Source organism: Polaromonas sp. P1_G1 (assembly GCF_056405595.1).
Genome location: NZ_JBFUBU010000034.1, coordinates 1 through 51,997, shown reverse-complemented (window position 1 = coordinate 51,997; position 51,997 = coordinate 1). Strand labels below are relative to the sequence as shown.

Below are 51,997 nucleotides of genomic sequence, written 5' to 3'. Positions count from 1 at the left end.
AGACAGTGGTGCACTGTCCCTATTGCCATGGTTATGAAATCGGCGGCGGCGCCGTCGGCGTGCTGGGAACCGGGCCGATGTCGGTGCACCAGGCGATGCTGTTCGCCGACTGGGGCGAGGTGACGCTGTTCACCCAGGGCGTGGTGGCGGTGTCGCCCGAAGAGCAGGCCTCGCTGATCGCGCGCAAGGTCAAGGTCGAGTCCAGCCCCATTGCCGAATTGCAAGGCGCGGCGCCCGCGCTCGACGGCGTGCTGCTGCGGGACGGCCGGCAGGTGGCGATCAAGGCCTTGCTGGTGGGCACGCAGGTGCGCATGGCCAGCCCGCTGGCGGCGGCGCTGGGCTGCGCGTTTGACGATTCGCCCTTCGGCCCCATCGTGCGCATCGATGCCTGGGGCCTGACCAGCGTGCCCGGCGTCTACGCGGGCGGCGACATGGCCCGCGTGCCGCACAGCATCACTTTTGCCTGCGCCGGCGGGGTGGCGGCCGGCATAGGCCTGCATGCCTCGCTGGTGATGGAAGACGCCCACGGCATGACGCCGGCATAGCGGGCCGGATACAGTGGTTGAAAGCCGCCGCGCAGGCCCCAAGTGTCTTTTTTGGACCCCTGCTTTAACGCCCGCCGCCATGAACCCGCTTGACATCGAAACCATTGAACTGCTGCCCGTAGGCGCCACGCCGCGCCAGCTGTTTGTGCTGCTGCACGATGCGGGCGGCACGGCCGCCGACATGCTGGAGCTGGGCAACTTGCTGGGCGGGGCGTTTCCCGAGGCCGCGGTGCTGATTCCCGAGGGCTTGAGTGGCCCGCACGCCGATGCTGCGGGCGCCGCCGCGGCCGGGCTGGATGATGCGGCGGCCCTGGCCGCACGCGTGGAAGCGCTGGCCGCCTTTGTGCGTGCGCAGCAGCAGCGTTTTGAGATCCTGCAGTCGGACACCGCGCTGGCCGGTTTCGGCGCGGGCGCCAGCCTGGCGCTGGCGTTCAGCGACGCGCACGACGGCCTGGCAGGCCGCCTGCTGTCCTTCGGCGGCGGCTACCAGGTCTGGCCGGCCCGCGCACCGGCGCTGACCACCCTGCACCTGCTGCACGGGCAAAACGACGAGGTCGTGCCGCTGGCGCGCACGCGCAGCGATTTTGACCACCTGATGGAACTGGGCGCCGATGCGACCCTGGACGTGGCCCGCTCGCTGGGCCATGAGCTGCATCCGGCGCTGATGGACCAGGCCGTCACGCGGCTGCAGACCTGTGTGCCGCTGCGGGCCTGGAAAGCCGTCTAGAAAGTTACTGACAGGCCTGGAGCGCTTTGCCTGCTAGCTGCGGCTTGAGCGCATCGAGCTTGGCCTTGATCGCCGCATCGGCGGCGGGCAGCTTCAGCAGCTGGCCGCGCGCTTCGGGCCGCTCCAGCACCACCTTGGCGGTGCGCACGCCGCGCGTGGCGGCCTTGGCCAGTTCGCGTTCGGCCTCGGCCTGCGAGCTGTAATGGCCCAGCGACAGGCCGGGCCCCAGCGCGGGGTTGACCAGGGCCTCGAAGGACACGCCCAGGCCGCGCAACTCGGTGCGTTTTTTGGCCAGGGCGTCTTCGCTGTTGTACTTGCCCATGTAGACGATCCAGCGGCCCGGTTCCACGCTGCTTTCCAGCGTCCAGCTGCCGATGGGCAGGCTGCTTTCGAGGCTGGTGCGCAGGGCAGTGCTTTGTTCGGGGCTGAACAGGCCGGCCTGCAGGCATTCGGCGGCGGCTTGCGCCGGGGTGGCGGGGGATGCGGTGCTTTCGAGCTGGCGCGCATCGGCGGCCGTCAGCAGCTGCATGGCCTGGGGCTTGATCTGCTGGGCCAGGCGCTGCGGTTCGGCCTGGGCGGCCGGGGCATAACCGTAGTCGGCCAGCAGGCCCTGCGTCCAGGCGAAGTAGCCGGCATTGGCCAGCAGCAGCGCCAGCACCAGCAGCCTCAGCATGGGCGCGCGCCTTGCGGGTTGTGCGCCGCCACGGGCCGCACGCTGACTTCGGAGCTGGTGATTTCTTTCATGCCAGCCGCAGTATGCACCAGCAGCGCGCCGTTTTCGCCCGCGCCGTGGGCCGTGCCCACGGTGCCGTCGGAGAGCTGCACGGCCCGGCCGGCCAGCACGTCGCGGGCCGCGAAACGCGCCTGGAAGGGCGCGAAGCCAAAGCGCTCAAACGCCTGCACGGCTTGCACCAGCGGCGGGATGACGCGCAGCAGCACGGCCGGCGCGTCGAGTTCTGGCAGCAGCTCCTGCAGGCTGCCCGGCGGGATGGCGGGCAGCGCGGGCGGGGCCTGCGCGGCGTCCAACGCTACGGCACGGATGTTGATGCCTATGCCGATGACCACATAACGCAGGCCTTCCCAGCTGGCGGTCTCGACCAGGATGCCGGCCAGCTTGCGTTCGCCCTGGGGCGTGGAGAGCCAGAGGTCGTTGGGCCATTTGAGGCCTATGCGCGGCTTGCCGCCCTGGGAGGGTTGGGAGGATTGGGAAGAGGTGAGGGGTTCCAGGCTGTCGGCTACGCTGACACCAGCCACCAGCGACAGGCCCGACCAGTCAGCGGGCGCCAGCGGCAGGCCCAGTGAAAAGGTCAGGCTGTCGCCGCGCCGGCTTTGCCACTGGCGGCCCAGGCGGCCGCGCCCGGCGGTCTGCTGCTCGGCCACCAGCAGCAACGGCTCGGGCCGGGGTTCGGCGGTGGGGCTGCCGCGAAAGCGACGCATGAGCTCGGTGTTGCTGGAGTCGATCTCGGGCAGCACCTCCACCGTGAAGCCCGGCAGCGAGGGCGCCAGGGCCTCCCAGAGCGCTTCGGCGGGCCATCGGATGGGGGATGAGGGGGTGGTCATGAAAAGCCCAGGCCCTGGGGCCTGGCGGATGTCTGCGGCGGAGGAAAACCCGGGTCAGTCTTTCTTTTTCTTCTTGGGTTTCTTGTCGGCTTTCTTGTCAGCCTTCTTCTCAGCCTTCTTTTTATCCGCCTTGGCCTCGGCCTTTTTATCGGCTTTTTTGGCCGACTTCTTCTTGCCCTTGGCCTTCTTGTCGTCGTCCTTGGGCGCCAGCAGCGTGCCGCGGCAGTTCTTGGCGCCGCACCAGCAGGGGTATTCGGCCAGCAGCTTCTTGGTATAGGGCGCGTCGATGATCAGGCCGTAGTCGTAGAACAGCTCTTCGCCGGCCTTGATGTTGCGCAGCGCCTTGATGAAGACGCGGCCGCCCTCTTCGTCGGCTTCGCAGTTGGGCTTGCAGCTGTGGTTGATCCAGCGCGAGGAGTTGCCGCCGTGCTTGGCGTCGATCACATGCTCTTCGTCGATGTGGAAGTAGAAGGTGTGGTTCGGGTCCTTGGGGTCGTGCGGGTGGCGGCGCAGCGCCTCTTTCCAGTTGATGATCTCGCCCACGTATTCGATCAGGGTCTCGCCTTCGGCCAGGTCCTGCACGGCGAAGACGCCTTTGCCGTGCACGCCGGAGCGCCGTGTCTGGATGCGCCGGCCGTCGGTGGCGGGAGCCGTTGCGGTGGGCATGGAAGGAAGCGGCGCGATGGGTGCGGAAGCCTGGTTTTTTGACACGACGTATTTTTTTGGTATGGTTAATTCATGCATGTGCGCGTGCGCGCGTATGCGTGCGCACCCGCGCGCGTACATGCGCGAGAAGCCGCTATTGTAGTGATGCCCCGCGAAGTCCCCCAGGAGCTCTCCATGTTCAAACGCCGAAACCTGCTGCAGACGACCGCCGCCCTCGTGGCCGGGCTGGGCCTGCCGGCGTGGGCCAAAGGCGGGGAAAGTCCGCTGCCCAAGCTTGGCGCCACCCTGGTTTTGCCGCCTGTGGCGCTGCTGGACGGCAGCGCCTGGAGGCCCTCCGGGGTGGGCGGAAAGACGCTTGTGGTGTACTGGTGGGCCAGCTGGTGCCCTTTTTGCGCGGTGCAATCGCCCCATATAGAAGCACTGTGGCGGGCCCAAAAGGCCCAGGGCCTGGAGGTGCTGGCGCTGTCCATCGACAAGCAGCCGGCCGCCGCGGCCACATATATGAAGACCAAGGGCTACAGCTTTCCCGCCGGGATGCTGACCCCCGAAGTCGCCAAATTCCTGCCCAAGCCGGTGGGCCTGCCCGTGGTGGTGGTGCTCAAGGTGTCGGCGGATGGCCGTGAAGGCAAAGTCGTATTCGCTGAAAGCGGGGAAATGTTCCCCGAAGATGTAGAAGGTTTGAAGAAGTACATATGAAAACCCTTGTGATTGCAGAAAAGCCCTCGGTGGCGCAGGACATCGTCCGCGCCATCACGCCGACGGCCGGCAAGTTTGAAAAACACGATGAATATTTCGAGAGCGACGACTGGCTGGTCACCTCGGCCGTCGGCCACCTGGTCGAAATCCAGGCGCCCGAAGAGTTCGACGTCAAGCGCGGCAAATGGAGTTTCTCCAACCTGCCGGTGATCCCGCCCTACTTCGACCTCAAACCCATCGACAAGACCAAGACGCGGCTCAACGCCATCGTCAAGCTGGCCAAGCGCAAGGACGTGGGCAACCTCGTCAACGCCTGCGACGCGGGCCGCGAAGGTGAGCTGATTTTTCGCCTGATCCAGCAATACGCGGGCAGCAAGCTGCCGGTCAAGCGCCTGTGGCTGCAGTCCATGACGCCGGCCGCGATCCGCGAGGGCTTTGACAGCCTGCGCAGCGAAAAGCAGATGCAAGGGCTGGCCGACGCGGCGCGTTCGCGCTCGGAGGCCGACTGGATGGTCGGCATCAACGGCACCCGGGCCATGACGGCTTTCAACTCGCGCGACGGCGGTTTCTTCCTGACCACCGTGGGCCGCGTGCAGACGCCGACGCTGTCGGTGGTGGTGGAGCGCGAGGAAAAAATCCGCAAGTTTGTGAGCCGCGACTACTGGGAAATCCACGCCTCCTTCCTGGCCGAGGCCGGCGAATACCCCGCCAAGTGGTTCGACCCGAAATGGAAGAAAGCCGCGGCCAATGCCGACAACACGGAACCCGACGCCGAGCTGAGGGCCGACCGCGTCTGGTCCGAGCGCGAAGCGCTGGCGATTGCCGAGGCCGTGCGCGGCAAGGCCGCCACGGTGACGGAAGAAAGCAAGCCCACCACGCAGGCGGCCGGCCTGCTGTTCGATTTGACTTCTTTGCAGCGCGAGGCCAACGGCAAGTTCGGCTTCTCGGCCAAGACCACRCTGTCCATCGCSCAAAGCCTGTAYGARCGYCACAAGGCSCTGACCTACCCGCGTACCGATTCGCGCRMSCTGCCCGAAGACTATTTGCCGGTGGTCAAGCAGACCTTTGAAATGCTGGCCGGCAGCGGCATGCGGCACCTGGCGCCGCATGCGGCGACGGCCATCAAGGGCAACTACATCAAGCCCAGCAAGCGCATCTTCGACAACGCCAAGGTCAGCGACCACTTCGCCATCATCCCCACGCTGCAGGCGCCCAGCGGCCTCAGCGAAGCCGAACAAAAGCTTTACGACCTGGTGGTGCGCCGCTTCATGGCGGTGTTCTTCCCGAGCGCCGAATACCTGGTGACCACGCGCATCTCGCAAGCCGTGGGCCACAGCTTCAAGACCGAGGGCAAGGTGCTGGTCAAGCCGGGCTGGCTCGCGATTTACGGCAAGGAAGCCGCCGACGAAGTGGCCGACGCCAAGGACGGCGACAAGGGCCAGAGCCTGGTGCCGGTCAAGCCCGGCGAGATGGTGCGCGCCGAAGTCGTCGAGGCCAAGGGCCTGAAGACCCGTCCGCCCGCCCGCTATTCGGAAGCCACGCTGCTGGGCGCCATGGAAGGCGCCGGCAAGACGATTGACGACGACGAGCTGCGCGAAGCCATGCAGGAAAAAGGCCTGGGCACGCCGGCCACGCGCGCCGCCACGATTGAAGGCCTGATCGCCGAGAAATACATGCTGCGCGAAGGCCGCGAGCTGATCCCCACGGCCAAGGCCTTCCAGCTGATGACGCTGCTGCGCGGCCTGGGCGTGGAGGAACTCTCCAAGGCCGAACTGACCGGCGAGTGGGAGCACAAGCTCGCGCAGATGGAACACGGCCAGCTGAGCCGCGAAACCTTTATGGCCGAGATCGCGGCCATGACGGAAAACCTCGTCAACAAGGCCAAGGGCTATGACAAGGACACGATTCCCGGCGACTATGCCACGCTTTCCGCGCCCTGCCCCAACTGCGGCGGCGTGATCAAGGAAAACTACCGCCGCTACACCTGCACCGGCAAAAAAGGCGACGACGGCTGCGGCTTCAGCTTCGGCAAGACGCCGGCCGGCCGCACCTTTGAAGTGGCCGAGGTCGAGCAGTTCCTGCGCGACAAAAAGATCGGGCCGCTGGACGGCTTCCGCTCCAAGGCCGGCTGGCCTTTCACCGCCGAGATGGTGATCAAGTTCGACGAAGAGACGAAGAACTACAAGCTCGAATTCGACTTCGGCGACGACAAGAACGGCGAAACCGGCGAGATCGTCGACTTCGGCGAGCAGCAGTCGCTGGGCCCCTGCCCGCGCTGCGCCGCGCGGGTGTTCGAGCTCGGCAAGAACTATGTCTGTGAAAAGTCCGTGCCCACGCTGGCGCAACCCACACCCAGCTGCACCTTCAAGACCGGCCAGGTCATTCTGCAGCAGCCCATCGAGCGCGAGCAGATGCACAAGCTGCTGGAAACCGGCAAGACCGACCTGCTCGACAAGTTTGTCTCCATGCGCACGCGCCGCCCCTTCAAGGCCATGCTGGCCTGGGACAAGGAGGCCGACAAGGTGAACTTCGAGTTCGCGCCGTCGAAATTCCCGCCGCGCAAGCCGGCGGCGGCCAAGACCGGCACCGTGAAAACGCCCTTCGGCAAGACCGTCGCGGTGAAGGCCGCGAAGGCGCCGGCCGCGAAGAAGGCCGCGGCCAAGAAAGCACCCGCCGCCAAAACCGCCAAGCCCAAAACGCCGCGCGTCGCCAAGCCGGGCGCAGGCCTCAAGCCCAGCGCCGCGCTGGCCGCGGTGATAGGCACCGAACCGGTGGCGCGCACCCAGGTCATCAAAAAGCTCTGGGACTACATCAAGGCCGAGGGGCTGCAGGACGCGGCCAACAAGCGTGCCATCAACGCCGACGCCAAGCTGTTGCCGGTGTTCGGCAAGCCGCAGGTCACGATGTTCGAACTCGCCGGCATCGTCGGCAAGCACCTCACAGCGGAATAAGGCCTCGCGGAGAGCCGGCGGTCTTTCAGGCCACCGGCTCGGGCAGCTGCCGCAATGCGTGCAGCTGCGAGCCAAAAATCACGATCGCCTGCAAAGCAAAGCCCGCCAGTGCCAGCCACAGGCAGGCGGCTTCGCCCCACGATGCGCCGACCACGCCGCCCAGTGCCGCTCCTATAGGCCGTGAACCGGCGTTGACGGCCAGGAACACGGCCGAGACGCGGCCCAGCATGGCGTGGGGTGTGATGCTCTGGCGCAAGGTGGTGGAGGTGATGGTCCAGACGATGGGGCCGACGCCGAACAGGAAGAACGACAGGCCCGCCAGCACGCCGCTGGGAATGAACAGCGTGGCCACCATGGTCGCGGCGGCCAGCACCGACACGGCCGGGCCGAGCTGGATGGCGCGGCCGAAAGGCATGGCCGCCACCACACGCGGCGACAGCAGCGCGCCCAGCACCATGCCCGCACCGTAAGCGCCCAGAGTGATGCCCACGCCTTGCGCCGTCAGGCCCAGCACGCGCACCGCATAAGGCACATAAGCCGCCTGCAGTACAAACCAGGCGATGTTCCAGACGATGCCTGTGAGCACCATGGGGCGCAGATAGGGCTGGCGCCAGACAAATTGCGCGCCGTCGCGAATCTCAAGCAGCGCATGGCGGCCCACGGCTGGTGTGCGGGCCGGCTCGCGCAGGCTGAACAGCAGGCCGGCGGCCGAGGCCGACAAAATCGCCGCCAGCACAAAGGCCGCCGGCGCCCCGGCCCAGGCGACCAGCGCCCCGGCCAGCGCCGGCCCGGCCGCGAAGGCCATGCTGCGCGCCAGCTCCAGCCGGCCGTTGGCGCGTGCCAGCGCTTCACGCGGCACGATGGCYGGCACCAGCGCGGGCGCGGCCACGCTGAAGCACACGGTGCCCACGGCGCCGATAAAACCGAGCAGCGCCAGCCCGGCGATCGACAGATGGCCCGTGAGCACCATGGCCAGCAGCGCCAGCAAGGACAGCGCGCGCAGGGTCTCGGCCGCCACCATCAGGCGGCAGCGCGAGACCCGGTCGGCCAGTAAACCGAGGGGGATGGCCAGCAGCAGGAAAGGCAGGGTCTGCAGCGCCGCCAGCAGGCCGATCTCGCCCGGCCCGGCGCCCAGCACCAGCACCGCGACCAGCGGCACGGCCGCCAGGCTCAGCTGTTCGGCCGATTGGGCCGCGAGGTTGGACCAGGCCAGGCGCTGGAAGGGAATGGGGAGTGGGGTGTGCATGTGGCAAGCCTGATGAGCCTGCCATTCTGCATGCGGCCGCGTTATCGTGCTGGCCGTTACCGGACCTGCGAAGGCCGCGGTGCAGCCCTCAATGTAGTTGTAGCGCCGGCCAGCCCCGCTTGCCGCCGATGGCCGCGAGGGTCGCGTCGGCATTCACCGTCACCGGGTGCTTGACGGCTTCGAGCAGCGGCAGGTCGTTGATCGAATCACTGTAGGCCGTCGTCTTGCAGTCCTTGAAATGCAGGCCGCGCGCGGCGAGCCAGGCATGCAGGCGCTCGACTTTGCCTTCGCGCATGTTGAGCACGCCGGTGGTGCTGCCGGTGAACAGGTCGCCGCGCATCTCGGGCTCGGTGGCGATCAGGTGCTCGATGTCGAAGTAGATGGCCGTGAGTTCGGTGATGAAGCGGTTGGTGGCCGTGGTCAGGACAACCAGGTCGCCCGCCTCGAGGTGCTTGTCGACCAGCGCCAGCGCGGCGGGTGTCACGCGCGGCACGATCCAGTCGGCCAGGAATTCCTGCCGCAGCGGCTCCCACTCCTCCGCCGTTCGCCCGGCCAGTGTGCCCACGTAAAAATCGGCGAACTCCTTGAGCCCGACGGTGCCGGCCTTGTAGCGCGCCGCCATGTCGGCGTTGCGCGCGGTGAACTCGGTTTTACCCAGGATGCCCTTCTTGATCAGGAAATCGCACCACAGCACGTCGCTGTCACCGTTGAGCACGGTGTGGTCCAGGTCGAAGAGGGTGAGCTTCATGGTCAGGGATTGCGCAAGTGCCAGGCTTTGGGGCGGGTAAAGGTCTGGATGCCGTAGGTCGACAGCGTCAGGCCCACGCCGGAGTCGCCATAACCGCTCCAGGGCAGGCGCGGGCTCACGCGGTCGCAGCAGTTCCAGTAGACGCTGCCGGCGTTGACCTTGGCCAGCAGGGCCCTGGCGCGTGCTTCGTCGGGCGTGAACACGCCGGCCGTCAGGCCGTAGCGCGTGTCGTTCATGAGTTTCACGGCCTCGGCATCGCCCGAAACCTTCTGGATGCCGATCAGGGGGCCGAAGCTTTCCTCGCGCATGAGTTCCATGCTGTGGTTCACGTTGCTGAAGACCGTGGGCTCGTACCAGTTGCCGGGGCCGGCCCCGCGTTTGCCGCCGGCCAGCAGGGTGGCGCCCTTGGCTTTGGCGTCGGCAACCTGGGCGTCCAGCACGTCGAGCTGGGGGGCGCGCGTGATGGCGCCGATATAAGTGTCTTCACTCATGGGGTCGCCCATCTTGAAGGTCTTCACCGTTTCCAGGAAGGCGGTGACGAAGGCGTCGTAAATCTTTTCGTGCACATAGATGCGCTCGACCGAGCAGCAGCTCTGGCCGGTGTTGTACATCGCGCCGTCGGCCAGCGACTCGGCCGCGTTCTTGACGTTGGCGTCTTCGCTGACATAGGTCGGGTCCTTGCCGCCCAGCTCGAGCTGCAGCTTGGCCATGCGCGGGCCCATGGCCTGCGCGATCTTGGCGCCGGTCGCATACGAGCCGGTGAAGAAAAGGCCGTCGATTTTCTGCTCCATCAGCGCCGCACCCACCGCACCGCCGCCGATCAGCGGGATGAAAACGTCCTGCGGCACGCCGGCCGCATGCAGCAGGCGCGCGATCGCCACGCCGGTCATGGCGGCGTATTCCGAAGGCTTGTAGAGCACCGCGTTGCCGGTGAGCAGGGCCGGGATGAAGACGTTGCCGCCGACGAACCAGGGGTAGTTCCAGGCCGAGATGTTGGCGACCACGCCCAGCGGCGTGTGCTCGATCTGCTCGGTCATGCCGCCTTCGTTGAACACGGTCTGCACATCGGTGGCAGCGCTGACCTCGGCCAGGAAGAAGTCGATGCGTCCCAGCAGGCCGTTGAGCTCGTTGCGCGACATCTTGAGCGGCTTGCCGGTCTCGCGCGTCATGACGGCGGCCAGCGCGTCGAGCTCGGCGACCACGCCCGCGCGAAAGCGCGTGATGCAGGCCTTGCGCTCGGCCAGGGGCACGGCCGCCCAGGCGGGCTGCGCCGCGCGCGCGCGTTTGGCCTTGGCGGTGACGGAGGCCGCGTCGTCGGCGGGCAGTTCGGCGATCGGTGCGCCGGTGGCGGGATTCTGGATGGTGAGTGTGTTCATGCTGGTCTGGTTTTGTGTTTGGCGGCGGCCACGGCCGTGAGGAAGTCGTCGAGCACGGCGGCGTCGTCTATGGTGTCGGAGCCGGGTTTGTGGAATTCAGGGTGCCACTGGGTGGCGGCGATGTAGCTTTTGGTCTTGTCCTTGCGGCGTATGGCCTCCACGATGCCGTCGTCCACACTGAAGGCCTCGGCCTCGAATTCGGGCGACAGGTCCTTGATGCCCTGGTGGTGGATGCTGTTGACGCGCGCGCGCTCCACGCCGGGGTACAGCGCCGACAGCCGCGAGCCCTGGACGATGTTGACGCTGTGGAAGTTCTGGTCGTAGGTCGCGGCGTCGCGGTGCACAAAGGAGTCGGGCACCTGGGTGTTGATGTCCTGGTACAGCGTGCCGCCGAAGGCCACGTTGAGCAGTTGCAGGCCGCGGCAGACGCCGAAGACCGGCTTGCCGGCCCGTTCAAACGCGGCCACCAGGGCCTTGTCGTATTCGTCGCGCACGCGGTCACCCGACCATTTTTCTTCCAGCGGATTCTCGCCGTAGCTGCCGGGCCAGACGTCGGCGCCGCCATGCAGCACCAGGCCGTCCAGCCACTGCGCGTAGTGTTCGTAAGTCACGTCGCCACGCTGCGTGCTGCCCGTGGGGCAGGGCACCATGACGACCATGGCGCCCGAGGACATGACCCAGTGCGCGATGGATTGCTCGACGTATTGCAGCGTCTTGCCGGTGAAGTAGGAGCGTGTCGGGTCGGCGTGCGAGAAGCAGGCTGACAAGCCGATCTTGAGACGACTGGCGGCGATCATAAAGCCGCCTCGAACAAGCGTTCAAAGTCTTCAGCCTTGCAAGGCCGCGGATTGGTCTGGTGGCAGATATCGGCCGTGGCGATCTCCACCAGGCGCGGCAGGTGCTCACGCTTGACGCCGTGGGCCGACAGCGAGCCGGTGATGCCCACGCTTTCCTTGAGCTGCTTGAGCCAGGGTACCAGGGCCTTGCCGCCGCCGGCCACGCCGCAGACATGGGCCAGCTCGTCGAACTTGGCGGGCGCCGACTCATAGTTCCAGGCCAGCACGGTGTCTATCATCAGCGCGTTGGCCAGGCCGTGGTGCAGGTCGCAGACGGTGCCCAGCGCATGCGCGCAGGAATGCACCGCGCCCAGGTCCTTCTGGAAGGCGATGGCGCCCATCATGGAGGCCATCATCATGTCGCTGCGCGCCTGCAGGTTGGAGGGCTCCTTGACGGCGGTGAGCAGTGCACGCGCGGCGATGCGCGTGCCCTCAAGCGCGATGCCGTCGCACAGCGGGTGATAGGCCGGCGAGAGATAGCTTTCGATGTTGTGGGTGAGTGCATCCATGCCGGTAGCGGCGGTGACGTGGGGCGGCAGGCCCAGTGTGAGTTCCGGGTCGGCGAACACCACCTTGGCCAGGATCTTGGGGCTGAACACCACGCGTTTTATGTGCGTGTCGTTCTCGCTCACGACCGAGGAGCGTCCGACTTCGGAGCCGGTGCCCGAGGTGGTGGGCAGGGCCACAAAGTAAGGAAGCTCGTTGACGATGGGCCGCACCTGGGGATGGTCCCAGACGTATTCGAGGATGTCGCCTTCATGCGTGGCGGCAATGCCGACCACCTTGGCCACGTCCAGCGCCGCGCCGCCACCGAAGCCGATCACGCAGTCGGCCTTGTGCGCCTTGTACGCGGCCGCGCCGTCCATCACCTGGCTGCAGGTCGGGTTGCCGAAGACGCCTGAGAACACGGCCACGTCGAGGCCGCCCAGGTGGGTCTTGAACTCGGCCAGCACGGGCAGCGCACCCAGGGCCTTGTCGGTCACGATCAGCGGGCGTTTGCAGCCGGCGGCCAGCAGGGTTTCGGCAACCTGCTTGCGCGCRCCGGCGCCGAAACGGATGGCGGTGGGGAAGGAAAAATTGGTGGTGCTCATGGGGTGTCTTTTTTCGGTTGGCGGTAAGGGTCAGGTGGCGGAAGTCAGCTGCAAATACATATGCTGTTTGCCGAACGGTACGCCGTTCACGCGGATGGCGTCGGGCTCCACGCCAAAAGCCGCGAAGCCGGCGCGTTCATAGAGGGCGGCGGCTTGCCGGTTGCCCTCGGTCACGGTCAGGATCAGCAGTTCCACGCCCGCGGCCCTGGCCGCCTGCACGACGGTGTTGACCAGGGCCAGGCCCAGGCCCCTGCCGCCGTATTCGGGCGCGACGTACATGGCGACCAGCGTGGCCTTGTGGCGGTTCTTCAGCCGGGTTTCGCGCGTCATGCCGACCACGCCGGCCAGGGCGCCTTCGATGAAGCCGCCCCACATCACGGTGTCCGACGTGGCGGACAGGCGCTTTTCGGTGTCGGCCGGCGGGCGCAGGTTTTCTTCCTCGAAGCTGGAAGTGAAGGCGTCGGGATGCTCGCGCAGGCCGCGCAGGCGCAGTTCCCGGTACACCGGTGCGTCGGAGATTTCAAGGCGGCGAATCTGCATCAAGTCCTTAAATGATCTCAAAATAGCGTTTCATTTCCCAGTCGGTCACGGCGTCCAGCCACTGGCGCCACTCCCACTCGCGTGTGGCCGAGAAGTGGTCCACGAAAGTATCACCCAGCCAGTCGCGCGCAATCGCCGATTTCTGGAAAATCCGCGTGGTTTCTATCAGGGTGCGCGGCGCGCGGGCGATGTGTTCGGCCCCGGCGTTGGTGCCGGTGATGGGCGCGCCCAGCTTCAGGCCTTTTTCAACACCGTGCAGGCCGGCCGCGATCACCGCCGCCATGGCCAAGTAGGGGTTSACGTCGGCACCCGGGCAGCGGGTCTCCAGCCGGGTGGCCTTGGGGCTGCCGGCGATCACGCGAAAGCTCGCGGTGCGGTTGTCCATGCCCCAGGTTGGTTTGACSGGSGCCCAGAAACCGTCGACCAGGCGCTTGTAGCTGTTGATAGTAGGCCAGATCATGGGGCCGAACTCCATCATGCAGGCGACCTGGCCGGCGATGTAGCTCTCGAACAGCTTGCTCATCTTGCGGGCGTTTTTCGCGTCGTAGAACAGGTTGTTCTTGCCGTCGGACAGGCTCTGGTGGATGTGGCCGCTGCAACCCGGCAGCTGCTGGTGCGGTTTGGCCATGAAGCTGGGCATGATGCCGAAGCGCGAGCCGATTTCCTTGGCGCCGGTCTTGAACAGGATGGCGCGGTCGGCCTGCTCCAGCGCTTCGCTGAAGGCGATGGCGACCTCGTAGACGCCGGGGCCGGTCTCGGTGTGCAGGCCCTCGATCGGGATGCCGAAGGCCAGCATCTCGTCCATGATGGCGTTGAAGAAGCCCTGGTTCTGGTTCATGCGCAGCAGCGAATAGCCGAACATGCCGGGTGTGAGTTTTTCGGCGCCCACGCCGTTCTTGGCGGCCCAGCTCTGCGGCGTCTCCAGGAAGTTGAACCACTCGAACTCCATGCCCGTCATGGGCATGAGGCCCATCTTTTCGGCGCGCTTGAGTACCCGCTTGAGCGTTTGGCGCGGGCAGACGGCATGCGGCGTGCCGTCTGCGTTGACGAACTCGCCCAGCACAAAAGGCACTTTGTTGTCCCAGGGCACGTGGCGCAGCGTGGCCAGATCCAGCCGGGCCAGCGCGTCGGGAAAGCCGTGCTGCCAGCCGGTCACCGTGGTGTTGTCGTAGCAGTTGTCCATCATGTCCCAGCCCAGCACCACGTCGCAAAAACCGAAGCCGCCGCCGGGATAGGGTTCGGCCGCGCCGAAGAATTTGTCCTTGTGCAGGTATTTGCCGCGCAGCACGCCGTCGATGTCGCTGACGGCGACCTTCATCTTGTTGGCCCCCGACTTGCGCAGCGCGTCGAGCACACCGCGCGAGGCGGAGGGGGTGGGAGCTTTTTTGGCCATGGTCTGGGTCGCCTTGTGGTTCAGGGATGGGCGGCGGCGCGGCCCTTTTCGGCCAGGCTGATCGCGAATTCTTCTTCTGGTGAGAGGATCAGCCGGTGCCGGCCCATTACCGCGAAGTAGCTGACGCCGATGGCGAACCACAGCGCGACCCAGAGCACGCCGATGCGGTAGATCGGGTCGCTGAGCTGGAAGTAGATGGTGACCAGCGCGATCAGCAGGGTCAGCACGGCGCCCGGCACGCCCAGCGGGCTGCGGTAGGGGCGCTCCATGTTTGGCAGCTTGCTGCGCAGCCGGATAAAGGACAGCGCCTGCATCACATAGGAAAACATGGCGCCGAAGACCGCCATGTTCAGCAAGGTGCCGCCGATCACGGCGGAGCCCTTGTCGACGCCCAGCGTGAACCACAGCACGAACATCACCACCAGCGCGACCACCGAGCCGACGATCATGGCGATGTGCGGCGTCTTGCGGCTGCCGTGCGTGACTGACAGCGCCGAGGGGAAGTAGCCGGCCCGGCTCAGCGAATAGATCTGCCGGCCCTTGGCGAAGATGATGGTGTGGAAACTCGCCACCAGGCCCAGTACCGCCACCAGCGCCAGCACCTTGGCGATGCCGCTTCCGTAGATCGCCTTGAAGCCGTCCAGCAGCGGCTCGGCCGAGGTGCTGAGCGCGTGCGAGCCTATGCCGGCGACCGAGGGGTTGAGCCACAGGATCATGAAGGCGGAAACAATCAGCGTGAAGATGCCGGCAATGATGCCGCGCGGCATGTCGCGGCGCGGGTCCACCGACTCTTCGGCCGCCAGTGGCAGCTGCTCGATGGCCAGGAACAGCCAGACGGCAAAAGGCAGGGCCGCGAGCACGCCGCCGAAACCCATCGGCAGGAAGGGGCCGCGGCCCTCGGGCAGCACGGCGCCGCCGGCGCCCACGTTCATGGCCCAGCGCGCGAAGTCGATCTTCGGCAGGGCGCTGACCCAGAAGGCCACCAGGCAGGCCAGCGCCAGCAGCGTGACGGCCAGCGTGATCTTGAAGGACAGCTCGACGCCGATGATGTTCAGGCCTATGAAGACGACGTAAAAGCCTATCCACCACAGCGGCTGCCAGGCCGGCGGCGTGCCGAAGATGCTGCCCATGTAGCTGCCGATGAAAAACACGATGACGGCCGGCGTCAGCACGTATTCCACGTTCTCGGCCAACCCGGTCAAAAAGCCGCCCCAGGGCCCCATGGCGGTGCGGGCGAAGGAATAGGCACCGCCGGTGTGCGGCAGCGCGGGCGACATTTCGGCCAGCGAAAAGGTCAGCCCCAGGTACATCACGGAAATGATGATGGTGGCCAGCAGCATGCTGCCCCAGCCGGTGGCCAGGCCCAGGTTCCAGCCGGCGAAGTGGCCCGAGATCACGGCGCCCACACCGAGGGCCCAGAGCGACCAGACGCCGGCATAGCGACGCAGTCCCCTCTTTTCAAAGTAGCTGCCGTCGACTTTCGCGTACTGGACGCTGGAACGTTCTGACATGGGTACCTCCTTAGAGCTTGCAGGGTTGAGGGCCCGGTGGGGCCACCTTGCATCCTAGGGCGGGGGTGGGCGCGCTGAAATCCCATTTCGGCAAGTTGCGCGGATGAGGCGCCGGCAAAGTGAGCGAAAGTAAGTCGAACTGTTTCAAAGCGTAGCTTGCATGCGGCACGAATCCTGCAAGAATGCGGCGATGGCACATCCTTCCGATACCGCCCAGCCGGCCCCACCGGCTCTGTTGTCTCACGCGTCGTTTGCCGACGCGGACGAGCAGGCCGCTGCGCTCACGGGCTGGAACCAGAGCTACCTGCAGCTTTCGCGCGGTGCGTTCGGCGGAGAAGTGCGACAGCTTGAGTTCGCGGGCTTGCGACTCTTTGTGGAAAGCCTTCGGGAATCGGTCTACCAGACCGGCCAGATCCGCGAAGGTGCGCTGGCCTTGGGTTTGCCGCTGCAGGTTGATGGGCCCAGTGTGTTTTGCGGCGCGCCCAGTGATGCAGGGGCGCTGCATGTGTTTTCGGGCGAGTCGGGTTTTGAGTTCCGCTCGTCCCGCCGCCATGTGATGTTGGGACTGGAGCTGGATGAGGCTGCCTGGCGCCGCTGCGGTGAGCATGACCCGGCGCTGCAGGCCCGGCTCGGTGCGCAGGCCGGCTTGCGCCGGCTGGACGGCGCGGCGCAGGCGGGGCTCAGGCAGTGCCTGACCGGCGTGCTGGATACCGTGGAAGCGGCCCCTGCGCTGCTGCAATCGCCCGCCGTGCAGGCCGCCATGCTCGACACGGTGATGGAGCAACTCGGCCGGGTTCTTGCACCGACGGGTAGCGTCGATTCTGTCGGCACCCACGGGCATTGGGCGCTGACGCGGCGCGCCCGCGAGCTGGTGCATGCGCAACTCGATCAGCCGCCCACGGTGCTGGCGCTGTGCGAGCAACTCGGCGTGAGCCGGCGCACCTTGCAAAACGGTTTTCAGACAGCGCTGGGCATCAGCCCATTGGCCTATCTGCGCGCCGTGCGCCTGAACGCCGCCCGGCAGGCGCTGAAGACCGCCACGTCCGTGACGGCGGCTGCAACCGACCTGGGGTTTTGGCATTTTGGTCATTTCGCGCACGACTACCAGCAAATGTTTGGCGAGCTGCCCTCCGAAGCATTTCGCCGAAATCACTAGGCCCCCACGCTCCCCACTTCGTGTGGTTCGCTGCCCCCCGAGGGGGCCGCTGCGCCTGCGGCCCGGCAAAGCCGGTTCCGCGGCCCCTGCTGGTGAAGACACGTTGCCAGGTCCTACGACCCGCGAGCGTGGGATCTCTGTTCAGGCGGCTGGAGCGGCAGAGGTGATGCCCATGTCCTGCAGGGCACCCGCTACGGCCTGGACTGCCTGCGCCATCTCGTTCGGGCCTATGGCGCCTATGCAGCCGACCCGGAAAGTTTCCACCTGGGTCAGCTTGCCCGGGTATAGGACAAAACCGCGATCTCGTGCGGCGGCATAGAACTTCTTGAAGTCGTAGCGGCTGTCGGCCGGTGCGTGGAAGGTCACGATGATGGGCGCCTGGATGGCCGGGTCCAGGAAGGGCTTGAAGCCGAGTCGGGCCATGCCGTCGACCAGCGTGCGGTAGTTGTCCTCATAGCGGGCCAGGCGCGCGGGCTGGCCGCCTTCTTCCTCGAACTGGGCAATCGCCTCGGCCAGCGCCACCACCACGTGGGTGGGCGGCGTGAAGCGCCACTGCGTGGTCTTTTCCATATAGGCGTACTGGTCGTGCAGGTCCATGGCCAGTGACTGGCTGCGGCCGGCGCAGCCGTCGAGCACCGCCTTGCGGATAAAGACGAAGCCCATGCCGGGCACGCCCTCCAGGCATTTGCCGCTGGCGGCCACCAGCGCGTCGAAGTGCACCTTGCGCGCGTCGATTTCAATCGCGGCGAAGGAGCTCATGGCATCCACCAGCAGGCCCTTGCCATGGGTTTTGCAGACGTCGGCCACTTCCTTGAGCGGGTTGAGCACGCCGGCGCCGGTCTCGCAATGGATCAGCATGACGTGGGTGATGCTGGTGTCGGCTTCCAGCATGGCGTCCAATGCGGCGGGCGAGACCTGGGCGGCCTCGTCGAAAGGCATGACGGTGCAGCGCCGGCCCATCAGCGTGGTGAGTTTTGCCGCGCGTTTGCAGTACGCGCCGTTGTCCATCACCAGTACATGGCCGTCGCGTGGCACCACGGTGGCCACCGCCGCCTCCACGCTGAAAGTGCCGCTGCCCTGGAGCGGCACGACGACGTGCGAATCCTGACCGTGGATGACGTCCAGCAGGCTTTTGCGCACGCTGGCGGTGACGGCGTTGAAATCGCTGTCCCAGGAGCCCCAGTCTTTGAGCATCGCGAGCTTGGTGCGCAAGGTGGTCGTTAACGGACCGGGCGTCAAAAGGATTTTGTCTCTGTCCATGGGTTTGTCTCTTTATGGAAGTCGCGGGAAAAGGTCAGGAATCAACGTGAACTGGTGCGCCAAGCTTGTGTGCGGCGGTTGACCCACCATGCGAGCGCCATGAACAGCAGCGTGGCAATGCTCGAGGCAGCGCCTATCAGCACCGCCATGGCCGCCGCGGCGCCGATCTCGCCGGCCTCGTCGAGGTTCAGGATGGCGATGGAGGCGACCTTGGTTTCGGGCGAGTAGAGGAAGACGACGGCGGAGATCGTCGTCATGGCGTTGATGAAGAAATAGCGCGCGATGTCGACCAGGGCCGGCGTGCAGATCGGCAATGTCACGCGCCAGAAGGTCTTGAAGAAGGGCACCTTGAGCGAGGCGCTGACGGCTTCGAATTCACCGTCGAGTGCCTTGAGCGCCGTCACGGCCGTGAGGTGGCCGGTGGTGTAGAAGTGCACGATGGTGCACAGCGTGAGCAGGGTCAGCGTGTGGTACAGCCCGTTCAGCGGGTTGTCGGGTGCGTTGAAGAAAAAGATATAGCCCAGGCCCAGCACCAGGCCGGGCACCGCCATGGGCAGCATGGCCAGCATGCGCACAAAACCGCGCAGGCCATCCATGCCCTTGGTTTTTTCGAGCAGGTAGGCGCTGACGAACACCAGGGCGGTGCCGAAGAAGGCCGTGCCCGCCGCCATCTTGAGGCTGTTGAGGAAGCCGACGCCGACTTCCGCATCGACCAGACCCATGGTGTAGTGGCGCAGGCTGGGCGTGAGGTTGTAGGGCCAGAAACTCGCGAAGGAGGCGAACACCGCCATGCCCAGCATGGCCAACACCAGGAAGGCAATCGCGCAGCAGTACAGCGTCATGGCCCAGTCGTAGCCGCGCGAGGGCGTGGGCCGGTAGGGCACGGCGCGCGCCGTCAGCATCGCGGTCTGGCGCTTGCTGACGTATTTGTCGACCGCGAAGGTCAGCACGGCCGGCGCCAGCAGCAGGATGGCGACGACCGCGCCCTTGGCGAAGTCCTGCTGGCCTATGACCAGCTTGAAGACGTCGGTGGCCAGCACGTTGAAGTTGCCGCCTATCACTTTCGGAATGCCGAAGTCGGTCATGACCAGCGTGAAGGTGACCAGCGCCGCCGAGATCAGGCCGTACTTGGCGCCTGGCAGGGTGATGGTGAAGAACTTGCGCCTGGCGCTGGTGCCCATGGCGTCGGCGGCTTCATACAGGCGCGCGTCCGACAGCGTGAGCGCCGTGACCAGGATCATCAGCGCGTGCGGGAACACCGCGAAACATTCGGCCACCACGATGCCGGGCGCGCCGTAAATCTGGTCTATGCCGATGCCCTGCATCCAGCCCTTGAGCACGCCCTGGTTGCCGAACCAGTAGATCAGCGAAATCGCCGACAGCAGCGAAGGCGCCAGCAGCGGGATCAGCGTGATGCCGCGAAACAGCGCCTTGTACTGCATGCAGGAGCGCGCCAGCGCGTAGGCAAACCCAAAGGCCAGCGGCACGGCGACCAGCGTGACGACGGCCGACACCCAGAGGCTGTTCCACAGGCTCTCGAGCAAGGCGGGTGTCTTGGCGTATTCGATGAAGTTGTCGAACCAGACGAAGCCGCCGGATTTGTCGAGCAGTGCCTGCTGCAGGATGGCCAGCAAAGGCGCGGCGAGGAAGGCGACCAGGACCAGGGCGACCAGCGCCAGGGCCGCGTAGGCGATGTGGTCTATCCAGTGCGCACGCTGCCTGACCATGGGCGGCGCGGGGGGCGTGAAGACCGGCATCAGAACACCTTGATGCGCTCGGGCAGCAGTTTGAGGGGCAGCGAGGAGCCGACCTGCAGCGATTGTTCCGACAGGAAATTGAGCGAGAGGTAGACCGTGAGCTTGTGGCCGCCCAACGCGGGCGAGGCCACGTGCACGTGGCAGAAGGAGCCCAGGAATTCGATCTTCTCGATGGTGGCGTCGAACACATGGGCGTCGCCGGCGGCAATCGGCCGGGCCAGCACGTCTTCGGGGCGCAGGTAGATCTTGGCCTCACGGTCTGCGCCGTCGCAGGGCAGGCACAGCGCGCCGAACTTCATTTCGCCGCCGCTGACGCGCACCGGCATCACATTGACCTTGCCGACAAAATCGGCCACAAAGGGCGAAGCCGGTTCGCGGTAAATCTCCATGGGCGTGCCGACCTGCTCGATCAGGCCGTGGTTCATCACCACGATGCGGTCGGCCACGCTCAGGGCTTCCTCCTGGTCGTGCGTCACCATGATGGTGGTCACGCCGAGCTTTTGCTGCAGCGCACGTATCTCCTGGCGCAGCCGTACGCGCTCCAGCGCGTCCAGCGCCGACAGCGGCTCGTCCAGCAGCAGCAAACCCGGCGAGGTGGCCAAGGCCCGCGCCAGCGCAATGCGCTGCTGCTGGCCGCCCGAGAGCTGGCTCGGGTATTTGGCTTCGCTGCCCGGCAGGCCCACCAGCTTGACCAGCTCGCTCACACGTTTGGCGGCCTCGGCCTTCGGCGTCTTGCGGTTGACCAGGCCATAGGCCACGTTGTCGGCAACGCTGAGGTTGGGGAACAGCGCATAACTCTGGAACACGATGCCGTAGTCGCGCAGCGCCGGCGGCAGCCGCGAGATGTCGCGGCCTCCCTGGTGCACCTCACCCGAGGTCTGAACCTCCAGGCCCGCGATGATGCGCAGCAGCGTCGTCTTGCCGCAACCCGATGGACCGAGGAAACAGACAAATTCGCCCTTGCGGATGTCCAGGTTGATGTCTTGCAGCGCGGTGAAGCCGCCGAACTCCTTGCGGATGTGGCGCAGGTTCAGAAAGGTGTCTTGGGTCATTCGTGGATTACCTGGACAGGGGCGAGGTATCAAGCAAGCAGCCGCGTGGAACCGGCTTTGCCGGGCCACAGCGGCTGTCCCCCTGGGGGGAGACAGTGGCCGAAGGCCGCCGACAGGGGGCTACTTCTTCTCGGTTTTGGAGTTATAGCGCTTGGTCCACTCGTTCAGGATGCGCTCGCGGTTGTCGGCGGCCCAGTTGAAGTCCATCTTGACGAGGCGGGCTTCATAGTCTTTTGGCACATTGGCCAGCGGTGGCGCCAAGCCGGGCTGCGCGGTGATCGCGAAGTTCTTGCCGTAGAGCATCATGGCGTCCTTGCTCGACGCCCAGTCGGCCAGCTTCTTGGCGGCGTCCAGTTTCTTGGTGCCCTTGTGGATGGCAAACGCTTCCAGGTCCCAGCCCAGGCCTTCCTTGGGGAACACGAGGTCGATGGGCGCGCCTTTGGCTTTGTTGGTGTTGCCGCGGTACTCGAACGAGATGCCGGCCAGGAACTCGCCGGCGGCCGCCATGTTGCAGGGCTTGGAGCCCGAGTGGGTGTACTGCGCGATGTTTTCATGCAGCGCGTCCATGTACTTCCAGCCGCCGCCTTTGCCGTCCTTGTCGCCGAACAGCGTGAGCCAGGCGGTCACGTCGAAGTAGCCGGTGCCGCTCGAGGCAGGGTTGGGCATGACGATCTGGCCTTTGTAGATGGGCTTGGTGAGGTCCTGCCAGGTTTCCGGCGTGGGGATGTTCTTCTTCTTGGCTTCGACGGTGTTGAAGCACACGGTGGCGCCCCACACGTCCATGCCGAACCAGGCGGGAACCTTTTTCTTGTCACGGTACTGACTCATGATCCCATCAAGATTGATGGGCGCATAGGGCTCGAGCATGCCCTGCTTGTCGAGCAGCGCCAGGCTGGAGGCGGCCACGCCCATGATGGTGTCGGCCTGCGGGTTGGACTTTTCGGCGAGCAGCTTGGCGGTGATCACCCCGGTCGAGTCGCGCACCCATTTGATCTCGATGTCGGGGTAGACCTTGTTGAAGCCTTCCTGGTAGGCCTTGATCTGGTCGGTCTCCAGCGCGGTGTACACCAGCAACTGGGTTTTCTGGGCGAAGGCGCCGGAGGAGGCGGCGAGTAAGCCAAGAAGAGCGATCGCCTTTGACAGGGATTTGAGTTGGGTAGCCAGCTGCATAAAAAGTCCTTTGTGGAAAGCCTGCAATGTTGTGACTCGTTCGTGTCGGAGGTGACACTGCGATGACCACCTGTGTACAGGCTGCCAACCCAGCTCATTTTTTATTTAACGCCGACCCTTCTATCTTGTCAATTGTTTATTGCAGATTGTTGACAATCTACATTTTTGTGCTTCAATTCAGGGCATGAACGCTGCTTTGCATCCCACCATCGCGCAACTCCAGAACAGCTCCCTCACCACAGTGGTGCAGCAGGAAATCGAGCGTGCCATCCTTGCCGGCGAATACGAACCCGGCAGCAAATTGATCGAAGCCACGCTGGCTGAAAAAATGGGCGTCTCGCGCGGTCCGGTGCGCGAGGCCTTTCGCATGCTTGAAGAGGCCGGCCTGGTGCGCACCGAGAAGAACCGCGGCGTCTTTGTCCGCGACATTCCCATCGACGAGGCCGTCGAGATTTTCGACCTGCGCGCGGCCATGGACGAACTCGTCGGCCGCCGGCTCGCGGAGAACGTCACCGCGGCCGAACTCAAGGAACTCAAGGCCCTTGTCGATGCCATGGAGAAAGCGGTCAAGGCCGAAGACCCCCATGCCTACCACCTGCTGAACCTCACCTTCCACGACCGCATGGTCGAGATGGCGGGCAACCGCAAACTGACCGAGATCTACCGCAAGCTCATCAAGGAGCTTTCGCTGTTCCGGCGCCTGAACCTCGCGGACGGCTGGCTCATGCCAATGTCGGCCAATGAGCACCGGCAGATCGTGAAGGCCATTGCCTCGGGCGACGCCGACACGGCCGGCCGCGCGATGTTCCAGCACGTGATCGAAAGCAAGGAACGCACGATAGAAAACGACCTGCGGCGCCAGGCGGGGCAGCAAGCCGATCCGGCAGCCACCAAGCCGGTCTCCGTCAAGCTCGTCTCCAGCAGCTCCGGCGCGCGCAAGGAAAAAGACAACAAGGACAAAATGAAGGAAGGGCCATCACGTGGCAAACGCTGAACCGGCAACCGAATTGAAAGTGAACGGCCGGGCGTACAAGCTGCCGGCCAAACCCACGGTGGTGGTGTGCGTGGACGGCTGCGAACCCGACTACCTCGCGCAGGCGGTGGCGACGGGCCAGATGCCCTGGCTCAAGCGCACGCTGGCGCTGGGCTCTGGCTTGACGGGCGACTGTGTCGTGCCCAGCTTCACCAACCCCAACAACCTCTCCATCGTGACCGGCGTGCCGCCCAGCGTGCACGGCATCTGCGGCAACTACCTGTTCGACACGGCGAGCGGCACCGAGGTCATGATGAACGACCCCAAGTGGCTGCGCGCGCCCACGCTGCTGGCCGCGCTGTCCGATGCCGGGAAATCCCTGGCGGTGGTGACGGCCAAGGACAAGCTGCGCAAGCTGCTGGGCCACCAAATGAAGGGCATCTGCTTTTCGTCCGAAAAAGCCGACCAGGTCACGCTCGAGGAGAACGGCATTGAGGACGTGCTGGGCCTGGTGGGACAGCCGCTGCCCAGCGTCTACAGCGCCGATTTGTCGGAGTTCGTCTTCGCGGCCGGTGTCAAGATCATGCAGAAGTACAAGCCCGACGTGATGTACCTCTCGACCACCGACTACGTGCAGCACAAGCACGCCCCCGGCACCGACGGTGCGAACTCCTTCTACCGCATGATGGACGGCTACATGCAGCAGCTCGAGGACCTGGGCTGCGTGATCGTGCTCACGGCCGACCACGGCATGAACGCCAAAGTCGCCATGGACGGCACGCCCGACGTGATCTACCTGCAGGACTGGTTCGACAACTGGCTGGGCGCCACCATCGCGCGCGTGATCCTCCCGATCACCGATCCCTATGTGGTGCACCACGGCGCGCTGGGTTCCTTTGCCACGGTCTACCTGCCGGAAGGCACCAACATCGAGGTTGCGCGCAAACGGCTGGCGGCGCTCAAGGGCATGGAGCTGGTGCTTTCGCGCGAGCAGGCCGCCGAGCGCTTCGAGCTGCCGCCCGACCGCATCGGCGACATCGTGGCGGTGTCCGAGCGTTTCACCGTGATCGGCACCTCGGCCTCGCGTCACGATCTCTCGGCACTTGAAGTGCCGCTGCGTTCGCATGGCGGCATGAGCGAGCAGCGCGTGCCGCTGATCGTGAACCGCGCCCTGCCCGGGCTGGACCGCAACCGGCGATTCCGCAATTTTGACGCCTTTGACCTGGCGCTCAATTACGCCCAGTAAGCTCAGCCTCCAAGTCCCTACCGTCCCGAAAGCCGCAGAGTGATTGACCAATACATCCAGGACCATCAGCTCAACACCATGCGCCTCGCGGGCCGCAAGGTCGGCGCAGACCGCGGCGGCGACCGCGCCATCGAGGTGTTCAATCCCTATACCGAAAAGCTGCTGGGCACCGTGCCCAAGGCCACGTTGGAGGAAGTGCGCGATACCTTCGCCAGGGCGCACGCCTACAAAGCGCAGCTCACGCGCTACGAACGCGCCGCCATCCTGAACCGCGCGGCGGCCATCATCCAGTCGCGCCTCTCGGAGGTCGCGAACCTGATCACCGCCGAAGCCGGCCTGTGCCTCAAGGACGCGCTGTATGAGGCCGGCCGGGTCAGCGACGTGCTGCTGTTCGGCGCGACCGAGGTGCTCAAGGACGACGGCCAGATCTTCAGCTGCGACCTCACGCCGCACGGCAAGAAGCGCCGTGTGTACACACACCGCTCGCCGCTGCTGGGCGTGATCACCGCCATCACGCCCTTCAACCATCCGATGAACCAGGTGGCGCACAAGGTGGTGCCCAGCATCGCGACCAATAACCGCATGGTGCTCAAGCCGTCCGAGAAGGTGCCGTTCTCGGCCCTGCTGTTCGCCGACATCCTGTACGAGGCCGGCCTGCCGCCCGAGATGCTCAGCGTGGTGACGGGCGATCCGCGCGAGATCGCCGACGAGCTGATCACGAATCCGCTGGCCGACCTGGTGACTTTCACGGGCGGCGTGGCCATCGGCAAATACATCGCCTCCAAAGCCGGCTACCGCCGCGTGGTGCTGGAGCTCGGCGGCAACGACCCCATCATCGTGATGGAGGACGCCGACATAGCCGAAGCCTCGACGCTGGCCGTGCAGGGGTCCTACAAAAACTCGGGCCAGCGCTGCACCGCCATCAAGCGGCTTCTGGTGCATGAGGCCGTGGCGGGCGAGTTCGTGGAACAGGTACTGGCCAAGACCCTGGCCTGGAAGTACGGCGACCCCGCCGACAAGGCCAACGACATGGGCACGGTGATCGACGAGCAGGCCGCCATGCTGTTCGAGTCGCGCGTTAACGAAGCTGTGGCGCAAGGCGCGAAGCTGCTGGCCGGCAACCAGCGCCGCGGCGCGCTGTATTCACCCACGCTGCTGGACCATGTGTCGCCGCGGATGACGGTGGCGCGCGAAGAAACCTTCGGCCCCGTTTCGCCGGTGATACGTTTCAAGAACATCGACGAAGCGATTGAGATATCGAACGGAACAGCCTACGGCCTGTCGAGCGCGGTCTGTACCAACCGTCTGGACTACATCAACCGCTTCGTCAGCGAATTGCACGTCGGCACGGTCAACGTGTGCGAAGTGCCCGGCTATCGCCTTGAGCTCACCCCCTTCGGCGGCATCAAGGACTCAGGTCTGGGCTATAAAGAAGGCGTACAGGAAGCGATCAAGAGTTTTACCAACCTTAAAACTTATTCGCTCCCCTGGAATGCATGACCTGTGAGGAATTCACATGCTGAGTTTTGACGACATCGAACGCCTTTTTGAAGAGCGCGGCGGCGAACAATACAGCGGCGAACCGGTGACGCAACTGCAGCATGCGCTGCAAACCGCGGCGCTGGGCGAGGCCGAAGGCGCGAGCGATGCGCTGGTCACCGCCGCCCTGCTGCACGATCTCGGCCATCTTCTGCACGACCTGGGCGAGACGCCTTCGCTGCGCGGTGTGGACGACGTGCATCAGTACCGCGCGCTGCCATTCCTGCGCGGCCTGTTTCCCGACGCGGTGCTGGACGCCATAAAGCTGCACGTGGATGCCAAGCGCTACCTGTGCGCGGCGCGGCGCGGCTACCACTCCAGCTTGTCGGCCGACTCCAAGCGCAGCCTGCTGCTGCAGGGCGGAATTTTTTCGGCCGAGGAAGCCGCGCATTTCATCGCCCAGCCCGGCGCCGCGGATGCGGTGAAGCTGCGCCTCTGGGACGACCTCGCCAAAGACGCGGACAAGGCCACACCGCCGCTGGCGCACTACCTGGCGAGGGCGCGGCGCTGCACCCTCGTTGTTTCCGGGCCTGCGCTTGCCGTCTGAAATCCTGGTCCTGACCTGGCCGGTGGTGGGCGCCGTGCTGTTTGGGGCGCTGCTGCACGCCGGCTGGAACGCGCTGGTCAAGTCCAGTATCGACAAGGCGCTGGACATGGCGGTCATTCACCTCATCGGCTCCGTGCTGGCCCTGCCGCTGGTGCTGCTGGTAGGCTGGCCGCGGGCTGAAGCGTGGCCATTCATCGGGGCCTCGGTACTGATCCATATCGGGTACTACATTGCCACCACGCGCGCTTACCAGCATGGCGACCTGGGGCTGACCTACCCGCTGATGCGCGGTGTCGCGCCGCTGCTGGTGGCGCTGTCGGCCAGTTTCACGCTGGGCGAAACGCTCGCGCCGCTGGCCTGGGCAGGCATTCTGGGCATCTGCTGTGGCGTGCTGGTCCTGGGCTTGAGTCGCCATGCCCTGCATGCGCCCAAGGCCGTTGGTTTTGCGCTGGCCAATGCGCTCATCATTGCCATCTATACCGTAGTCGATGGGCTGGGCGTACGCGCCTCAGGCAACGCGCTGCAGTACGTTGCCGCCCTCTTTCTGTTCGACGGCTGGCCCTTCGGCCTGCTGATGATGGCGCGGCGCGGGCGCGCCATGGCCGGTTATGCGCGCCACCGCTGGCCGGTGGCCACCGGCGGCGCGCTGGCTTCGCTGGGGTCCTACGGCATCGCGCTGTGGGCCATGACACGCGCGCCGGTGGCCACGGTGGCGGCGCTGCGTGAAACCTCGGTGCTGTTCGCCGTTCTACTCGGCGCGATATTCCTGAAAGAAGCATTCACCGTGCGGCGCGTCATCGGCACGGCCGCTATCGTTGCGGGTGTGATGGCGCTGCGCCTGGCATGACCAGCTCTATACTGACAAGATGCCTTTCGTCTCTTACACGCGCAACTTCGAGGACGTGATACTCAATCGCGTATTCGACTCGGTCTCGCAGGGGTTTTATGTCGACGTGGGTGCATACCACCCGGCCGTCGACAGCAATACCTACGCGATGTATTTGCGCGGTTGGCGCGGTGTGGCGATCGAACCAGCGCCCGGCATGGCGAGCCTGTGGGCCGAGTTGCGCCCCAGCGACGTCTTGATCCAGGCCGCGGCCGGCGCGGGGAGCGGCCACACCACATTTTTCACGTTCGGCGATGTCCACCAATATTCGACGACGACACCCCAGACCGCCGACCGGCATCGTTCGGCAGGTGCGCCGGTCAAGGCAACGATGGTCCCCCAGGTTTCGCTCAACGACGTGCTGGCCAGGCACCGGCCCAGCGGCGACATTCACTGCGTCAGCATTGATGTGGAGGGCGGTGAACGCGCCGTACTGGARGGCCTGGACCTGCGACGGTACCGGCCTTGGGTCATCATGCTCGAGAGCGTCGAGCCGGGGCGGCCGGTGCCCAACCATATGGGCTGGGAGCCGCTGCTGATCGCCCACGACTATGAGTTTGTCTATTTTGACGAGGTGAACCGGTTCTATGTTGCGAAGGAGCAATTGCAGCTGAAGCGGTTCTTTGCGTGCGGTCCCTGCGTCTGGGACGACTTCATCCACATCGACCTGGTCACGGCGCGCAGCGAGTTGGCGCAGGCGCGCGCCGAGCTGGAACAATTGCGGCTGCGCAGGCCCTGATGCTTCCCTCGCACGCACAGGTCGTGATTGTCGGCGGCGGCATCGCCGGCTGCTCGGTGGCTTACCACCTGGCAAAAATGGGCAAAACCGACGTGCTGCTGCTCGAGCAAGGCAAGCTCACCAGCGGCACCACCTGGCATGCGGCAGGGCTGGTCGGCCAGATGCGACCCAACCGCAACATGACGCAGATGAGCAAGTACGGCATTGAGCTGTATGCGTCGCTGGAAGCCGAAACAGGCCTGGCCACGGGCTGGAAACAATGCGGCAGCGTCAACGTGGCGCGCACGCCCGAGCGCATGAAGGTGCTGAAAAAACAGGTCGCCATGGCCAACAGCTTTGGTGTCGAATGCCACGAGATTTCGACGCAGGACGCCGGCGACAGATACCCCATCATGCGCACCGATGATTTGCAGGGCGCGATCTGGCTGCCGGGCGACGGCAAGGCCAACCCGGCGGACCTGTGCATGTCGCTGGCCAAGGGCGCGCGCAACCGCGGCGTGAAGATGGCCGAGGGCATCGAGGTCACCGGCGTCATCACCGAAAACGGCAAAGCGGTGGGCGTGCGGACGACGCAGGGCGAGGTGCGCTGCGAAGTCATCGTCAACTGCGCCGGCCAGTGGGCTCGGCAGTTCGGCAAGCTCGCGGGCGTGAATGTGCCGCTGTATTCGGCCGAGCATTTCTACATCGTCACCGGCAAGATTCCAGGCGTGCATCCCATGCTGCCGGTGATGCGCGACCCGGACGGCTTTATCTACTACAAGGAAGAGGTCGGCGGACTGGTGATGGGCGGATTCGAGCCGCAGGCCAAGCCCTGGAAGATGGACCCGATTCCGTCCACCTTCCAGTTCGAGCTGCTGGATGAGGACTGGGACCAGTTCGAACCGCTGATGACGGCGGCGCTGCACCGCACGCCCTGCCTGGAAACGGCCGAGGTCAAGATGCTGCTCAACGGCCCGGAAAGCTTCACGCCGGACGGCAATTTCATACTCGGCGAAGCGCCCGAGCTGCGCAACTTTTTTGTCTGCGCGGGTTTCAACTCGGCCGGCATCGCCAACAGCGGCGGTGCGGGCCGGCTTATGGCCGAATGGATTGTGGGCGGCGAGCCCAGCACCGATTTATGGGACGTGGACATACGCCGCTTCGGCAGCTTCACCGGCAACCGTAAAGCCTTGGCAGAACGCACCGGCGAAACCCTGGGCCTGCACTATGCGATGCGCTGGCCGCGGCAAGAACTGGAAACGGCACGGCCGCTGCGGACTTCGCCGCTGTACGACATCCTGGCCGCCAAAGGTGCGGAGTTCGGCAGCAAGAATGGGTGGGAGCGGGCAAGCTATTTCAGGCCAGAGGGGATGGCATGTCCCGACTACACGCTGGGGAAACCCGGCTGGCTGCCCTGGATGATTGAAGAGCAGAAAGCCACACGCGAAGCCGTGGCCCTCTACGACCAGACTTCCTTCTCGAAATACCTGCTGCAGGGCCGTGATGCGCTGGCGGTACTGCAGCGCCTGTGCGCCAACGAGATGGACGTGTCCATCGGCAAGATGGTCTACACCGCGATGCTCAACGAGCGCGGCGGTTTTGAGAGTGACCTCACGGTAATGCGCCAAGCCACGGATCGCTTCCTGGTCATCACCGGCTCGGCGCAGACCGTGCGTGATTTCGACTGGATCACACGGCATATCGGCGAGGCGGAGCATGCACTGTTGACCGACGTATCGGCGATGTACTCGGTGCTCTCGGTCATGGGCCCGAAAGCGCGCGAGTTGCTGGCGCTCGTGAGCCCCGACGATCTGTCGCCCGAGGCGCTCAAGTTCTCGTGGACGAAGGAGATCGACGTCGGCTTTGCGCGCGTGCGCGCGGCCCGCATGAGCTATGTGGGGGGGCCGGGATTTGAGCTCTACACGCCGATTGAAATGGCGCGCCACGTCTACCTGGCGTTGATGGAGGCCGGCCAGGCGCTGGGCATTCGCGATGCGGGCTATTACGCGCTGGATGCGCTGCGCATAGAGCAGGGCCGGCGCGCCTGGGGGGCGGAATTGGGTCCGGACGAAACACCGTGGGAGGCCGGGCTGGCTTTCAGTGTCAAGCTCGACAAGCCCGCCGATTTCATCGGCAAGGCCGCGCTGCTGCGCACCCAAGGCCTGCCGCTGCGCAAAAAACTGGTCACGCTGGTGTTTGACACGGCTGACGATTTTGCCTGGGGCGGTGAGGCCATCGTGCTGGGCGGCCTATCGGTGGGCGAGATTTCGTCGGTCGGCTGGAGCCCGCTGGCCGGCGCCTGCGTGGCGCTGGGCTATGTGCGCGGCGATGTCGCGAACCAGGCGCATGCCGGAACGCCGGCGCAGATCGAGTTATGGGGTGAGCGCGTCGCCGTCAAACTCTACGACCGCTGGCCGCTACCCGCCAAAGCGGGCTGAGCGCTCCCTTATCCGCCTTCAGGTAAATCCATACCTACGAAGCGCACGGTCACGCGCGTGCCCGGCGTTTGCGGGTGCCCCGGCAAGGCGGCATCCTCGATCGAAATCGTCGCACCGTGCTGCTTGGCGATTTCCAGCACGATGGCCAGGCCCAGGCCGGAGCCGTCGACATTGGTGCCCAGCGCGCGGTAAAAAGGCTGGAACACCAGCTCGCGCTCCGACTCCAGGATGCCCGGCCCCGAGTCTTCCACCAGCAGCACCAGCACGCCGCTGAAGCGGTCGGTCATCAGCCGCAGCGTGACCTGGCCTTTCTCGGGCGTGTAGTTGATGGCGTTGTCCAGCAGGTTGCGCACCAGCTCCTTGAGCAGGGTGGCGTTGCCTTCGAGCTGCGTCGCCTGCTCACCGGCGTCGGGGCCGTCGTAGCCGAGGTCAATCTGTTTTTCGAGCGCGCGCGGCACCGAGTCGGCCATCACTTCCGAGACGATGTGCACCAGGTCGATGTGCTGCTTGGCCAGGCTGCGGCCTGTCGTTTCGGCGCGCGCCAGGGCCAGCAGCTGGTTGACGGTGTGCGTGGCGCGTATGCTCGCGCGGCCTATGTGCTTGAGCGATTTCTTGAGCTCGTCGGCATCGGTCTCGCGCTGCGCCAGGTCGGCCTGCATGCGCAGGCCCGCCAGCGGCGTCTTGAGCTGGTGGGCGGCATCGGCCAGGAAGCGCTTTTGTGTGGTCAGCGAGACCTTGAGCCGGCTCAGCAGGTCGTTGATGGAGGACACCAGCGGCGCGACCTCCTCGGGCACCGCGGTTTCGTCGAGCGGGCTCATGTCGTCGGACTTGCGCGCGCGTATGCGCTTTTCGAGCTGGGCCAGCGGCTTGATGCCGCGCACCAGCGCCAGCCACACCAGCAGCACGGCCAGCGGCAGCGTGACGAACTGCGGCACCATGGTGCCCTTGACGATTTCGGTGGCCAGGGTCTTGCGCTTTTCCAGCGTCTCGGCCACCTGCACCAGCACCGGCAGCGAGCTGGCCGGTGCGCCCTTCACGTCGACCTTGAGCCAGGTATAGGCCACGCGCACGTCTTCGCCCTGGATTACGTCCTCGCGCAGCCGCACCTCGCCGTTGGTGGGCTTGTCTTCGTCGGGCGGCGCGGGCAGGTCGTGCTCGCCGCTCAGGTGCTCGCCCTGCGTGCCCACCACCTGGTAGTAGACGAGGTCGGTGTCGTCGGCGCGCAGGATTTCGCGCGCGGGCGCCGTCAGGGTGAACTGCACCTGGTTGTTCTTGACCACCACCAGCTTGGCCAGCGCCTGCACGTTGTATTCGAGCGCGCGGTCAAAGGGCTTGCCCGCGATGTTCTGCGCCACCAGCCAGGTCAGCGCCAGGCTGATGGGCCACAGCAGCAGCAGCGGCGTGAGCATCCAGTCGAGGATTTCGCCGAAGAGGCTGCGGCGTTCGCGCTGGAAGAGTCTAAGGGCCACGGATCAAAAAGCGTGGGAGCAGTTCACTCGCCGCGCGTTTTCTTCACGCCAGCAGGGGCCGCAGGCGCAGCGCCCCCTCGGGGGGCAGCGAACCACACGCAGTGGGGAGCGTGGGGGCCACATTCACCCCGGGATCTTTTCAAGGCAGTAGCCTAAGCCGCGCACGGTTGCGATCCGCACCGGCCCTTTTTCAATCTTCTTGCGCAAGCGGTGGATGTAGACCTCGATCGCGTTGTTGCTGACTTCCTCGCCCCATTCGCAGAGGCGCTCCACCAACTGGTCCTTGCTGACCAGCCGTCCGGCACGCTGCAGCAGCACTTCGAGCAAACCGAGTTCGCGCGCCGACAGCTCCAGCATCTGGCCGTCTATGGTGGCAACGCGGCCGGCCTGGTCGTAGACCAGCGGGCCGTGCTTGATGGTGCTGCTGGCGCCGCCCATGCCGCGGCGTATCAGCGCGCGCACGCGGGCTTCGAGTTCCTGCAGCGAAAAGGGCTTGGCCATGTAGTCGTCGGCGCCGTAGTCCAGGCCCTTGACGCGTTCTTCCACGCTGTCGGCGGCCGTCAGGATCAGCACCGGCATGGCCGAGCCGCGGGCGCGCAGGCGCTTGAGCACTTCCAGGCCGTGCATGCGCGGCAGGCCCAGGTCGAGGATGAGCAGGTCGAATTCGGTGTTGGTCAGCAGCGCGGCGTCGGCTTCGGTGCCGCTGGCCACGTGGTCAGCCGCCGCACCGGAGGCGCGCAAAGTGCGCAGCAGGCCATCGGCCAGCACCTGGTCGTCTTCGGCAATCAGAATACGCATGGTTGTCTCCAGGGATCGGTCCACAATACGAAGTCTGCGGGCCGGTGTTTTACTTCTTCAGCAAATTTTAGGCTTTTGTCGCCCCAGGTTTGCTGACGTTGCCAGGGTCAAGCGCCAGCATAAGCTTCAAGTCCCAGCGCCACCACGGTCGCCACATCATGCCCCACGGCCTGGCGGAATTCGTCCTCGGCCCGGCGAACCGCCTGGTGGAAAGCCTCCAGCCAGAGCAGGCCCGACTCGGTAAAGACCACGCGGCGCGCCCGTTTGTCGTGCGGGTCGGGCTGGCGCGTGACCAGGCCCCAGGCTTCGCACTGGTCGACCAGGTCGCCCATGGCCTGTTTGCTCATGCCGGCGCTTTGCGCCAGGTCGGTCAGGCGCGAGCCGCCCACCGCGAGGTGGCGTGTGATGTGGATGTGCGCGGCACCGACCTGGTCGCGCGCGGCCAGGTTGGACAGCGCCAGCGGCACTTCCACGCTGCCGGCCATCAGCGAGAGCACGCGCTCGTCGAAGCGGCGCAGCGCGTGGCCCATGAGCCGCCCCAGGTGGGTTTGCCGCCAGCCGGCCTCGGTCGCCCCGAAGGGGCTGGGCAGGGGAGGTGGGAGTGTTGTGGAGGTCGTTTCCACCATGAAAATCATGGTAACCCAATTGATCAGGCAAACTGACTAAAAATAGGGTTTACTTATTTTTATCGCGCCCATAAAGTACTGGTCATGCATCCAGCGCTGTGATTAAAAGCAGAGGCCGGAATCCAGGCAACAAGTTTTACATCATTGATTTTCAAGGAGTTTTTCATGGAACTGACCAGCAAACTGAACCCAGCCCAAAACCCCGTGCAAACCGCCGCGCTGAACACCGAAAAGGCCAAGGCCCTGCAGGCCGCGCTGGCCCAGATCGAAAAGCAGTTCGGCAAAGGCACCATCATGAAGCTGGGTGACGGCGAAGTGATCGAGGACATCCAGGTCGTTTCCACCGGCTCCCTGGGCCTGGACATCGCCCTGGGCGTGGGCGGCCTGCCGCGCGGCCGTGTCGTCGAAATCTACGGCCCGGAATCCTCGGGCAAGACCACGCTGACCCTGCAAGTCATCGCCGAAATGCAAAAGCTGGGCGGCACTTGCGCCTTTGTGGACGCCGAGCACGCGCTGGACATCCAGTACGCGCAAAAACTGGGCGTCAACCTGCAGGAACTGTTGATTTCCCAACCCGACACCGGCGAGCAGGCGCTTGAAATCGTCGATTCGCTGACCCGCTCCGGCGCGGTGGACCTGATCGTGGTCGACTCGGTGGCGGCGCTCACGCCCAAGGCCGAACTTGAAGGCGAAATGGGCGACTCGCTGCCCGGCCTGCAGGCCCGCCTGATGAGCCAGGCGCTGCGCAAGCTCACCGCCACCATCAAGAAGGCCAACTGCATGGTCATCTTCATCAACCAGATCCGCATGAAGATCGGCGTGATGTTCGGCTCGCCCGAAACCACCACCGGCGGCAATGCGCTGAAGTTCTACGCCTCGGTGCGCCTGGACATCCGCCGCATCGGCTCCATCAAGAAGGGGGAAGAGGTGATCGGCAACGAAACCCGGGTCAAGGTGGTCAAGAACAAGGTGGCCTCGCCGTTCAAGACGGCGGAGTTCGACATCCTCTACGGCGAGGGCATCAGCCGTCTGGGCGAGGTGCTGGACCTGGGCGTGGCCGGCCACATCGTCGAGAAAGCCGGCGCCTGGTACGCCTTCAACGGCGAAAAAATCGGCCAGGGCCGCGACAACTCGCGTGAATTCCTCAAAGAAAACCCCGAACTCGCGATCGAGATCGAAAACAAGGTGCGCGAATCGCTGGGCATCCCGCTGGTGCAGGTTGCCGGCGGCGTGGACGCCCCGGCTGAAAAGCCGGCCAAGGCAGAAAAAGCCGAGAAAGCTGAAAAGCCCGCCAAGGCGGCTGCCTGATTTTTGATGCCAAATAAGGCTCTGACCCAGTTGGAGCATGCGCTGGTAGCTATTAAAAAGCTAGCGCGCGTGTTGGGCTCGGCCTGTTAGCCATGGAAAATCCGGTAGATCACAAGCCAGCCAAACCCGCCCGTCGTGCGGGTTTTGGCCTTTCTTTGAAGGGCCGCGCGCTGCGTTACCTGGCCGCGCGTGAGCATTCGCGCGCCGAGCTGGAGCGCAAGTTGGCGCCGCATGAGGAAACTCCCGGCCAGCTGGCCAAGGTGCTTGACGATCTCGAAGCCAAGGACTTCATCAGTGAGGCGCGGGTGGTTGAGTCAGTGATCAACCGGCGTGCCGGGCGGTTTGGCGCGGCACGCATCAAGCATGAGTTGTTGACCAAGGGCCTCAGCGCTGAGCGGGTGGCCGGCGCGGTTGCCAGCCTCAAAGGCAGCGAACTGGAACGCGCTCAGGACATCTGGCGCAAGAAGTTTGAGGGTCCCGCGCCCGACGCTGCGGCGCGGGCAAAGCAGATGCGGTTTCTGGCAGCGCGAGGCTTTGGCGGCGACGTGATCCGCCGCGTGGTGTCCCAGGCGGATGAGGACTGAGCTTACAAGCTCAACATTAACTTCAGGTTTTGCACGGCGGCACCTGAGGCACCTTTGCCGAGATTGTCCAGCCGTGCCACCAGCACCGCCTGGCGATGCTCTTCGTTGGCGAACACGCGCAACTCCATCTTGTTGGTGTCGTTGAGTGCCAGCGCGTCCAGTTTTCCCGATTCAGGTGCGGCTTCCACCGTCACCCATTCGCTGCCGGCGTAGTGTTTGGCCAGCATGTCCTGCAACTGCGCGCCGGTCGGCTTGCCGGGCAGCAAATCCAGGTGCAGCGGCAACTGCACCAGCATGCCTTGCTTGAAGTTGCCGACCGAGGGAATGAACACCGGGCGGCGTGACAGGCCGGTGTATTTCATGATTTCGGGCAGGTGCTTGTGCTTCAGGCCCAGGCCGTAGAGTTCAAACAGGGGCGCGGTGCCGGCCTCGTAGTCTTCAATCATCTGCCGCCCGCCGCCGGAGTAACCACTCACGGCGGGAAGGCTCAAAGGGAAATCGGCCGGTATCGCGCCGGCGTCGACCAGCGGGCGGATCAGCGCGATCGCGCCAGTGGCGTAGCAGCCGGGGTTGCCGACGCGGTCGGCGGTCGCCACGGCGGCGCGTTGCGTCTGCGTCAGTTCGGGAAAGCCGTAGACCCAGCCAAGCACGGTGCGGTGGGCGGTGGAGGCGTCGATGACTTTGGGTTTCTTGCCAGTGAGGCTGTCAATCATGGCCACCGACTCGCGGGCCGCGTCGTCGTGCAGGCAGAGGATCACCATGTCCACCTGCGCCATCAGCGCGCGCTTGGCCGCGGCATCCTTGCGCAACTCGGGCGCGATGCTGACCAGCTCGATCTGCGGCATGGCTTGCAGCCGCTCGCGGATTTGCAGGCCCGTGGTGCCGGCTTCTCCGTCAATAAAAACTTTGGGCATGGGGACTTCCAGGTGCTGACAACAGAAACTAAATACGCAAATAAGGCAAACAAAGCAAATACAAGGTCACGGGGCCGCTAAAAACACCTGAAAAAGCCCATTTCGGCGCCATTTCGGGGTGTAAGCCCGGCACAAGAATTGTGCGTCGCACCATGATACAGTTCTGCGTTGCTGCCTGCAGTGACCGCCGACGTGGTTTTTTGGGCCGGTGTGGCCTGTTTCCGACACCCCACAGCCCTGCCCCAAATCCCAGTTGCACCCCCTCTTTTACTGAATTCTGAAGGTTTTTCATGAAAATTCACGAGTACCAGGGCAAGGAAATCTTGCGCAATTTTGGTGTGCCTGTGCCGCGCGGCATTCCGGCCTTCACGGTGCAGGAAGCGGTGGAAGCCGCCCAGAAGCTGGGCGGCCCGGTATGGGTGATCAAGGCGCAAATCCATGCGGGCGGACGCGGCAAGGGCGGCGGCGTGAAGGTTGCCAAGACCATCGAGGACGTCAAGCGCATTGCCGGCGAAATCCTGGGCATGCAGCTGAAGACGCACCAGACCGGCCCTGAAGGCCAGAAAGTCCGCCGCCTCTATATCGAAGACGGCGCCGACATCCAGAAGGAATACTACGTTTCGGCCGTGACCGACCGTGAATCGCAGAAGGTTGCCTTCATCGCTTCCAGCGAAGGCGGCATGGACATCGAAGAGGTGGCCCATTCCAACCCCGAAAAAATCATCAAGGTGTTTGTCGATCCGCTGGTCGGCATGACGGACGCCCAGGCGAAAGAAGTCGCCGCCGGCATCGGCATGCCCGCCGACTCCGTGCCACAGACCGTCGACATCCTGCAAAAGCTCTACAAGTGCTACATGGACACCGACGCGTCGCTGGTTGAAATCAACCCCCTGAACCGCAACAGCAAGGGCGAAGTCATGGCCCTTGACGCGAAGTTCAACTTCGACGCCAACGCGCTGTTCCGCCACCCTGAAATCGTCGCCTACCGCGACCTGGACGAGGAAGACCCGGCCGAAGTCGAAGCCAGCAAGTTCGACCTGGCCTACATCAGCCTGGACGGCAACATCGGCTGCCTGGTCAACGGCGCCGGCCTGGCCATGGCGACCATGGACACCATCAAGCTGTTCGGCGGCGAGCCGGCCAACTTCCTGGACGTGGGCGGCGGCGCAACGGCTGAAAAAGTCACCGAAGCCTTCAAGATCATGCTGAAGAACCCCGATGTCAAAGGCATCCTGGTCAACATCTTCGGCGGCATCATGAAGTGCGACACCATCGCCGACGGCGTGATCACCGCCTGCAAGGCCGTGAACCTCTCCGTTCCGCTGGTGGTGCGCATGAAGGGCACCAACGAAGACCTGGGCAAGAAAATGCTGGCGGACTCCGGTCTGCCCATCATTGCCGCAGACACCATGGCCGAAGCCGCGACCAAAATCGTGGCCGCCGTCAAGTAAGCCCAGGAGAACACAAGCATGTCGATCTACATCAACAAACACACCAAAGTCATCACCCAGGGCATCACCGGCAAGACCGGCCAGTTCCACACCCGCATGTGTCGCGACTACGCGAACGGCAAAGAGGCCTTTGTGGCCGGTGTGAACCCCAAGAAGGCCGGCGAAGACTTCGAAGGCATCCCGATTTTCGCCAACGTGACCGAGGCCGCCAAGGCCACCGGCGCCACGGTGTCGGTCATCTATGTGCCGCCCGCGGGCGCTGCCGCCGCCATCTGGGAGGCCGTGGAAGCCAACCTCGACCTGGCCATCTGCATCACCGAAGGCATCCCGGTCAAGGACATGCTGGAAGTGCGCAACCGCATGAAGGCCAAGGAAGCCGCCGGCGGCAAGAAGACCCTGCTGCTGGGCCCCAACTGCCCCGGCCTGATCACCCCCGACGAAATCAAGATCGGCATCATGCCGGGCCACATCCACCGCAAGGGCCGCATCGGCGTGGTCAGCCGCTCCGGCACGCTGACCTATGAAGCCGTGGCGCAGCTCACCGAAATCGGCCTGGGCCAGTCCAGCGCCGTGGGCATCGGCGGCGACCCGATCAACGGCCTCAAGCACATCGACGTGATGAAAGCCTTCAATGACGACCCGGAAACCGACGCCGTCATCATGATCGGCGAAATCGGCGGCCCCGACGAGGCCGAAGCCGCCCAGTGGTGCAAAGCCAATATGAAAAAACCGATCGTCGGCTTCATCGCCGGCGTGACGGCTCCGGCCGGCAAGCGCATGGGCCATGCCGGTGCGCTGATTTCCGGCGGCGCCGACACGGCCGATGCCAAGCTGGCCATCATGGAAGCCTGCGGCTTCACCGTGACGCGCAACCCCTCGGAAATGGCCAAGCTGCTCAAGGCGCTGCTGTAAGGCGGCCAGAGGCGGCGGCGGTCGTAAGCATTAATACGAACGCTGCCCGCGCCTATCCGGGCTAAACTCGAAAAAACAAAAAAAGCGCTGCCCGGCGCTTTTTTTCATTGATAACAGGAGATAGCCATGTTTTTCGGACTGGACCTCGCGTCCCCGCTTTTCTGGAGCGCTTTCGGCTCCATCATCCTTGCCAACATCGTGCTGTCGGGCGACAACGCCGTGGTGATCGCCATGGCGGCGCGCACGCTCAAGCCCGAGCAGCGCGGCAAAGCCATCTTCTGGGGCAGTGCCGCGGCGATCGTCATGCGTATCGTGCTGACCATCGTGGCCATCCAGCTGCTGAGCCTGCCCTACCTGAAGCTCATAGGCGCGATCCTGCTGGTCTACATCGGCGTGGACCTGCTCAAGGGCGAGGAAGACGAAGACGGCGAAGGCCATGAAATCAACGGCATGGCTGCGGCCATCCGCACCATCCTGATCGCCGACCTGGTCATGAGCCTGGACAATGTGCTGGCGGTGGCCGCCGCCGCCAAGGGCAATCTGCCGCTGCTGGTCCTGGGCCTGCTGGTGAGCATTCCGCTGATCATCTTCGGCGCGACCCTGCTGACCAAGGTCATGGAGCGCTTCCCCATCATCATCACCATAGGCGCCGCCTTGCTCGGCTTCCTGGCCGGTGAAATGCTGCTGACTGACCCGGCGGTGGTCGCCCATTTCGGGCCCATTGGCGATCACACGGTTACCGCCGGCGGCCTCCTGGGCGCCGTGCTGGTCGTGGCGCTGGGCACCTACCTGACCAAGCGTCAGAAGGAAAAAGCGCCCTCGGCCTGAAACCCGCCCGCCCGGCGGCTGCGTCGTGGCCGCGGGGGAGGGAAAGTACCAGCCCGCCATGCCCGCATTGCGCGGGTTTTGGCGCATGCGCTGAAAAACCACTTATTTGCAACAGTCGGCCCGGCTGCCGTGCAAAAGTCCCTTGTCCAGCCGCACCCCGTCTGTTAATGTCCCCTATCAGGAGACTTGTAACCTGCCGAAACAGCCGGCGGGCGGTGCCGGGTGCGCGAAACCGGCCGTTACCGGGCGGCTGGTAATACAAAGCAATTAAAAAACGGCATAGCTATGCACAGCGAAACAGGACAAGGGACGGGCAGTGGCCAAATCATCTAGAAAGCTGAGTCAGTTCTGGCGGGCCGACTGGTTCGTCGGGGTCCTGGTGGTGCTGGCCGTCCTTTTTCTGCATGGCCTGACGGACTTTTTTGGCACCCTGGAGCGTCGCTACTACGATTTCGCAAGCACCAGCACCTCGCGCCAGCCCTCCGACCGCATCGCCATCATCGCCATCGACGATCAGAGCATCGCCAACATCGGCCGCTGGCCCTGGCCGCGCGACGTGCATGCGCAGCTGATCGACCAGCTTTCGGCCGCCAAGGCCAAGACCATCGCCCATACCGCTTTCTTCTTCGAGCCGCAGACGGACCGCGGCCTGGTCTTCATCCGCAAGATGAAGGAAGCGCTCGGCCCAGCGGCCGACCCGGCCACGGCGGCCCAGGGCGGCCTGCCCGAACAGCTCGGCAAGGTCATCGCCGAGGCCGAGATCGCCCTGGATACCGACGCCAAGCTCGCGGCCAGCATGGGCAAGGCCGGAAATGTCCTGGTTCCTTCGGTTTTCCAGCTTGGCGTGCCGCAGGGCCGCCCCGACAACCCGCTGCCGGCCTATGCCCTGAAGAGCGCGGTGGATGAAACCAATAACTTCTCGCTGCCGGCCATTCGCGGCCAGCAGCCCATCGAGCTGATAGGCGCGGCGGCCGCCGGTATCGCCCACCTCAACCAGCTGCCCGATGTGGATGGCGCCGTGCGCCAGGAACCCCTGCTGATCAATTACTACGGCAAGGCCGTGCCTTCGATGAGCCTGCTGGTGGCGGCCAAGAGCCTGAACCTCGGGCCCGCCGACATCAAGCTCAATGTCGGTGAGTCGGTGCAGATCGGCAAGCTGATGGTCAAGACCGACGAGTCGGCGCTGATGCTGCCGCAGTTTTACAAGGGCAAGGATGGCCGGCCCGCTTTTGCGGTGGATTCGTTTTACGACGTGATTTCCGGCAAGATTCCGGCCGCCAAATACGCCGACAAGATCGTGATCATCGGTGCCACCGCCGCGGGCGTGGGCACCCAGTTTCCGACACCGGCCGGCCCCGGGCTTTCGCCGGCGGAAACCATCGCGCACATCACTTCCAGCATCCTGAGCGAGCATTTCATCGTGCAGCCGGGCTGGGGTGTCTGGGCCACGCTGGGAGTGTTGCTGCTGGTGGCCGGCTACCTGATTGCCGGGCTGCCGCGTCTGTCGGCGGGCAAGGCAGCCATCGTCACCTTGCTGCTGTTCGTGGTGCTGCTGGTGGTCGAGTTCAGCCTGCTGTCGGCGGCCGCGACCTGGCTCAAATTCATCTTCCCCGCGGCTCTCCTGGTCATAGGCCACCTGGCGCTGACCACCAAGCGCTTCCTGATGACGGAGGCCGGCAAGCTCAAGTCCGACGAGGAATCGGCTGAAACCAACCGCATGATGGGCCTGGCGCTGCAAGGCCAGGGCCAGCTCGACATGGCCTTCGACCGTTTTCGCCGCGTGCCTTTCACCGATGCGCTGATGGACAACATGAACAACCTCGCGCTGGACTTCGAGCGCAAGCGGCAGTTCAACAAGGCCCAGGCCGTGTACGAGTACATGGCCACTTACAACAAGAACCACAAGGACCTGCAGTCCAGGCTGAACCGCGCCAAAAACCTCTCCGAGACGGTCATCCTGGGCGGCGGCGGCTCGCACCCCGGCGGGACCATGCTGCTGGATGGTGGCGCCGTCGAGAAACCCATGCTGGGCCGCTACCAGGTGGAAAAAGAGCTGGGCAAGGGCGCCATGGGCGTGGTTTACCTCGGCAAGGACCCCAAGATCGGCCGTGTTGTGGCCATCAAGACCATGGCCCTGAGCCAGGAGTTCGAGGGTGAAGAGCTCGACGATGCGCGTGAGCGCTTCTTCCGCGAGGCCGAGACCGCCGGCCGCCTGCAGCACCAGAACATCGTGACGATTTTTGATGCCGGCGAAGAGCATGACCTCGCTTACATCGCCATGGAATTCCTCAAGGGCAAGGACCTGGCCGACGTCACCAAGGACGGCAGCCTGCTGCCGATTCCCAAGGTCCTGTCCATCGTGGCTCGGGTGGCCGAAGCCCTGGCTTACGCGCACAAACAGAACGTGGTGCACCGGGATATCAAGCCGGCCAACATCATGTATGAGATCGACAGCGACACGGTGAAAGTGACCGACTTCGGTATTGCCCGTATCACGGACTCCAGCAAGACCAAGACCGGCCTGGTGCTGGGCACGCCCAGCTTCATGTCGCCCGAGCAGATCGCCGGCAAGAAGGTCGACGGGCGCTCGGACCTGTATTCGCTGGGTGTCATGCTGTTCCAGATGCTGGCCGGCGTGCTGCCTTTCCGCGGCGACTCCATGGCCGAGCTGATGTACAAGATCGCCAACGAAGAGGCGCCGGACATCCGCATCATCCGCAAGGAGCTGTCCGCGCGGCTGGCTGAGGTCGTCGCGCTGTCGCTGGCCAAAAAACCGGAGCTTCGCTACCAGGACGGAGACCGCTTTGCGGCCGACCTGCGCGAACTCATCGCGGCCCTGGAGGGCGGCGCACCCGCAGCCCCATCCGCGCCGGCCTACTCAGCCCCGCCGGCCGCCCCCGGGGCTTCATTCGACGCCACGGTGGCGCAATCCGCCCCTGTCGCGCCGGCGCCCGGGCCCAGCGCCTATGATGCCACCCAGGCCCTGAATGCCGGCGGAGCCCAGACCTTTGATAAAACCGTTGTCTCCCGGCCGCCTGCCGCGGACAAAGACACCCAGTGACAACACGAACAAGATGATCTACGAGATTTGTACACACACCGACCCGGGGCTGACGCGGGACAACAACGAGGATGCGGTGGCCTTTGATCCGGCGACGCGGCTTTGCATCCTGGCGGACGGCATGGGCGGCTACAACGCCGGGGAGATCGCCAGCGGCATGGCCGTGGCCTTCATCAAATCGGAAATGGGACGATGGCTTTCCCAGGCGGGCCGGCACGCGAATGCCAAGGAAGTGCGCCGGGCGCTGGAAATCTGCGTGGAAAACGCCAACCATTCGATTTTCAACGCGGCCAACTCCAACCCCCAATACACGGGCATGGGCACCACGCTGGTCGTGGGTGTTTTCCAGGACGGGCGCCTGATGCTGGGCCACATCGGCGATTCGCGCTGCTATCGCCTGCGCGGCCAGGAGCTCCAGCAGATCACCAAGGACCACTCGCTGCTCCAGGAGCAGATCGACGCCGGGCTGATCACCCCCGAGCAGGCCCTGACGTCCCTGAACAAGAACCTGGTGACGCGCGCCCTGGGTGTGGAAGACACGGTGCTAGTGGAAGTCAACGAGCACCGCGTGGAATCGGGTGACCTCTACCTGATGTGTTCCGATGGTTTGTCGGACATGGTGGCGGACCCGGGCATTGCCGCCATCCTGGCGGGGGCGGGAACGCTGGAACAAAAGTCAAAGCAGCTGATTGCGGCGGCGAACGAGGCCGGCGGACGCGATAATATTTCCGTCTTGCTGGCTTACGCGAAAGAAGACTCGGTCAAGCGCGGGCTTTTGTCCAGAATGCTGGGAAAATAGCGCGGTGACTGAAAATTTAAAAACAGACAGGAGTCGGCCATGCCGAAAATGATCGTCTCTATTGACGGCGTTGTGATCAAGGAAGTCCAGTTGACGAAAGACAGGACGTCTTTGGGTCGCAGGCCCTACAACGACATCGTCATTGACAACCTCGCTGTCAGCGGGGAGCACGCCGTCTTGCAGATGTCCGGCAACGAGGTCTACCTTGAAGACCTCAACAGCACCAATGGCACCTACGTCAACGGCAAGGCCGTGAAGAAACTGTTGCTGCAAAACAGCGACACGGTGGAAATCGGCAAGTACAAGATCAAGTATGTGAACGAGGCCCAGCCTGCCGGTTTCGAAAAAACCATGATCATCAAGGCCGGCTCCGCGGGCCTGGTTGCGCCTCCTCCCGGCGGTGCACCAGCGGCGGCGCCCGCCGACGCGGGCGGCAACATCAGCGCGGCCATCAAGGTCATGTCGGGTGCCGCGGCCGGCCGCGAAGTGGCGTTGGTCAAGGTGGTGACCACCATCGGCAAGCCCGGCGTCGCGGTAGCCGCGATCACCAAGCGGCCCCAGGGCTTTGTCGTGGCCCATGTGGAAGGGGCCGGAAAACCGACCCTCAACGGTGCGCCGATTGGGGCCGAGCCCGTCATTCTGAAAAACGGCGACATGCTCGAACTGGCCGGAACGCAGATGCAGTTCGTCCAACATTGACCCGGGTGCCTGCCCGGGCTTCGCACTAGCGCGGACCGTCAGCACCTAACACCCGAGGTCTCATGAGACTCCTCTCCCGGCACTGGCCTCGCATCGCCGTCACGCTGATTCCGCTCGTGTTTGCCCTGCTGCATGCGGGCGGCGTGCTGCGCATCGGCGTGCTGCAGCGGCTGGACGACATCATCTACGACGCGCGCCTTCGGGCGACGATGCCGCACACACTGGATGAGCGCATCGTCATCGTCGACATCGATGAAAAAAGCCTGGCCGAAGTCGGCCGCTGGCCCTGGGGGCGCAACAGGCTTGCCGAGCTGGTCGAGGAGCTGCAGGACCGCCAGAAGACCGCCCTGCTAGGTTTTGACGTGGTGTTCGCCGAAGCCGATGAAAGCTCGGGCCTGAAACGCCTCAAGCAGCTGGCGCAGGCGGAACTGAAGGACCAGCCCGGTTTTTCGGAAAAGCTCAACCAGCTGCAGGCCAGCCTGGATTACGACGCGGTATTCGCCAAGGCGATCGAGAAGCGGCCTGTCGTGATGGGCTATTACTTCACCAGCGACAGGGACGGACGCGTCAACGGCGTCCTGCCCGCGCCCGTCATGGACCGCGATGCGCTGGGCGGCCGCCCGATCAAGTTCACCAGCTGGAATGGTTACGGCGCCAACATCGAACTCCTGGCCAAGGCCGCTCCGTTGGGCGGCTTCTTCAACTCCATCACCGAAGGCGACGGCGTGGTGCGCTCCATCCCCCTGCTGGCGGAATACAAGGGGCAGTACTACGAATCGCTGGCGCTGGCCATGTTCCGCATGCTGGTGGGCTTGCCCAAGGTCGAGCCCGGCTTCCCGCCGGAAAAATTCCTCACGCGCAATTACCAGGGGCTGGAAAGCATTTTGCTCAAGCAGGGCGGCAAGGTACTGGCGATTCCGGTCGACGACCGGGTTGCCACGCTGGTGCCGTTTCGCGGCAACGGCGGCGCCAATGGAGGCTCGTTTCGCTACATTTCGGCGGCCGACGTGCTGGCCAAGCGCCTGGCGCCCGGCTCGCTCAAGGACAAGATCGTGCTGGTCGGCACCACGGCCCCCGGTCTTCTCGATTTACGGGTCACGCCGGTCGGGGAGACTTACCCCGGCGTGGAAACCCACGCTAATGTGATCTCAGGCTTCCTGGACGGTAAGGTCTTCGTCAAGCCCGACTATGCGGTCGGGTTCGAGATCGTCATTTTGCTGTTGTCGGGCCTGACGCTGGCGTTCGCGCTGCCCCTGCTGTCGGCCTCCCGCGCGGTCCTGGTCAGCCTTGCCGTGACCGCCGCCATCGCGGGGCTGAATTTCTGGCTCTATGCGGGCTACGGCCTGGTGCTGCCGCTGGCCAGCGCGGTGGTGATGGCGCTGACGGCTTTTGCGCTCAACATGAGTTACGGCTATTTCGTTGAAAGCCGCTCCAAGCGCGAACTGGCCAACCTGTTCGGCACCTATGTGCCGCCAGAGCTGGTCGACGAGATGGTGAAAGACCCCGACAGTTACAGCATGACGGCGACCACCAAGGAGCTGACCGTCATGTTCTGCGACATGCGCGGCTTCACCAAGATGTCGGAGACCATGGAGCCGACCCAGCTGCAGGCGCTGCTCAACAGTGTCTTTAGCCGCCTGACGGACTTGATACGGGGCAACCGCGGCACCATCGACAAATACATGGGCGACTGTGTCATGGCGTTTTGGGGCGCCCCTGTCGACACGCCCGACCACGCCGCGTTGGCCGTGAAAACGGCGCTCGAGATGTCAAACGCGGTCCGCAGGCTTAACGAAGAGCACAAGGCCAAGGGTTTACCCGAGATCGGTATCGGCATAGGCCTGAACACCGGCACCATGTGTGTGGGTGACATGGGATCGGACATCCGCCGCAGCTACACCGTGATCGGTGATGCCGTAAACCTGGGCTCGCGCCTGGAGGGCTTGTCCAAAACCTATGGCGTCGACATCGTGGTCAGCGAATCTACCCGCAAGCTGGCGGGCGATTTCGCGTGGCAGGAGCTGGACAAAGTCCGCGTGAAGGGCAAAGATCAAGCCGTGGCCATTTTTTGGCCGCTGGCGCCGGCGGACCGCATCGACAAGGACAGCACCGCCGAACTGAAAACCTGGGGCATGGCCTTGAAAGCCTACCGCGCCCAGGACTGGGACCAGTGTGACGTTCAGTTACTAAATTTGCAGCGGGCAAATGGCAAAAAGTTCCTTTACCGGCTGTACGCGGAGCGTGTAGCCTCCATGAGGCTGTTGCCGTTTGATCCGGAGTGGGATGGCGCAACCAATTTTGAGACCAAATAATACAAAGACCAACGCAAGGCCAACCGGAAAACCTCATGAAAGTACGTGTACTAGGCTGCTCGGGAGCCATTGCCAAGGACTGCCGGACCACGTCTTTTCTGCTGGACAACGACCTGCTGGTCGACGCGGGCACGGGCGTGGGCGACCTCACGCTCGACGAGATGGCCGGCATCAACCATGTGTTGCTCACGCATTCGCACCTTGACCATGTCGCCGCGCTGCCCCTGATGGTGGACGCCATCGCGGCGCGGCGAACCACGCCAATACAGATTCACGCCCTGCAAGGCACCATCAACGCGCTGAAGGCGCACATCTTCAACAACACCATCTGGCCGGATTTTTCGAGAATCCCCACGCCGGAAGCGCCGTTCATCAGTTTTCATCCCCTGGATGTGGGGCAGACCCTGCTGCTGGCGGGAAAACACGTGGAAGTGCTGCCGGCGGTGCACACCGTGCCGGCCGTGGGATACGCCGTGGCCACCGGCAAGGGCTGCTGGGTGTTCACCGGCGACACCGAGCAGAATCCGGCCCTGTGGGCACGGATCAACCAGATGAACGTGGCCATGCTGGTCATCGAAACCGCTTTCAGCAACCGCGAGCGCGAGCTTGCCAAGCGCAGCCTGCACCTGTCGCCCCATGCGCTGGCCAACGAGCTCGACTGCATTGAACGCGGGAAGAACTACCCGATCTACATCACCCACACCAAGCCTGCCGAAACCGACCTCATCATGGCCGAGATACAGCGTTTTGACCAAACCCGCCCGTTTGGCCCCAACGTCTCGCACGATATCCGGTGGCTACGGGCAGGCCAGGAGTTTGAGCTATGAGCGCCGTATTGCAACGAGACCCTCAGGATGAGTTTTTCGACTCGCAGATGCTGCCGCCGCAAGAGCGCGGCGTCACCTTCGAGGCGCTGTATTTCCGGCAGCTGCAGCTGGTCACCAACCGCATCCATGAGACCGAAAACATCGACCAGATCATGCTGGAGGCGAGCCAGGACATCTGCAAGCTCTTCAACGCCGATCGGCTGACTCTGTACGCCGTCAATGAAGATCGCACATCCATTGTGTCCAAGGTCAAGACGGGACTCAACACCAGTCGCGACCTGAAGCTTCCGGTCAGCGCACAAAGCATCGCAGGCTATGTGGCCATGTCCCGCCAGATGGTCAACATCGCCGATGTCTACGACGAGGAAACGCTCAAGAAAATCCATCCGGCCTTGAGTTTTCTCCAGGAAGTCGACAAGCGCTCGGGCTACAGGACCAAGCAGATGCTGGTGGCGCCCGTCATGGACGGCGACACGCTGTACGGCGTCCTGCAGGTCATCAACAACCGCAGCGACCAGCCCTTTGGAAAGCTCGAGGAAGACGGCGCGCGCCAGCTCTGCAAGACACTGGGCATCGCGATTCGCCAGCGCATGCAGAGAACGGAAGACGGCCAGCGGCGCAAGGCGACCAAGTACGACGGCCTTGTCACCGAAGGCGTCCTGTCGCAAGACGAACTGCAGCAATGCATTCAGCTGGCGCGTGAAGAGGGCAAGTCGGTCGAGCACATGCTGATGGCCAACTACCACATTCGCCCCACCCAGATCGGCCAGTCGCTGGCGAAGTTTTTCGGCGTGGGTTATGAGGCCTTCAACGCCGGCCGCATCCGCTCCGAAATGCTGCACGGCCCGCTCAAACGCGAGTTCATCGGGCAACAGGGCTGGATACCGCTGGAGGAAACCACGGAGGGCCTGGTGATCATGTGCATGGACCCGGAGGCCGTGCGCGGTGCGCGCGTCGTTCCGCAGGTGTTCCCCCGCATCACCAAGTTCGCCTACCGCGTCACCACCCAGACCGAGTTCGACGAGACGCTCAACCAGCTCTTCGGCGCCGGTGTTGACAGCAGCACTATCGACCAGCTGCTGGCCGACATGGATTCTCCGCTGGAAGGCGATTCTCTCGACGAGTCGTCGCTGGAATCCGCAGCGGCCGACAACGAACTGGTCAAGTTCGTCAACAAGGTCATCATCGACGCCTACAACCAGAAGGTGTCGGATATCCACATCGAGCCCATGCCCGGCAAAGCCAAGACCGGCATCCGGTTCCGCATCGACGGCACCTTGCAGCCCTACATCGAAGTGCCGGCGCAGTTCCGCCAGGCCATGGTGACCCGGCTTAAGATCATGTGCGACCTGGACATTTCCGAAAAGCGCAAGCCGCAGGACGGAAAGATCAAGTTCAAGAAATACGGCCCGCTGGACATCGAGCTGCGCGTCGCCACCATCCCCTCCGCCGGAGGTGTGGAAGACGTGGTCATGCGGATCCTGGCCGCCGGCGAACCGATTCCGCTGGAAAAGCTCGGCCTCACCGCGCACAACAAGGAGCGGCTCGAAAAAACCGTCTCCAAGCCTTACGGCCTGTTTTACGTGTGCGGCCCCACCGGCTCCGGCAAGACCACCACGCTGCACTCCATCCTGAAATTCCTCAACACGCCGGACACCAAAATCTGGACCGCCGAGGACCCGGTTGAAATTACCCAGAAAGGCTTGCGCCAGGTTCAGATCAACCGCAAGGCCGGCATCGACTTCGCGCTGGTCATGCGCGCCTTCCTGCGGGCCGACCCGGACATCATCATGGTCGGCGAGTCGCGCGACAAGGAAACCGTGGCCATGGGCGTCGAGGCATCGCTGACGGGCCACATGGTGTTTTCCACCCTGCACACCAACTCCGCGCCTGAATCCATCACGCGCCTGCTGGACATGGGCATGGACCCCTTCAATTTCGCCGACGCTTTGCTGGGCATCCTGGCGCAGCGCCTGGCCAAAAAACTGTGCGATTGCAAGGAGGCTCACACCTTGAGCTCGCAGGAAATCAAGGATTTCATCAAGGAATACTCCGAAGAGCTGCGCCACACCGACGCCTGGAAGGCCGATGAGGGCGGCGAATCGCAAAAGCTGTTTGAAGACTGGATGGAGCGCTACGGCAAGGACGGCAAGCTCACCGTGTACCGGGCCGTGGGCTGCGACAAATGCGGCAAGACCGGCTACAAGGGCCGGATCGGCTTACATGAACTCATGATTGCTGACGACGCCGCGAAAAAACTGATCCAGGAACGGGCCCGCGTGGCCGAGCTGTTCGCCAGCGCGGTCAGCAGCGGCATGCACACGCTGAAGATGGACGGCATGGAAAAGGTGCTGATGGGACTGACCGACCTGAAGATGGTCCGCTCCGTCTGCATTAAATAAGGTCTTGCGCGGAAGCCGCGGCGCCGGTGGTTCAGCTCCCGGCGCGCGCCTTCGAAGCGGTTTGCCTCTCGCACCACTTGCGCCACACGTTGCGCAAGGCTTCTTCAAAGTGCCGGGCAAACCGCGGCGCGTCGAAAAGCGGTGAAGCCAGCACCTGCTGCCTCATGCCGGCGCGCAGCGATGCCAGGCGCGGCAAATCGCTGGCATGCGAGACGGCTCTTCTCACATAGTCATCGGTGTCTGCGGCCACCCACTCGGGCAGGCCGGCGTTCATCAGCAATCCAACGCCCTGGCGGGCCAGAAAGCTCTTGCCAGCCAGCGTCAGCACCGGCACCCCCATCCACAGGGCTTCGGCCGTGGTCGTTCCACCTGTGTAGGGGAAGGGATCGAGGGCGATATCAACCTCCTGGTAGGTCGCCAGGTAGGTCGCGCGAGGTCCCGCGCTCAGTACATGCAGCCGCTCGGCGCTGATGCCGTGGACAGCAAAGCGCTCCGCTACGGCATGCTGCCGGCGGATCTGCTGGTCCGGTGGCGCTACAAGTCGCAAGCGGCTGCCGGGTACGGCGTGCAGTACCCGGGCCCACAAGGCGACAACCGCATCGTTCATCTTCGACAGGGTATTGAAGCAGGCAAAGGTCACGTAGCCGTTGCGCAAGGCAGGCAGGGGCGTGACCTCAACATGGTGCGCGGGCGGGGTAAAACAAAGCCGGGTTTCCGGCAGGCGCAGGATCTCTTCGGTGAAATGACTCTCCAGCTCAGGGGGCAAGGTCCAGGGGTCGGCAATCAGGTAATCGATGGCCGCCACACCCGTGGTAGCGAAGTAACCCAGCCAGCTGATCTGCACGGGAGCGGCTTTCCAGGCAAAGACAGGAAGGCGGTTCTTGCCGGTATGCCCCGAGAGGTCCATCAGGATATCTATCCCGTCATCGCGGATACGCTTGGCCAGGACTTCATCGGGCTGGCCAAACGCCAGATACCAGCCTTGCATATGGCCTTTAAGCCGTTCCGTGACATCGTCGGCATCCGGCGAGTTGGAATAGGCAAAAAGTTCCAGCCGACCCGCCGCTTCGGTCGACAAAGCCTCCAGCACGCTCTCGATAAAGTAAGCCACGGGATGTGAGCGCAAATCCGCCGAGACAAAGCCCACGCGCAAGCGCCGGTCGGGATCCGCCTGGTTCCTCAAGCTGGCGGGAGGTGGGGCCAACTTCGAAACCATCGCGCCGAAGCGCTGGGCCTCGTCTCGCAACTGTTCGGGTGAAAGGCCGGGCAGGAAATGCTGAGTCAACAAAAGATTGCTTTGCGCGATGGGGAAATCAGGCTTGGTGGCTAGCGCATTGCGGTAACTTTTCAGCGCATCGTCGAGCTGGCCAAGGTCTTTGAAGGCGGCACCCAGGTTGTGGTGCACCTCGGCATTCTGGGGCTCGAGTTGGAGCGCCTTGCTATAACTTGCCGCCGCTTCGCCGAACATGCGCAACGCCATAAAAATGTCACCGAGATGGCAATGCGTGTTGACAAAATCAGGCTTGAGTTCCGCTGCGCGCTGAAGGTGGGTCGCGGCCTCACGCAGCTGGCCCAGATGGCGCAAGACCAGACCCAGGCTATAGCGTATGTCCACATTGTCGGGATCGAGTTCCAGCATCTGGCGGTAGGCGATAGCCAGCTCATTGGTGCGCTCAAGCCGTTTCAGGAGGTCGGCCTGTTTTTCATGGGCCTGGGCATGGTCCGTCCTGATCGTCAAGGCGCGGCGATAGCTCTCCAGGGCTGCTTCATCCTGCCCCAGTTCTTCCAGGGCCGCCCCCAAGGCGATTTCCGCCTCCACGAAATCCGGCTTGAATGCCAGCGCCCGGCGGTAGGCCCGCGCGGCCGCCTCATGCTGAGCCAGCCGTGCGTGAGCGGATCCGATGTTGAAGTGAGCGCCGGCCGAGTCCGGTTTGTACTGCACGGCCTTGGCAAACGCCTCCAGTGCATCCTGTGCATCGCCCCGGTCAAGCAGTATGGTGCCGCGGTTGAAGTGCGCCCGGGCATAGTCGGGTACCAGGGCAATCGCCTGGTCATAGCACCGTAACGCCTCTTCCGGTCGCCCCTGCTGTTCAAGTTCCATGCCCTGTGCCAGCAGATCATCGGCGCTCAAACCCGGATCCGGACGCGGCGCAGCTTGCGCATCCGCTTTTGCGGCAGGGCGCGCCACCCGCACAAATCTGTCAAATATTCCCATTGCCGGCCTCTTCAGCCCGCCGTGGCGGGCATGGGGTTTTGCTCACACCACAATTGCCACATGCCGCGCAGGGCAGCCTCGAAATGACCGGCAAAGCGTGGTGCGTCGAAAATGGGCGAGGCCAGCACCTGCTGCCGCAAATCAGCGCGCAGCCTGGCCAGGCC

General features: G+C 64.4%; 43 protein-coding genes. 23 read left to right on the top strand and 20 right to left on the bottom strand.

The window, feature by feature from the left end:
- Both AC1D1Y_RS17640 and ypfH read left to right on the top strand, forming a co-directional pair.
- The coding region (locus AC1D1Y_RS17640) for an FAD-dependent oxidoreductase (protein ID WP_477683461.1) at positions 1-545 on the top strand (545 nt) is incomplete at its 5' end.
- Between the two features lie 79 nt (positions 546-624).
- Positions 625-1,272 carry an esterase gene (gene ypfH, locus AC1D1Y_RS17635; RefSeq protein WP_477683460.1) on the top strand — a complete coding sequence of 216 codons (648 nt, stop codon included), beginning with the start codon at positions 625-627 and terminating at the stop codon, positions 1,270-1,272.
- A gap of 4 nt (positions 1,273-1,276) precedes the next feature.
- Here the strand turns inward: ypfH and AC1D1Y_RS17630 are convergent, their stop codons facing one another.
- The 3 genes from AC1D1Y_RS17630 to AC1D1Y_RS17620 are packed head-to-tail and all read right to left on the bottom strand — an operon-like array spanning position 1,277 to position 3,498.
- Positions 1,277-1,945: an SPOR domain-containing protein gene (locus tag AC1D1Y_RS17630; RefSeq protein WP_477683459.1), complete on the bottom strand. Its 669-nt coding sequence runs from the start codon at positions 1,943-1,945 to the stop codon at positions 1,277-1,279.
- The gene (locus AC1D1Y_RS17625; RefSeq protein WP_477683458.1) at positions 1,939-2,832 is read right to left on the bottom strand and encodes a biotin--[acetyl-CoA-carboxylase] ligase; all 894 of its coding nucleotides are present in this window, start codon (positions 2,830-2,832) and stop codon (positions 1,939-1,941) included. Before AC1D1Y_RS17625 ends, AC1D1Y_RS17630 begins: the two co-directional genes overlap by 7 nt.
- A gap of 54 nt (positions 2,833-2,886) precedes the next feature.
- Positions 2,887-3,498: an SET domain-containing protein gene (locus tag AC1D1Y_RS17620; protein ID WP_477683457.1), complete on the bottom strand. Its 612-nt coding sequence runs from the start codon at positions 3,496-3,498 to the stop codon at positions 2,887-2,889.
- A 174-nt stretch (positions 3,499-3,672) separates the two neighbouring features.
- Between AC1D1Y_RS17620 and AC1D1Y_RS17615 the strand changes: the two genes are divergently transcribed.
- Together AC1D1Y_RS17615 and AC1D1Y_RS17610 are read left to right on the top strand one after the other, a co-directional pair.
- Entirely contained in the window at positions 3,673-4,194 is a 522-nt protein-coding gene (locus tag AC1D1Y_RS17615) for a TlpA disulfide reductase family protein (protein WP_477683456.1), read from the top strand.
- Entirely contained in the window at positions 4,191-7,145 is a 2,955-nt protein-coding gene (locus AC1D1Y_RS17610; protein ID WP_477683455.1) for a DNA topoisomerase III, read from the top strand. The genes AC1D1Y_RS17615 and AC1D1Y_RS17610 overlap by 4 nt, the downstream gene beginning before the upstream one ends.
- A gap of 25 nt (positions 7,146-7,170) precedes the next feature.
- Here the strand turns inward: AC1D1Y_RS17610 and AC1D1Y_RS17605 are convergent, their stop codons facing one another.
- From AC1D1Y_RS17605 to AC1D1Y_RS17570, 8 genes are all read right to left on the bottom strand, one after another.
- A complete protein-coding gene (locus tag AC1D1Y_RS17605; protein ID WP_477683454.1) occupies positions 7,171-8,391 on the bottom strand; it encodes an MFS transporter in 1,221 nt (406 codons plus the stop codon).
- Positions 8,392-8,479: 88 nt separating this feature from the next.
- On the bottom strand, positions 8,480-9,139 hold the full coding sequence (locus AC1D1Y_RS17600) for an HAD family hydrolase (protein WP_477683453.1): 660 nt from the start codon (positions 9,137-9,139) through the stop codon (positions 8,480-8,482).
- 2 nt (positions 9,140-9,141) lie between these two features.
- The gene (locus AC1D1Y_RS17595; protein WP_477683452.1) at positions 9,142-10,515 is read right to left on the bottom strand and encodes an aldehyde dehydrogenase family protein; all 1,374 of its coding nucleotides are present in this window, start codon (positions 10,513-10,515) and stop codon (positions 9,142-9,144) included.
- On the bottom strand, positions 10,512-11,312 hold the full coding sequence (locus tag AC1D1Y_RS17590) for a gamma-glutamyl-gamma-aminobutyrate hydrolase family protein (protein ID WP_477683451.1): 801 nt from the start codon (positions 11,310-11,312) through the stop codon (positions 10,512-10,514). Before AC1D1Y_RS17590 ends, AC1D1Y_RS17595 begins: the two co-directional genes overlap by 4 nt.
- Complete coding sequence (locus tag AC1D1Y_RS17585) at positions 11,309-12,442, bottom strand: iron-containing alcohol dehydrogenase (RefSeq protein ID WP_477683450.1); 1,134 nt, start codon at positions 12,440-12,442, stop codon at positions 11,309-11,311. The genes AC1D1Y_RS17590 and AC1D1Y_RS17585 overlap by 4 nt, the downstream gene beginning before the upstream one ends.
- A 30-nt stretch (positions 12,443-12,472) precedes the next feature.
- Positions 12,473-12,982, bottom strand: coding sequence for an N-acetyltransferase family protein (locus AC1D1Y_RS17580; protein WP_477683449.1), 510 nt, complete (start codon positions 12,980-12,982; stop codon positions 12,473-12,475).
- Positions 12,983-12,989: 7 nt separating this feature from the next.
- Positions 12,990-14,375: a glutamine synthetase family protein gene (locus AC1D1Y_RS17575; RefSeq protein WP_477683448.1), complete on the bottom strand. Its 1,386-nt coding sequence runs from the start codon at positions 14,373-14,375 to the stop codon at positions 12,990-12,992.
- A 20-nt stretch (positions 14,376-14,395) separates the two neighbouring features.
- Positions 14,396-15,886, bottom strand: a complete 1,491-nt coding sequence (locus AC1D1Y_RS17570) for an amino acid permease (RefSeq protein WP_477683447.1) — start codon at positions 15,884-15,886, stop codon at positions 14,396-14,398.
- Between the two features lie 190 nt (positions 15,887-16,076).
- On the opposite strand from AC1D1Y_RS17570, the gene AC1D1Y_RS17565 reads away from it, so the two are divergent.
- Entirely contained in the window at positions 16,077-17,042 is a 966-nt protein-coding gene (locus tag AC1D1Y_RS17565; protein ID WP_477683446.1) for a helix-turn-helix domain-containing protein, read from the top strand.
- 141 nt (positions 17,043-17,183) lie between these two features.
- On the opposite strand, the gene AC1D1Y_RS17560 is transcribed toward AC1D1Y_RS17565, so the two are convergent.
- The 4 genes from AC1D1Y_RS17560 to AC1D1Y_RS17545 all read right to left on the bottom strand — a co-directional run bounded on the left by AC1D1Y_RS17560 (position 17,184) and on the right by AC1D1Y_RS17545 (position 22,281).
- Positions 17,184-18,302 carry a 2-aminoethylphosphonate--pyruvate transaminase gene (locus AC1D1Y_RS17560; RefSeq protein WP_477683445.1) on the bottom strand — a complete coding sequence of 373 codons (1,119 nt, stop codon included), beginning with the start codon at positions 18,300-18,302 and terminating at the stop codon, positions 17,184-17,186.
- A gap of 41 nt (positions 18,303-18,343) precedes the next feature.
- A complete protein-coding gene (locus AC1D1Y_RS17555; protein ID WP_477683444.1) occupies positions 18,344-20,059 on the bottom strand; it encodes a putative 2-aminoethylphosphonate ABC transporter permease subunit in 1,716 nt (571 codons plus the stop codon).
- Complete coding sequence (locus AC1D1Y_RS17550) at positions 20,059-21,111, bottom strand: putative 2-aminoethylphosphonate ABC transporter ATP-binding protein (protein ID WP_007870282.1); 1,053 nt, start codon at positions 21,109-21,111, stop codon at positions 20,059-20,061. The genes AC1D1Y_RS17555 and AC1D1Y_RS17550 overlap by 1 nt, the downstream gene beginning before the upstream one ends.
- A gap of 120 nt (positions 21,112-21,231) precedes the next feature.
- A complete protein-coding gene (locus AC1D1Y_RS17545) occupies positions 21,232-22,281 on the bottom strand; it encodes a putative 2-aminoethylphosphonate ABC transporter substrate-binding protein (RefSeq protein WP_477683443.1) in 1,050 nt (349 codons plus the stop codon).
- Positions 22,282-22,465: 184 nt separating this feature from the next.
- Between AC1D1Y_RS17545 and AC1D1Y_RS17540 the strand changes: the two genes are divergently transcribed.
- From AC1D1Y_RS17540 to AC1D1Y_RS17510, 7 genes are all read left to right on the top strand, one after another.
- Positions 22,466-23,275: a phosphonate utilization associated transcriptional regulator gene (locus tag AC1D1Y_RS17540; protein ID WP_477683442.1), complete on the top strand. Its 810-nt coding sequence runs from the start codon at positions 22,466-22,468 to the stop codon at positions 23,273-23,275.
- On the top strand, positions 23,262-24,500 hold the full coding sequence (phnA, locus tag AC1D1Y_RS17535; RefSeq protein ID WP_477683441.1) for a phosphonoacetate hydrolase: 1,239 nt from the start codon (positions 23,262-23,264) through the stop codon (positions 24,498-24,500). Before AC1D1Y_RS17540 ends, phnA begins: the two co-directional genes overlap by 14 nt.
- A 78-nt stretch (positions 24,501-24,578) precedes the next feature.
- Positions 24,579-26,000, top strand: a complete 1,422-nt coding sequence (gene phnY, locus AC1D1Y_RS17530) for a phosphonoacetaldehyde dehydrogenase (RefSeq protein WP_477683462.1) — start codon at positions 24,579-24,581, stop codon at positions 25,998-26,000.
- A 16-nt stretch (positions 26,001-26,016) separates the two neighbouring features.
- Positions 26,017-26,586 carry a phosphonate degradation HD-domain oxygenase gene (locus AC1D1Y_RS17525; protein WP_477683440.1) on the top strand — a complete coding sequence of 190 codons (570 nt, stop codon included), beginning with the start codon at positions 26,017-26,019 and terminating at the stop codon, positions 26,584-26,586.
- The gene (locus tag AC1D1Y_RS17520) at positions 26,576-27,433 is read left to right on the top strand and encodes an EamA family transporter (RefSeq protein WP_477683439.1); all 858 of its coding nucleotides are present in this window, start codon (positions 26,576-26,578) and stop codon (positions 27,431-27,433) included. The genes AC1D1Y_RS17525 and AC1D1Y_RS17520 overlap by 11 nt, the downstream gene beginning before the upstream one ends.
- Before the next feature lie 19 nt (positions 27,434-27,452).
- Complete coding sequence (locus tag AC1D1Y_RS17515; RefSeq protein WP_477683438.1) at positions 27,453-28,211, top strand: FkbM family methyltransferase; 759 nt, start codon at positions 27,453-27,455, stop codon at positions 28,209-28,211.
- The gene (locus AC1D1Y_RS17510; RefSeq protein WP_477683437.1) at positions 28,211-30,628 is read left to right on the top strand and encodes a GcvT family protein; all 2,418 of its coding nucleotides are present in this window, start codon (positions 28,211-28,213) and stop codon (positions 30,626-30,628) included. Before AC1D1Y_RS17515 ends, AC1D1Y_RS17510 begins: the two co-directional genes overlap by 1 nt.
- 8 nt (positions 30,629-30,636) lie before the next feature.
- Here the strand turns inward: AC1D1Y_RS17510 and AC1D1Y_RS17505 are convergent, their stop codons facing one another.
- The 3 genes from AC1D1Y_RS17505 to AC1D1Y_RS17495 all read right to left on the bottom strand — a co-directional run bounded on the left by AC1D1Y_RS17505 (position 30,637) and on the right by AC1D1Y_RS17495 (position 33,425).
- Positions 30,637-32,037 (bottom strand): sensor histidine kinase, encoded by a 1,401-nt coding sequence (locus AC1D1Y_RS17505; RefSeq protein WP_477676094.1) that lies wholly within the window; start codon positions 32,035-32,037, stop codon positions 30,637-30,639.
- A gap of 183 nt (positions 32,038-32,220) precedes the next feature.
- On the bottom strand, positions 32,221-32,895 hold the full coding sequence (locus AC1D1Y_RS17500; RefSeq protein ID WP_007870259.1) for a response regulator: 675 nt from the start codon (positions 32,893-32,895) through the stop codon (positions 32,221-32,223).
- Between the two features lie 107 nt (positions 32,896-33,002).
- Entirely contained in the window at positions 33,003-33,425 is a 423-nt protein-coding gene (locus tag AC1D1Y_RS17495; RefSeq protein ID WP_477655591.1) for a MarR family winged helix-turn-helix transcriptional regulator, read from the bottom strand.
- Between the two features lie 261 nt (positions 33,426-33,686).
- On the opposite strand from AC1D1Y_RS17495, the gene recA reads away from it, so the two are divergent.
- Positions 33,687-34,829 carry a recombinase RecA gene (gene recA / locus AC1D1Y_RS17490; protein ID WP_436157222.1) on the top strand — a complete coding sequence of 381 codons (1,143 nt, stop codon included), beginning with the start codon at positions 33,687-33,689 and terminating at the stop codon, positions 34,827-34,829.
- Positions 34,830-34,921: 92 nt separating this feature from the next.
- Positions 34,922-35,413: a recombination regulator RecX gene (gene recX / locus AC1D1Y_RS17485; protein ID WP_477683436.1), complete on the top strand. Its 492-nt coding sequence runs from the start codon at positions 34,922-34,924 to the stop codon at positions 35,411-35,413.
- 2 nt (positions 35,414-35,415) lie between these two features.
- Here the strand turns inward: recX and argC are convergent, their stop codons facing one another.
- Positions 35,416-36,327, bottom strand: coding sequence for an N-acetyl-gamma-glutamyl-phosphate reductase (gene argC, locus AC1D1Y_RS17480; protein ID WP_477683435.1), 912 nt, complete (start codon positions 36,325-36,327; stop codon positions 35,416-35,418).
- 290 nt (positions 36,328-36,617) lie between these two features.
- Between argC and sucC the strand changes: the two genes are divergently transcribed.
- From sucC to AC1D1Y_RS17435, 9 genes are all read left to right on the top strand, one after another.
- The gene (gene sucC, locus AC1D1Y_RS17475; protein WP_477683434.1) at positions 36,618-37,778 is read left to right on the top strand and encodes an ADP-forming succinate--CoA ligase subunit beta; all 1,161 of its coding nucleotides are present in this window, start codon (positions 36,618-36,620) and stop codon (positions 37,776-37,778) included.
- Positions 37,779-37,796: 18 nt separating this feature from the next.
- Entirely contained in the window at positions 37,797-38,690 is an 894-nt protein-coding gene (gene sucD, locus AC1D1Y_RS17470) for a succinate--CoA ligase subunit alpha (protein WP_477655578.1), read from the top strand.
- Positions 38,691-38,816: 126 nt separating this feature from the next.
- A complete protein-coding gene (locus tag AC1D1Y_RS17465; protein ID WP_477683433.1) occupies positions 38,817-39,518 on the top strand; it encodes a TerC family protein in 702 nt (233 codons plus the stop codon).
- Between the two features lie 316 nt (positions 39,519-39,834).
- The gene (locus tag AC1D1Y_RS17460; protein WP_477683432.1) at positions 39,835-42,579 is read left to right on the top strand and encodes a CHASE2 domain-containing serine/threonine-protein kinase; all 2,745 of its coding nucleotides are present in this window, start codon (positions 39,835-39,837) and stop codon (positions 42,577-42,579) included.
- Positions 42,580-42,592: 13 nt separating this feature from the next.
- Positions 42,593-43,378 carry a Stp1/IreP family PP2C-type Ser/Thr phosphatase gene (locus tag AC1D1Y_RS17455; RefSeq protein ID WP_477655581.1) on the top strand — a complete coding sequence of 262 codons (786 nt, stop codon included), beginning with the start codon at positions 42,593-42,595 and terminating at the stop codon, positions 43,376-43,378.
- Between the two features lie 39 nt (positions 43,379-43,417).
- On the top strand, positions 43,418-44,077 hold the full coding sequence (locus tag AC1D1Y_RS17450; protein ID WP_477655582.1) for an FHA domain-containing protein: 660 nt from the start codon (positions 43,418-43,420) through the stop codon (positions 44,075-44,077).
- 62 nt (positions 44,078-44,139) lie between these two features.
- Complete coding sequence (locus tag AC1D1Y_RS17445) at positions 44,140-46,389, top strand: CHASE2 domain-containing protein (RefSeq protein ID WP_477683431.1); 2,250 nt, start codon at positions 44,140-44,142, stop codon at positions 46,387-46,389.
- 35 nt (positions 46,390-46,424) lie between these two features.
- Complete coding sequence (locus AC1D1Y_RS17440) at positions 46,425-47,216, top strand: 3',5'-cyclic-nucleotide phosphodiesterase (protein ID WP_477655584.1); 792 nt, start codon at positions 46,425-46,427, stop codon at positions 47,214-47,216.
- Positions 47,213-49,618 (top strand): GspE/PulE family protein, encoded by a 2,406-nt coding sequence (locus tag AC1D1Y_RS17435; RefSeq protein ID WP_477683430.1) that lies wholly within the window; start codon positions 47,213-47,215, stop codon positions 49,616-49,618. The genes AC1D1Y_RS17440 and AC1D1Y_RS17435 overlap by 4 nt, the downstream gene beginning before the upstream one ends.
- Before the next feature lie 31 nt (positions 49,619-49,649).
- Here the strand turns inward: AC1D1Y_RS17435 and AC1D1Y_RS17430 are convergent, their stop codons facing one another.
- Positions 49,650-51,812 (bottom strand): tetratricopeptide repeat protein, encoded by a 2,163-nt coding sequence (locus AC1D1Y_RS17430; RefSeq protein WP_477683429.1) that lies wholly within the window; start codon positions 51,810-51,812, stop codon positions 49,650-49,652.
- Between the last annotated feature and the right edge of the window lie 185 nt (positions 51,813-51,997).

Bases quoted from the DNA above. Each gene is read 5' to 3' on its own strand.
- ypfH (WP_477683460.1), top strand. From the start codon at position 625: ATGAACCCGCTTGACATCGAAACCATTGAACTGCTGCCCGTAGGCGCC.
- AC1D1Y_RS17630 (WP_477683459.1), bottom strand. From the start codon at position 1,945: ATGCTGAGGCTGCTGGTGCTGGCGCTGCTGCTGGCCAATGCCGGCTAC.
- AC1D1Y_RS17625 (WP_477683458.1), bottom strand. From the start codon at position 2,832: ATGACCACCCCCTCATCCCCCATCCGATGGCCCGCCGAAGCGCTCTGG.
- AC1D1Y_RS17620 (WP_477683457.1), bottom strand. From the start codon at position 3,498: ATGCCCACCGCAACGGCTCCCGCCACCGACGGCCGGCGCATCCAGACA.
- AC1D1Y_RS17615 (WP_477683456.1), top strand. From the start codon at position 3,673: ATGTTCAAACGCCGAAACCTGCTGCAGACGACCGCCGCCCTCGTGGCC.
- AC1D1Y_RS17600 (WP_477683453.1), bottom strand. From the start codon at position 9,139: ATGAAGCTCACCCTCTTCGACCTGGACCACACCGTGCTCAACGGTGAC.
- AC1D1Y_RS17595 (WP_477683452.1), bottom strand. From the start codon at position 10,515: ATGAACACACTCACCATCCAGAATCCCGCCACCGGCGCACCGATCGCC.
- AC1D1Y_RS17590 (WP_477683451.1), bottom strand. From the start codon at position 11,312: ATGATCGCCGCCAGTCGTCTCAAGATCGGCTTGTCAGCCTGCTTCTCG.
- AC1D1Y_RS17580 (WP_477683449.1), bottom strand. From the start codon at position 12,982: ATGCAGATTCGCCGCCTTGAAATCTCCGACGCACCGGTGTACCGGGAA.
- AC1D1Y_RS17570 (WP_477683447.1), bottom strand. From the start codon at position 15,886: ATGTCAGAACGTTCCAGCGTCCAGTACGCGAAAGTCGACGGCAGCTAC.
- AC1D1Y_RS17565 (WP_477683446.1), top strand. From the start codon at position 16,077: ATGGCACATCCTTCCGATACCGCCCAGCCGGCCCCACCGGCTCTGTTG.
- AC1D1Y_RS17560 (WP_477683445.1), bottom strand. From the start codon at position 18,302: ATGGACAGAGACAAAATCCTTTTGACGCCCGGTCCGTTAACGACCACC.
- AC1D1Y_RS17555 (WP_477683444.1), bottom strand. From the start codon at position 20,059: ATGCCGGTCTTCACGCCCCCCGCGCCGCCCATGGTCAGGCAGCGTGCG.
- AC1D1Y_RS17550 (WP_007870282.1), bottom strand. From the start codon at position 21,111: ATGACCCAAGACACCTTTCTGAACCTGCGCCACATCCGCAAGGAGTTC.
- AC1D1Y_RS17545 (WP_477683443.1), bottom strand. From the start codon at position 22,281: ATGCAGCTGGCTACCCAACTCAAATCCCTGTCAAAGGCGATCGCTCTT.
- AC1D1Y_RS17540 (WP_477683442.1), top strand. From the start codon at position 22,466: ATGAACGCTGCTTTGCATCCCACCATCGCGCAACTCCAGAACAGCTCC.
- phnY (WP_477683462.1), top strand. From the start codon at position 24,579: ATGCGCCTCGCGGGCCGCAAGGTCGGCGCAGACCGCGGCGGCGACCGC.
- AC1D1Y_RS17525 (WP_477683440.1), top strand. From the start codon at position 26,017: ATGCTGAGTTTTGACGACATCGAACGCCTTTTTGAAGAGCGCGGCGGC.
- AC1D1Y_RS17510 (WP_477683437.1), top strand. From the start codon at position 28,211: ATGCTTCCCTCGCACGCACAGGTCGTGATTGTCGGCGGCGGCATCGCC.
- AC1D1Y_RS17505 (WP_477676094.1), bottom strand. From the start codon at position 32,037: ATGCTCACGCCGCTGCTGCTGCTGTGGCCCATCAGCCTGGCGCTGACC.
- AC1D1Y_RS17500 (WP_007870259.1), bottom strand. From the start codon at position 32,895: ATGCGTATTCTGATTGCCGAAGACGACCAGGTGCTGGCCGATGGCCTG.
- AC1D1Y_RS17495 (WP_477655591.1), bottom strand. From the start codon at position 33,425: ATGGGCCACGCGCTGCGCCGCTTCGACGAGCGCGTGCTCTCGCTGATG.
- recA (WP_436157222.1), top strand. From the start codon at position 33,687: ATGGAACTGACCAGCAAACTGAACCCAGCCCAAAACCCCGTGCAAACC.
- recX (WP_477683436.1), top strand. From the start codon at position 34,922: ATGGAAAATCCGGTAGATCACAAGCCAGCCAAACCCGCCCGTCGTGCG.
- argC (WP_477683435.1), bottom strand. From the start codon at position 36,327: ATGCCCAAAGTTTTTATTGACGGAGAAGCCGGCACCACGGGCCTGCAA.
- sucC (WP_477683434.1), top strand. From the start codon at position 36,618: ATGAAAATTCACGAGTACCAGGGCAAGGAAATCTTGCGCAATTTTGGT.
- sucD (WP_477655578.1), top strand. From the start codon at position 37,797: ATGTCGATCTACATCAACAAACACACCAAAGTCATCACCCAGGGCATC.
- AC1D1Y_RS17465 (WP_477683433.1), top strand. From the start codon at position 38,817: ATGTTTTTCGGACTGGACCTCGCGTCCCCGCTTTTCTGGAGCGCTTTC.
- AC1D1Y_RS17455 (WP_477655581.1), top strand. From the start codon at position 42,593: ATGATCTACGAGATTTGTACACACACCGACCCGGGGCTGACGCGGGAC.
- AC1D1Y_RS17450 (WP_477655582.1), top strand. From the start codon at position 43,418: ATGCCGAAAATGATCGTCTCTATTGACGGCGTTGTGATCAAGGAAGTC.
- AC1D1Y_RS17445 (WP_477683431.1), top strand. From the start codon at position 44,140: ATGAGACTCCTCTCCCGGCACTGGCCTCGCATCGCCGTCACGCTGATT.
- AC1D1Y_RS17440 (WP_477655584.1), top strand. From the start codon at position 46,425: ATGAAAGTACGTGTACTAGGCTGCTCGGGAGCCATTGCCAAGGACTGC.
- AC1D1Y_RS17435 (WP_477683430.1), top strand. From the start codon at position 47,213: ATGAGCGCCGTATTGCAACGAGACCCTCAGGATGAGTTTTTCGACTCG.